Source organism: Staphylococcus sp. OJ82, assembly GCF_000294465.1.
GTDB lineage: Bacteria > Bacillota > Bacilli > Staphylococcales > Staphylococcaceae > Staphylococcus > Staphylococcus equorum.
In genome coordinates, this window is record NZ_ALPU01000005.1 from 1 (window position 1) to 57671 (window position 57671).

Below are 57671 nucleotides of genomic sequence, written 5' to 3' on the forward strand. Positions count from 1 at the left end.
TTTTGTACATTGAAAACTAGATATGTAAGTAAAATTTATGATTTTACCAAGCAAAACCGAGTGAATTAGAGTTTTAAAAAGCTTGAATTCAAAAAATAGAAATAATCGCTAGTGTTCGAAAGAACACTCACAGATTAATAACATTTTAGGTTTTCAACCGATTTTATCGTGTTGAAGGTCGAAAAGATTAAGTTATTAAGGGCGCACGGTGGATGCCTTGGCACTAGAAGCCTACGAAGGACGTTACTAACGACGATATGCTTTGGGGAGCTGTAAGTAAGCTTTGATCCAGAGATTTCCGAATGGGGAAACCCAACACGAGTTATGTCGTGTTATCGATATGTGAATACATAGCATATCTGAAGGCAGACGCGGGGAACTGAAACATCTTAGTACCCGCAGGAAGAGAAAGAAAAATCGATTCCCTGAGTAGCGGCGAGCGAAACGGGAAGAGCCCAAACCAACGAGCTTGCTTGTTGGGGTTGTAGGACACTCTATACGGAGTTACAAAAGAACAAATTAGACGAATCATCTGGAAAGATGAATCAAAGAAGGTAATAATCCTGTAGTCGAAAGTTTGTTCACTCTTGAGTGGATCCTGAGTACGACGGAACACGAGAAATTCCGTCGGAATCCGGGAGGACCATCTCCCAAGGCTAAATACTCTCTAGTGACCGATAGTGAACCAGTACCGTGAGGGAAAGGTGAAAAGTACCCCGGAAGGGGAGTGAAATAGAACTTGAAACCGTGTGCTTACAAGTAGTCAGAGCCCGTTAATGGGTGATGGCGTGCCTTTTGTAGAATGAACCGGCGAGTTACGATTTGATGCAAGGTTAAGCAGTTAATGTGGAGCCGTAGCGAAAGCGAGTCTGAATAGGGCGTTGAGTATTTGGTCGTAGACCCGAAACCAGGTGATCTACCCATGACCAGGCTGAAGTTCAGGTAACACTGAATGGAGGGCCGAACCGACTTACGTTGAAAAGTGAGCGGATGAGTTGTGGGTAGCGGAGAAATTCCAATCGAACCTGGAGATAGCTGGTTCTCTCCGAAATAGCTTTAGGGCTAGCCTTAAGTAATGATTATTGGAGGTAGAGCACTGTTTGGACGAGGGGCCCTTATCGGGTTACCGAATTCAGACAAACTCCGAATGCCAATCAATTTTATCTTAGGAGTTAGAACGCGGGTGATAAGGTCCGTGTTCGAAAGGGAAACAGCCCAGACCACCAGCTAAGGTCCCAAAATATATGTTAAGTGGAAAAGGATGTGGCGTTGCCCAGACAACTAGTATGTTGGCTTAGAAGCAGCCATCATTTAAAGAGTGCGTAATAGCTCACTAGTCGAGTGACACTGCGCCGAAAATGTACCGGGGCTAAACATATTACCGAAGCTGTGGATTGTCCGTAAGGACAGTGGTAGGAGAGCGTTCTAAGGGCGTTGAAGCATGATCGCAAGGACATGTGGAGCGCTTAGAAGTGAGAATGCCGGTGTGAGTAGCGAAAGACGGGTGAGAATCCCGTCCACCGATTGACTAAGGTTTCCAGAGGAAGGCTCGTCCGCTCTGGGTTAGTCGGGTCCTAAGCTGAGGCCGATAGGCGTAGGCGATGGATAACAGGTTGATATTCCTGTACCACCAAATTTCGTTTTAAGCGATGGGGGGACGCAGTAGGATAGGCGAAGCGTACTATTGGATTGTACGTCCAAGCAATGAGACTGAGTGTTAGGCAAATCCGGCACTCTTAAGGTCAAGTTGTGATGGGGAGAGGAAATTGTTTCCTCGAGTCGTTGATTTCACACTGCCAAGAAAAGCCTCTAGCTAGAATTTTGGTGCCCGTACCGCAAACCGACACAGGTAGTCAAGATGAGAATTCTAAGGTGAGCGAGCGAACTCTCGTTAAGGAACTCGGCAAAATGACCCCGTAACTTCGGGAGAAGGGGTGCTCTTTAGGGTTAACGCCCAGGAGAGCCGCAGTGAATAGGCCCAAGCGACTGTTTATCAAAAACACAGGTCTCTGCTAAACCGTAAGGTGATGTATAGGGGCTGACGCCTGCCCGGTGCTGGAAGGTTAAGAGGAGTGGTTAGCTTCGGCGAAGCTACGAATCGAAGCCCCAGTAAACGGCGGCCGTAACTATAACGGTCCTAAGGTAGCGAAATTCCTTGTCGGGTAAGTTCCGACCCGCACGAAAGGCGTAACGATTTGGGCACTGTCTCAACGAGAGACTCGGTGAAATCATAGTACCTGTGAAGATGCAGGTTACCCGCGACAGGACGGAAAGACCCCGTGGAGCTTTACTGTAGTCTGATATTGAAATTCGGTACAACTTGTACAGGATAGGTAGGAGCCTTTGAAACGTGAGCGCCAGCTTACGTCGAGGCGTTGGTGGGATACTACCCTTGCTGTGTTGGATTTCTAACCCGCACCATTTATCATGGTGGGAGACAGTGTCAGATGGACAGTTTGACTGGGGCGGTCGCCTCCTAAAGAGTAACGGAGGCGCTCAAAGGTTTCCTCAGAATGGTTGGAAATCATTCATAGAGTGTAAAGGCATAAGGAAGCTTGACTGCGAGACTTACAAGTCGAGCAGGGTCGAAAGACGGACTTAGTGATCCGGTGGTTCCGCATGGAAGGGCCATCGCTCAACGGATAAAAGCTACCCCGGGGATAACCAGGCTTATCTCCCCCAAGAGTTCACATCGACGGGGAGGTTTGGCACCTCGATGTCGGCTCATCGCATCCTGGGGCTGTAGTCGGTCCCAAGGGTTGGGCTGTTCGCCCATTAAAGCGGTACGCGAGCTGGGTTCAGAAACGTCGTGAGGACAGTTCGGTCCCTATCCGTCGTGGGCGCAGGAAATTTGAGAGGAGCTGTCCTTAGTACGAGAGGACCGGGATGGACATACCTCTGGTGTACCAGTTGTCGTGCCAACGGCATCGCTGGGTAGCTATGTATGGACGGGATAAGTGCTGAAAGCATCTAAGCATGAAGCCCCCCTCAAGATGAGATTTCCCAACTTCGGTTATAAGATCCCTCAAAGATGATGAGGTTAATAGGTTCGAGGTGGAAGCATAGCGATATGTGGAGCTGACGAATACTAATCGATCGAAGACTTAATCAAATTTAAAAAGTGTTTTGTTTGGCATTATCAAATTTTACTTACTATCTAGTTTTGAATGTATAATTTTTATATATTTCATTGTCTGGTGACAATGGCAAGGAGGTCACACCTGTTCCCATGCCGAACACAGTAGTTAAGCTCCTTAGCGCCGATGGTAGTCGGACTTACGTTCCGCAAGAGTAGGACGTTGCCAGGCAATTAGGAACCCGAAAGGGTCTCTTTTTTTATGCGTAAAAGGAGCTTAACTTCCAAAAAATCTGGTTTAAGCCATGAGCACATAAGCTGAAGCTCATGTGTAAGAACTACTAATCCCAATGATTTTGAGAAGTAGTTCTTTAGAAGCTGACGAACTGAGTGAAAGACGAGACGAGCTTACAAGCGGTAAGTGAGTAAGGAAAGAGCGAAAGTGAGAAAAGATGCGAACGCTTGCCTTACACCAGAAAAGCTTCTTAGCAGGGATACAAAAGACAAGTCTTTTGTATAAGTGCTCCTAAACTCTAAATATTAGAATAAGGAGCACTTTACAGGCAATTAGGGACCCGAAAGGGTCTCTTTTTTATGCGCAAAAGGAGATTAACTTCCAAAAACTCTGGTTTAAGCCATGAGCACATAAGCTGAAGCTCATGTGTAAGAACTACTGATCCCAATGAGATTGGGAAGTAGTTCATTAAAAAAAGCTTAGCTATTGAGCTAAGCTTTTAAATAAGAAGTGAATAAAGCATTTTATTTTCGTTAATGTAAATATTTGAAGCATCAAACTCATTTACATTCTTTTTCAAGTTATTCAAATCTTTATGGTTATTTAATTGAATGCCTATGATAACTGTACCGGTGTTTTGAGATGATTTTTTTAGGTACTCGAATTTAGTAATATCGTCTTTAGGTCCAAGTACATCATTTACAAATTCTCTTAAAGCGCCGGGACGTTGGGGAAAGTTTAAAATGAAGTAATGTTTCATTTCTTCGAAAAGTAATGAACGCTCTTCAATTTCTTTCATGCGGTTAATATCATTATTACCACCACTCACAACACAAACAACTGTTTTACCTTTGATTTCTGCTTGATAATTATCTAAAGCGGTAACACTTAATGCACCAGCAGGTTCTGCGATAATGGCCTGTTTAGAGTACATATCCAAAATGGTTGAACATACAGCACCTTCATGTACTTGAACATAATCATCAACAACTTTTTTAGAGATGTCATATGTTATCTGACCAACTCTTGCAACTGAAGCACCGTCAACAAACTTATCAATGTCAGGTAATGTTACGATTTGATTTTCTAAAACAACTGATGTATACATACTGCTTGCGCCAGCAGGTTCTACGCCAACAATAGATGTGTGAGGTGAATTTTCCTTGAAGTACGTACCAACACCAGAAATTAAACCTCCGCCTCCAATTGCGGCAAATAAATAATCAAATTGTATATTTTCTTCTTGAGATTGATCAATGATTTCTTTAGCAAGTGTGCCTTGCCCTGCAATAGTATAGATATTGTTAAAAGGATCAATGAAATTCATTTTGTTATCTTCTGTATAACCGAGCGCTTCTTTTAAACAATCATCAAAAGTATCACCTGTAAGAATGACTTCGACATTTTGTCCACCAAAGAATTTAACTTGGTTAATCTTTTGAAGTGGGGTAGTGACAGGCATAAAGATAACTGCATCTAAGTGTAATTTATTAGCAGTATAAGCCACACCTTGTGCATGGTTACCTGCACTTGCACATGTGATGCCCATTTCTCTGTCTTCTTTATTTAAGGCTACAATTGCGTTGTAAGCTCCTCTAAGTTTAAAAGATCTGACCCATTGTAGGTCTTCTCTTTTTAAATATACATTACAGTCATATTTAAGTGATAAATAATGATCCTTTTGTAATGGAGTCTCTTTAACAGTATCTTTTATTTGTAAGTAAGCTTCATCGATATCTTTTGAAGAAACAGTTGTTTTTACAGTCATATGTTTCACACCTTTGTTAGTTTAGTATCTTTAAAAATTTTTTGCTCTTTCGTAAGATTTAATCTCATCTTCATATTGCAATGTTACTGCAACATCATCAAGTCCTTTTACGAGTTTGTTTTTCCAAGTTTCATCGATATCAAAAGTAAATATTTTGTCTGGAGAAGAAACAGTTTGATTTGGTAAATCTACTGTGATCGATTCTGATTGTGCTAAATGTTTTCTCGCTTCTTCATCTAATACAATAGGTAACATCGCATTTTTAGTACAGTTCATATAGAATATATCACTGTAACTGCCAGCAATAATTATGTCAAAACCGTAGTCTTTAATCGCCCAAGCAGCATGTTCACGACTTGAGCCACATCCGAAATTATCTCCAGTAATTAAAATCGATGCATCTTTATATTCTGGTTTATTTGGATTGAAGTCTGGATTATCAGATCCGTCATCTAAATAACGCCATTCATCGAAAGCAAATGGTCCAAATCCTGATTTTGAAATACGTTTTAAATGGACTTTAGGTATAATTTGATCGGTATCGATATTGTCATGAAATAATGGTACGACTTTACCTGTATACGTAGTGATTGGTTTGATTTCCATATTATACAACCACCTTTCTAACATCTACAAATTTACCATTAATTGCTGCGGCTGCTGCCATAGCAGGAGAAACAAGGTGTGTTCTTGCACCTTTACCTTGGCGACCTTCAAAGTTACGATTACTTGTCGAAGCACAATGAACACCATTAGGTACTTGGTCTGGATTCATACCTAAACACATTGAGCAACCGGGCTCTCTCCAATCAAAACCTGCTTCTTTAAAAATTTTATCTAGTCCTATTTTTTCTGCTTCTTTCTTAACTGTACGAGAACCTGGAACAACGATTGCTGTAATATTAGGGTGAACTTGATTTCCTTTAACAATATGACTCGCTTCAACTAAATCTGAAAGACGAGCATTTGTACAAGAACCTAAGAAGACATAACCCAAATCGATATCCTCAGCTTTTTGACCAGGTTTTAAACCCATATAATTATATGCACGTTCGTCATTAACATCTTCTATTTCTGGGAAAGGTGTGCTAAAACTCACTCCCATTTCAGGACTAGTTCCCCAAGTCACTTGAGGTTCTAAATCTGAGACATCCATTTCAATGACTCTATCAAATTCGGCATCGTCATCTGTGTAGAGTTCGCGCCATTCATCAACAGAATTATCGAAGTTTGTTGCGTATGGACGGCCTTTAACATATTCAAATGTTGTTTCATCTGGCTCCATCATGCCATATTTAGCACCAGCTTCAATTGCCATGTTACAAATTGTCATTCTAGCTTCCATACTCAAACTACGAATCGCTTCTCCAGAAAATTCTAGAGCATAACCTGTCCCAAAATCAACGCCATACTGACTAATCAAATGTAAGATAATATCTTTGGCATATACACCTGTCGGCAATTTGCCTGTTACATCAATTTTTAGATTTTTAGGTTTAGTTTGCCATAGCGATTGTGTAGCAAATACATGCTCTACTTCACTTGTACCAATACCAAAAGCAATTGCTCCGAAAGCACCATGTGTAGCAGTATGAGAATCACCACAAACAATTGTTTTACCTGGCTGGGTTAAACCTGTTTCAGGACCTACCATATGCACAATACCTTGTTCATCAGAACCCATATCAAATATATGGACACCGAATTCTTTAGCATTATTTTGCAATGTAGTAATTTGCTTGTTTGCGATTTCATCTTTGATATTAAAGATATCTACGGTTGGTACGTTGTGATCAAGTGTTGCATATGTTAAGTCTGGTCTACGCAATTGTCTGTTTTGGAGTCTCAAACCTTCAAATGCTTGAGGAGATGTGACTTCGTGTATAAGATGCAAATCTATATATAATAACTGTGGGTCACCTTCTTTACCAGTCAAGACATGTTTATTCCAAACTTTATCAAATAGTGTTTTACCCATATGACATCTCCTCCTTTTTATAGATTTTCTTTTACGAAATTAATAATATCTGACGTATTATAATTTCCATTGAGATCACGGGTTGTTTTACCTTCTTTAATGAGTTGATAAATTACTGTTTCTAATTTTTCAGCTGCTTGTGGTTCATTTAAGCTTTCTCTAAGACACATAACAACTGATAAAAGCATACCGAAAGGGTTTGCGATATCTTGGTTTGCAATATCTGGTGCTGAACCATGAATCGGTTCGTAAAGTCGTGGGCCTTGTTCACTAAAACTTGCAGAAGGTGATAAACCTAGTGAACCCGGTATTACAGATGCTTCATCACTTAAAATATCACCAAATAAATTTTCCGTAACAATGATATCAAATTGTGAAGGGTTAGTAATTAAATGCATTGCACAAGCATCTACAAGCAAATGGTTAACTTCTACTTCAGGATAATCTTGCGAAACTTCATTTATTACTCTACGCCATAATTTACTAGAAGAAAGCACATTTTCTTTATCAACAGATGTTAATTTTTTATTTCTTTTTTGAGCTAAATCAAATCCAACTCTAGCAATGCGTTCAATTTCTGATCTGGTATAAGTAAGAGAATCAAGTGCATCATCATCACCCAATTTCTTAGGTTCACCAAAATAGATACCGCCAGTGAGCTCTCTTACTAAAACGAAATCTGTGCCTGCAACACGCTCTTCTTTAATCGGAGATAAATGGCTCGTACCATTTGTTACTGTAGTAGGGCGTATATTAGCGAATAAGCCTAACGCTTTACGTATGCCTAATAAACCTTGTTCTGGTCTATTATTAGGATCAGTCCATTTTGGTCCACCTACAGCGCCTAATAAAATTGCATCAGCATTTTGACATGCATTTAGTGTGGATTCAGGAAGTGGTTTACCATGGTGATCTATAGCAACACCACCAAAATCATGTGATTCTAAGTCATAATTAAAATTAAAATCTTGGCTTAATTGTGCTAATATTTCTAGTGATCCTTTCATAATCTCAGGACCAATACCATCACCTGGTAGGGCTACAATCTTATAACTCATGAATGAATACCTTCTTCCGTAGCTGAATTAGCAGCATATTTAGCGTGTGCTTCTACATATGATTTACAAGACGCAAGCAAGATATCATGGTCAATACCGACACCTGTGACAATTTGATTATCAATCTTAATTTGTACATGTACTTCTGCTTGTGCATCAGTGCCTTCAGTAACAGAATCAATACGGTATTCTATTAACTCAGTGTTGAGGTCAAAAATACGATCTATTGCATTGTACACGGCAACGATAGATCCAGTGCCAATACTTGAATCTTGATACGTATTACCGTCTTTATCTTTAATGACGACTACAGCACTTTGAAGTCCATTTGAAACAAATTGTAGCTGTAAAGTTTCAACTTGATATATCGCATTTTGTTCGTGTTCTGTACCTTGAATTAAGGCATGAATATCACGGTCTGTAACTGCTTTTTTCTTATCTGCAATTGTTTTAAACTGTTTAAATAATACTTTTTGTTCTTCTGGCTCAACATCGTAACCCAAATTAATTAATTTTTCAGCAAAAGCATGTTTGCCTGAAAGTTTACCTAAAGGTAATTCTGTTGTTTTAACACCAACAAGTTGAGGTGTCATAATCTCATATGTTTCAGGGTTTTTAATTATGCCATCTTGATGGATACCTGATTCATGACTAAAGGCGTTTTGGCCGACAATGGCTTTGTTTCTAGGAACTCGAATTCCTGCAAATCTAGCAATTAAATCTGAGGTTTGTTTTGTTTCTTCAAGGTTAATTCTAGATTGGTTGCCGTAATGATCTTGTCGAACGTAAAGGCCAAGTGCTACTTCTTCAAGTGCTGCATTACCTGCACGTTCCCCAATACCATTTAAGGTACCTTCTATTCGTTTGGCTCCATTTTCAATTGCAGCCATACTATTTGCAACTGCAAGCCCAAGATCATCGTGACAGTGAGCACTATAAATTACTTCATGGTCTGTTTTGATAGATTCTTGTAGTGTTTTGAAAATTTGACCATATTCAGAAGGGTAACTGAAACCTACAGTGTCAGGTATATTGATTACACTTGCTCCGGCATCAACAGCTGTTTGAACACATTCTATTAAAAATGGTAGTTCTGTTCTTGTTGCATCTTCTGGGGAGAATTGAACTAAATCAAAATATTTTTTCGCATAGCTTACATGTTCTGTTATAGATGCTAAAACTTCTTCCTTAGACATCATAAGTTTGGAATCGCGATGAATCGGGCTTGTTGCGATAAAGACATGAATTCTTGGTTTTGCTGCTTCTTTAGTTGCTTCATATACTGCATCAATATCTTTTTTCACACAACGGGCTAGACCACATACAGCAGTTGTTGTTAATGCTTTTGAGATTGCTTCAACTGATTTAAAACTACCATTACTTGATGCAGGGAACCCAGCTTCTATAATATCTACGCCCCATTTTTCAAGTTGGTTTGCTATCTTCAAACGTTCATCGAATGAAAAGTTTACACCAGGTGTTTGTTCGCCGTCTCTAAGTGTTGTATCAAAAATTTGAATATGGCTACTCATTTTCAACATCTCCTATAAATGAATTTTAGACTCATATAACCGTAAGTAATGAAGAAACACACTTTTATGAGAAAAGTAGCTGCATTTTTAAGCAATCATATATCCCTAATTAAGTGTGATTCTCCAATTACGATTAATTTAAAGGTTGAATCTAATTATTTTTCAATGCTTTTAGATTTAATGAATGGCATCATTTCACGTAGCTCTTTACCAACCGCTTCGATTTGATGTCCATGTTGTTCTTCGCGTAGTTTGTGGAACTCTTCAAAATTATTTTCATTATCTTTAATGAAACGATCACTGAATTTTCCTTGTTGGATATCTTCTAGTACTGCTTTCATATTATCTTTAACGTCTGGTGTAATGATACGTGGTCCAGATACATAGTCACCAAATTCTGCTGTATTTGAAATTGAATAACGCATGTTTTCCATACCACCTTCGTATAATAGGTCTACGATAAGTTTCATTTCATGTAATACTTCGAAATAAGCAATCTCTGGTTGATATCCAGCTTCAACTAAAGTTTCGAAACCAGTTTGTATTAATTTAGTTGTACCACCACAAAGGACAGCTTGTTCACCAAATAAATCTGTTTCAGTTTCCTCTTTGAATGATGTTTCTAATACACCAGCACGTGTAGCACCGATACCTTTAGCATAGCTTAAAGCTAAGTCTGTAGCTTCTCCACTTGCATCTTGTTCTACTGCGAATAGGGCAGGGACTGCACTACCTTCAGCAAAAGTACGACGAACTAAATGTCCTGGGCCTTTTGGAGCTACTAAGAATACATCAACGTTTTCTGGTGGGTTGATAACATCAAAATGAATATTAAAACCATGAGCAAAAACTAATGCATTATTTGCTTCTAGATTTGGTTCGATTTCTTCTTTATATATTTTTCCTTGAGCTTCATCTGGTAGAAGTACCATAATGACATCAGCTTGTTTTGCTGCTTCATTTACAGGATATACTTCGAAGCCGTCATCTTTTGCTTTATCAAAAGAACGTCCAGGTCTGATACCAATGATTACGTCATAGCCATTGTCTTTTAAGTTTTGTGCATGAGCATGACCTTGAGATCCATAACCTAAAACCGCTACTTTTTTACCTTGTAATGCATCTTTCTTTACTGTTTCATCATAATAAACTGTTGTCATAATATAATCCTCCATGTGATTTGAATTTTTGTTAAAACATTAAAACTTAAGCTAAATAATACCTGCCGAACCCGTACGTGAGACTTGTTCGATTTTATATGATGATAGATCGTCTAATAAATTATCCATCGTATATTGTGGACCTGAGGCTTGAAGGTACGTATAAGTTTCTTCATTTTTTAATATAGAGACTAGCGCATCATAAGGTTTGATTAAATTTTGTAATTCTTGGTGATTGTTTGGTGTTTGTAATTTCACAAGTACCAACTCTCTATTGTAGGTATTTGTATCTGTTATATCTTCAACCTCAATTATATTGATTTGCTTTTCAAGCTGTTGAAGTAGTGTACGTAACACGTCTGTATCAGGTATTTCTGCTACAAAAGTAATGTTAGAAATACCTTCTTCTAGCGTAGGTGTTGCGGAAAGGTTAACGATATTAAATTGTCTTCGTACGAAAATACTGGTTAATCTATTCAATGTACCTGCTTTATCTCTCACTTTTGTTCTAAATGTTCTTCTCATAATAGACCCTCCATCTCATGGTTTGCTTTACCACTTGGTACCATAGGAGAGACAATTTCAACTGGTGAAATACGAATGTCAATTAAAGCTGGTCCGTCATGTTGGAAAGCCTCATCCAATTTTTGTTCTAAGTGTGTTGGATCATCTATAAGATAGGCTTTTACATTATATGCTTCAGATAGCTTAATAAAGTCTGGCTGTCCATTAAACACAGAATGTGAAAAACGTTTATTAAAGAATTTATCTTGCCATTGTTTCACCATACCCAGCGTACCGTTATTTACGATTACGATTTTAATATCTATGCCATATTCTTCTAAAATACCCATTTCTTGGTTTGTCATTTGAAAACCACCATCGCCTACAAATGCTACGACTGGTTTGTCTGGTTTAGCTAATTTAGCACCAATTGCTGCAGGTATACCAAAGCCCATTGTGCCTAAACCACCACTTGTAACAAGTTGACCATGATCTTTGAATGGGTAGTATTGTGCAACCCACATTTGATGTTGTCCTACGTCTGTAGTTACGATTGCATCACCATTGGTAATTTCTCCGATATATTCAATTGCGCGTTGTGGTTTTGAAAATACACCATCTTCATCATCGCTGTATGCAAATGGTTGCTGTGTTTTATTTTCGTTACATGTTTCTAACCAATCTTCGTGTCGGATTGAATAACTGTCGAAATCGAGTAGAAATTCTAATGTCGCTTTACAATCGGCAACAATACCCAAATCTACTTTAATAATTTTGTTGATTTCAGATGGATCGATATCAACATGAACGATTTTAGCATTTGGTGCGAATTCATCAGGGTTACTGGCTAATCTGTCGTCAAAGCGGCTTCCGAAGTTAATAAGTAAATCACATTCAGTTAATGCCATATTACTTGCGTATGATCCGTGCATACCACCCATACCTAAAAATAGGGGGTGTTCGTATGGAATTGCACCGAGACCAAGTAATGTACTTACTACTGGTAATTGGTGTCTACTTACAAATTCAGTGAATAAATCGTTTGCTTTGGCATGGTTGATGCCTGCACCTGAAAGTACTAATGGTTTTTTTGCACTTTTTAAAAAGTCTCTCAATTTTTGTATATCATCTTTTTTCGGTTTATTAGGTATTGTGTAACCAGGTAACTCTAATTCATTAGTAACTTGGGCATTTGTTGATAGGACACCCATATCTTTAGGAAAATCGATTACCACAGGACCTTTTCTTCCAGTATTAGCGATATGAAAACCTTCATGAATAATTTTTGGAATATCCTGTACATTTTTGACTTGATAGTTGTGTTTAGTAATAGGTGTTGTCATGGAGAGTAAGTCTGCTTCTTGGAATGCATCCTTACCAATACCAGGTGTTGCGACTTGACCTGTGATTACTACTAAAGGTAAAGAGTCGCTGTAAGCATCAGCAATACCGGTAATCGCATTTGTAGCTCCTGGACCACTTGTAACAACTACTACGCCTGTATTACCAGATACACGTGCATAACCTTCAGCTGCGTGCGTTGCACCTTGTTCGTGACGGGCTAAGATGTGCTTTATTCTTCCATCATATAGTGTGTCATAAAGAGGGAGAACAGCACCTCCTGGATAACCAAATATAAAATCAACACTCTCATTTGCCAATGATTCAACTAATAATTCTGAACCAGATCTCATTTCATCAATTGTCTCTTGTTCTAGTTCAACTTCAGGTTCAATTGGTTCTACTGCTTCCAAAGATTCAAAATTTTCTGATTTTTCTATTTCAAGTGTTTCAGTATGTTTAGACATTGTGCTCACTCCTTAAATGAGATTTTCGGGAACTTGCATTACGCCACCAGTATTAGCACTTGTAACAAGTGCAGTGTAACGTGCAAGATAACCAGTTTTCACTTTTGCTTTAAATGGTTTCACATCTTCTTTTCTATCGTTTAAAGTTTCATTTGATACTTCGACATTCAACGTTCGGTTAGTTAAATCAATAGTAATTTCATCACCATCTTCAATTAGTCCAATAGGTCCACCAGAAGCGGCTTCAGGTGATATATGTCCTACAGCAATGCCTCGAGTTGCACCTGAGAAACGGCCATCTGTAATTAATGCGACATCTTTACCTAATCCTCTTCCTACAATTGAAGAGGTAGGTGCTAACATTTCAGGCATGCCTGGACCACCTTTAGGACCTTCATATCTTATGACGACAACATGGCCTTCTCGAACAACGTGATTATCAATTGCTTCTACTGCATCATCATGCGAATCAAAACAAATTGCTTTACCTTTAAATACTTTAATTGAAGGATCTACACCACCTACTTTAATGACGGCACCATTTGGAGCTAAATTACCGTATAGAATTGAAAGCCCTCCCTGTTTGTCGTAAGGGTTATCTAGATGTCTAATTACATCGCTATTTAAAATTTCTTTACCTTCATTATTTTCACGAAGGGTCTTGCCTGTCGCTGTGATTCTATCTGGATGTAAGGTGCCTTCTCTTTTAAACAATTCATTAATAATTGCTGGCACACCACCTGCTTCATGTACATCATGCATTGAATAAGAAGAACTAGGTGCAATTTTTGAAAGGTAAGGTGTTTTCTTAGCAATTTCGTTAATTCTTGTTAAGTCATAATCGATGCCAGCTTCGTTTGCAATTGCTAATGTGTGAAGCACAGTGTTTGTAGAACCACCCATTGCCATGTCTAACGCAAAAGCATCATCAATTGCTTCACTTGTTACGATATCTCTTGGTTTAATATCATTTTTAATATTATCTACTAATTTGAATGCGGCTTCTCTAATCATTTCTCTACGTTGATCACTGACTGCTAATGCTGTTCCATTATATGGAAGGGATAAGCCTAAAACTTCCATTAAACAATTCATTGAATTCGCAGTGAACATACCAGAACAAGAACCACATGTTGGACAAGCGTTTTGTTCCATATCTAAAAATTCATCTTTTGAAATCGAACCATCTTTAAAAGCACCAACTGCTTCAAACATTGAAGAAAGTGTTAATGCTTTACCTTCTGAAGATAATCCTGCTTTCATAGGACCACCAGAACAAAAGATGGCTGGAACATTGGTTCTGACTGATGCGAGGATCATACCTGGTGTAATCTTGTCACAGTTAGGAATATAGAATACACCGTCAAACCAATGCGCGTTAATTACTGTTTCAGCAGAATCAGCAATGATTTCTCGTGAGGGAAGGGAATATCTCATTCCTATATGACCCATCGCGATACCATCATCTACACCGATTGTGTCAAATTCAAAGGGAATAGCACCTGCTTCACGAATTGCTTCTTTGGCAATGTCTGCTAATTCTCTTAAGTGGACATGTCCTGGGACAATGTCAATATATGAATTACAAATTGCCACGAAAGGCTTATTCATATCTGTTGGTTTTTCTAATGCACCTGTAGCATGCAAAAGACTTCTTGCTGGAGCCTGCTGATCACCTTTTTTGATCATATCGCTTCTCATACCATTTCCCCCTTAAAATTGAAAATAAAAAAAACGTCCCAATAAATTATTGGGACGTTTTCAAGTCCCATTCAACTAGAAAGAGGACTTAAACGTTTAGTAAATTCTTCACTAAAGTTCCAGTCCTAATAGCATAATAAAATGACTAAATTATTTGAAGTTGTTGGTTTGTATTGCATATGGTTTTTGGTCATTTTATTATACTCCTCTCGAATGAATGGTTTTTATTTAATTGAATTGTCTAAAAATTCGATAAATTGAATTTACTACATCAGCGAGATCATGTCAATGACTTTTTAGAATTATCTCTAAATTCACACAATTACAAAAAAGAAAGAACTTGTTTTACTATGAAGTAAAATAGGCAAAAATTTGTTAAACTATAAGAGTTATTTATATAGAGCAGATAAATTGAAGTAATATATTGTGATTAACTCAAATAAAAATTGCGAATAGTTACTATAGAAAGAACTGAGTTTTTATAATGGAGTACAAGAGAAGTGTTAAAGGAACGCCTGAGCTAAAGCTCATGCATAAGAACTACTAATCCCAATAAATTGTGGGAATTAAAAAAGGAACGCCTGAGCTAAAGCTCATGCATAAGAACTACTAATCTTGCAAGCAAGAAAGTAGTTCTTTAAAGGAGGGGAATATGATTAAGATTAAGGATTTAGATGGAATGGCGGTTTTTGCTACAACGTTAGCGAAGTATTTATCAGCTGGCGACCTTGTATTGCTTAATGGTGATCTAGGTGCTGGGAAAACAACATTAAGTCAATTTATTGGAAAAGCGTTAGGTGTAAAAAGAAATATTAATTCACCAACCTTCAATATTATAAAATCATATCAAGGATCAAATTTGAGATTACATCATATGGATTGTTATAGATTAGAAGACTCTGAAGAGGATTTAGGCTTTGATGAATATTTTGAAGATGAAGCAGTTATTTTAATTGAATGGAGTCAATTTATTTCTGAATTTTTACCACCGTCTTCTTTAACTATTAATATAACGACATTAAATGAATCGGAAAGAAATATAGAATTAGAAGCACAAGGTGTACATTATGCAAAAATAAAGGAGGAGGTTGAACGTGAACTATCTGTTGATTGATACGTCAAATCAGCCATTGTCAGTTGCTTTAATGCAAGACGATAAGGTGTTAAGTGAATTGAATTCAAATGAAAAAGTAAATCATTCAGTACAGTTAATGCCAGCAATCGAACAAGTTATTGCTGAAAGTAAAGTATTGAAAGAAAATATCGATGTCATTGTAGTTGCACAGGGACCAGGTTCATATACTGGTTTAAGAATAGGTGTAACAGTTGCAAAAACTTTAGCATACGCTTTAAATGCTGAGTTGTATGGTGTGTCATCACTCAAGGCACTTGCCGCAACGATTAAAGAAGACACGAGATTAATTGTACCTGTGTTTGATGCAAGAAGAGAAGCGGTTTATACAGGTGTATACCAATATGAAGAGAATCAATTAGTTCAAGTTGAACAAGACCAGTATCTACCTATTGAAGAATTATTGGATTTATTGCACAAGACTGGACAATCCTATGTGTTTGTAGGGGCAGATACTGAGAATTTAGAAGAATTATTAGATAGTACCTGTGTTGCGAATGTGCCACTAGCTAAAAACATGAAACCACTTATTGAAACAGCAGAAAATATACATCAATTCACACCAAACTATATTAAAATATCAGAGGCTGAGAGAAATTGGTTAAACCAACAGAACAAGAGTTAAATATACGTTTAATGAACACAAAAGATGTGCCACAGGTATTTGATATAGAAAGAAATAGTTTTAATGACAGTAGTTGGTCGATTGATGCATTTTATCACGAGGTAGAGCAAAATGAATTTGCAAATTATTTTATTATTGAATTTAATGAGAAGATAATTGGTTATATTGGCTTATGGATAGTAATTGATCAGGCACAAATTACAACCGTCGCTATTGATAATGAATATAGGGGTTACGGTTTAGGCCAACTTTTATTAAAATATGTAATGAATTTTGTCCGAGAAAAATGTGAAATGATGAGTTTAGAAGTGCGTGTAGATAATGATATAGCACAACACGTTTATACAAATTTAGGTTTTAAATATGGTGGTAAGCGAAAAAATTATTATGGTGAAGGCGAGGATGCATTAGTTATGTGGGTGAATTTTAATGAGTGAAGCAACATTAGTATTAGCAATTGAATCGAGTTGTGATGAAACAAGTGTAAGTATTATTAAAAATGGTACAGAAATACTCAGTAATATCGTATTGAGTCAAATTGAGAGTCATAAACGTTTTGGTGGCGTAGTACCAGAAGTAGCGAGTAGACATCATGTTGAAGGAATAACAACAACGATTAATGAATCGTTAGTTAAAGCAAATGTAACAATGCATGATATAGATGCAGTTGCTGTAACTCAAGGACCAGGATTGATTGGTGCATTATTAGTGGGCATTAATGCGGCAAAAGCCTTAGCATTTGCTTACGATAAACCTTTGATACCTGTTCATCATATTGCTGGTCATATATATGCGAACCATTTAGAAACACCCTTACAGTTTCCTTTAATGGCATTAATAGTCTCAGGTGGACATACAGAATTAGTATATATGAAAGACCACTTGAGTTTTGAAGTTATAGGAGAGACAAGAGATGACGCTGTCGGTGAGGCTTATGATAAAGTAGCGAGAACAATTGGATTAAGTTATCCGGGCGGCCCACAAGTAGATCGTCTAGCAGCAGAAGGAAAAGATAATTATCAATTTCCTAGAGTATGGCTTGAAAAAGATAGCTATGACTTTAGCTTTAGTGGTTTGAAAAGTGCAGTAATTAATAAATTGCATAATTTAAAACAAAAAGATGAAGAAATTAACAAAGCAGACGTAGCAACAAGTTTTCAAAATAGCGTTGTAGAAGTTTTAGTCGGCAAAGCTATTTCAGCTTGTGAGCATTATGATGTTAAACAACTGATTGTTGCAGGTGGCGTGGCAAGTAATAAAGGTTTGCGAGCAAATTTAGCAGAAGCTTGTGAAGCCCATAACATTACACTTTGTATACCGAGCCCTAGTCTTTGCACAGATAATGCTGCCATGATTGGTTCAGCTGGCCATTATTTATATCAGGCTGGCGTAACTGCTGATATGACATTAAATGGCTTTAATAGTATGGATATTGAACAATTTTCAGTTAAATATTAGTTAATATTTAAAAAGATGAATCTATGAACAACATAAGGCTAAATATATTTTCTAAAAATAATAACACCAACGATTGAATGATGATATGCTCTCTTCTAAGTTTTTACTTTTTAAGTGTCTACTTGGATGGGCGCAGTTCATTTTGACAATCGGTTGGTGTTTTTTAATTTATAGTTGAGAAATAAGGGTATGGGTAATTTAGTGAATCATTATCTAATGACGATAGAATCTAAGGTTATTTACAATTATCATTTTTAAAGGAGGATATTTTAATGAAATCAGTTCAATATTTTAACTTTCAAAATAGTTTAGCAGCGTTGAATTTTTATGAGAAACACCTAGGGGCCACTGACATACAGCGTGTTGGCGGTGATCATGAAATGTTTGCAGATATGCCAGAGGAATATGATATTGATAAGAATTTTACTATGAATGCATCATTTAAAATTTTAGGTGAAACATTCTATTGTAGTGATACAATGAAAAATAAAAAAATTGATAATAGTGGTGCGATTGTGGCTTTCACTTTTGATTATTCAAATGAAGCGGACAAACAACAAGCAGAAGCTTTTTTTAATAAAGCAATAGAAGGTGGATGTGAAGCTACGATGCCATTAGATAAGACAGAGTGGTCTGAACTATATGGTATGTTTAATGACCCATTCGGTGTGACTTGGATGATCAATGCAGAATAAATTATAAAAAGCTAAGGCTGAGACATGTAATTATGTCCCAGCCTTAGCTTTTTGATTAATTGGTTTTTGAGATGAAAGATTTTGCACGTTTATAGATTTGTTCTGGAAATTGCATAATGCGTAACAACTCTATGGCATTCCTAGTATCGGCTTTACCAGGTTTTACTTTGAAGTCAAAAGCAATTTCGTTTTCTAAAATAGATTCATTGAAATGATAATTTTCATAGTTTTTCTCTAGTAAAGTAGCTAACTCTATATCGTGTGTAGCAGCAATAAGTCTATAACCGGGTAGCTGATTCAAGTAGCTTAATACAGATTCTGAAGCTGCAATACGTTCTGTAGTGTTGGTTCCTTTAAATATTTCGTCAATAAAGCAATATATTTTGTTAGAGGTTGTTATATCGAATAAGCGTCGTATCGATTTGACTTCAGTCATAAAATAACTATCTCCAGTTAAAATATCATCTTGGTTAACCATAGAGGTATAAACTACGCCAGGTTTATAGATAAATTTCGTTGCTGTAACAGTGTTTACTGCTTGAGCTAATACTAAATTTAGAGCAATTGCTTTCATAAACGTTGATTTACCTGAAGCATTGGATCCCGTTAAAAGTATATGATTATTTATACTCATATCATTAGATACCGCTTCGTAGATAAGAGGGTGAGTTAATTCTTCAAATTCAAGGTAGTCTTCTCTATTGATTTGTGGAAGGGAGTAATGGTCCAATGTCTCTTGCCAAAGTGTTACGGCATAATGATTATCTATGCTCGCAATATAGTTATAACAAGTCATGACTTCATCTTCATATTTTTTAAAACTGTTTTGAATTAAGTGGAAGATATGATAGTCCAGCATAAAAATTATTTTGATTAGTAAAGATACAACAAAGGCATCTTCGCTAGAATTAACACGACCTAATAAACCACTAAATCTTCGAGCTATACGAAAATGACTAAAGTTAACATTAAGGTTAGGTGTCCCCTCAAGTTTTTGTAAGTTATATGCTTTTTTAATTACTGTAGATGTATAAAATATTGAATTTAAATCTTGATTATACGTCTTTTTTAGAGAGCCGCTTAGAATCATATTGAATATGACAGAAGCGATTGTTAAAGCTATACCTTTACTAGGTGAAAAGAAAGTTAGAATCATAAAAATAAGAGGTAAATATGTACATAACATAAAAAAATTATTTCGTTTAATATATAATAATTGATCTGGAAAAATAGGATAAATGGCTTTACCAATTTGTGCTAAGTGCAGAGAAACAGAATTTCTAAATGCGACATTTGTTTTAAATTGATGAATTAAATTTTCATCTTTTACTTTATACATATTTCTTAGTGTAGCAAAAAGTCTCATCTCACCAATTGCAGTAAAATTAAAATTCATACTATGAAATACATTATCCATATCTAAATCAGACCAGGTTTTATCATCTAGCAATAAATTTTCGTCAAATCTATTTTTATATGTGTCAAACTCGTAACTATAGTTATGATTAGGACGAATAAAGTTTTCTAGTGATTTTTGGTTAGTCCATAGATTTTGTAAATCGTGCTTTAATTTTTTATTAGCAGCAATTGTCGTAGTAATAATTAGTATTGTCGTCCCTAGAATTAAAGCAATTAGAAACCATAATAATGTAGGCATATTTTTTCTACATCCTTTCACGATTTTGCTGTAAGCCCGTAATAATTATGACATGACATTCCATTTTAAACAAATACCTTTCGTTTATAGTGATTTATAGTTTATATAGAATGTCAATAGGGAACGTGCGTACTTATCAACAAATAGTGCGTAACTTGTGGATAAGTAGTGGTTATGTGTGTGGATATAGGTTAATATCTGAAAATTGAAAACGGGCAATAGTTACATATTACTTGTGGACAACTAGGATAACTCTGTGGATAGCTATTGTAACAGTAATGGTATTGTGAATAGAATGAGCATAAAAAAAGAGCTAAAGTAGAAAATTTTACTTTAGCTCAATTGCACTTATAGCGATTATATTAACAATTCTTGTAATTCTGCCCATTCATCCATGACTTGTTCTAATTTTTGTTCGGCTATTTCTTTTTCAATTGCTAAATCATTTGCCTTTTCTGGGTTAGAATACACATCAGGCTGTGTGAGTTGTTCGTTTATATTATTTATTTCTTGTTCATATAATTCAATATTTGTTTCACATTGTTCTATTTTACGTTCAACTTGTCGTTGCTCTCGTTTTTGTTGTTTTTGGTCAACGTAATTATGATTTTGTGATGCACTTACTTCTGTTTTTGTAGGGTTATCCAATTCTTTTTTCGCTTGAATCGCTGCTTTTTCTTCTAATTTTTCAATGTAATACTGATAATCACCTAAATACATTGTTCCACCAGTAGTGTCCAAATCATAAACTTTATTTGCAAGTTCGTTTATAAAATAGCGATCATGTGACACAAATAAGATTGTGCCTTTAAAATCTGACAATGCTTGTTCAAGCATCTCTTTAGAGTCTATGTCTAGATGGTTAGTTGGTTCATCTAAAATAAGTACATTGTTGCGCTCTAGCATCAGTAGAGCAAGTTGAAGACGCGCTTTTTCTCCACCAGACAAGTCATTGATGATTTTTTTGACATCATCTTGTACAAATAAGAAACGACCTAAGACAGCTCGAATATCTTTTTCATTCATTGTTGGATATTGGTCCCATAAATAATCAAGGATTGTTTTGTTTGATTTAAATTCAGCTTGTTTTTGATCGTAATAACCAACTTTTAAATTTGCACCTGTAGTAATTTCTCCACTAATCTTTTGTTGGAGACCGGCGACTGTTTTGATTAAAGTAGACTTCCCAATACCATTAGGACCAATGATTGCAATATGATCTCCCTTCGTGGCTTCGATATTAATACCTTTTGTTATGGCTTCCTCATATCCAATTTCTAGATTTTTAATATGAAATACATCGTTTCCAGTATTTCTATCAAAATCGAATTGGATATTGGCGCTTTTAGCATCAATCATAGGTTTGTTAACTCTTTCCATTTTTTCCAACATTTTCCTTCGGCTTTTTGCCATGCCCGTAGTTGAAGCACGAGCGATGTTTTTCTCTACAAATGTTTCAAGTTTTTTAATTTCAGCTTGTTGACTTTCATATTCTTGCATACGTTTTTCATAATATTTATCTCTTTGCTCTATAAATTGTCCATAGTTACCTACGTAATGTTGTACATCGCCGAGCGCAACGTCATAAATTTGATTGACAATTTTATCTAAGAAATATCTATCGTGACTGATAATGACGATAGCGCCTTTGAAATAATTAAGATAACTTTCCAACCATTGCGTTGTTTCCATATCTAAATGGTTTGTAGGTTCATCAAGTAATAGTAAATCAGGTTCGCTAAGTAACATCTGGGCTAAAGATAACCTAGTCTTTTGACCGCCACTAAAATCATTAATAGGACGATTAAAATCCGCTTCACTAAAATTCAAACCGTGTAGTACAGTTTTAATCTTACTTTCATATTGGTAACCTTCTTGTTGTTCAAATTGATTAGATAAAGACTCATAGCGATCGATGTGTGTCTTATATGACTCAGTATCATATTCATCAGCATGTTGCGCTAACCAGTCCGTCTCAAATTTCATTTCTAATTCTAATTTTTTCATACTTTCAAATGGTTTCGACATTTCATCAAAAACAGTTTGATTCGTATTTAAAGTCATTTGTTGTGTTAGATAACCAAGCTTGAGATTTTTGCTTTTTGAAACTTGACCGCTATCATATGTCTCGACGCCAGCAATGATTTTCATTAAAGTAGATTTTCCGGCACCATTACGTCCAACGATACCAATACGTTCACCAGTTTTAACTTCAAAATCTACATTATTAAAAATATCTTCTCCGTCGAATGATTTAGTTAAGTCATTGAGTTGTAATAATATCATCCGATTTGCACCTCTCTATTCATTATCATTCTACAGTATTCAACGCGTGGTTAAAACTATCATTGTTTATTTTTATTATTCAATAATGTATAATGTTGTAGTGATTATAAGATAAATCAGCAATAGATAATGAAATAGGGGGACATGGTCTTGGCTAATCAAAGCGAAAAGATTCCTCGTGCCACATTGAAACGTTTACCGTTGTATTATAGATTCGTCAATACTTTGAAATCTAAAGGCATAGATAGAGTTAATTCAAAAACTATAAGTGAGGGTTTGAACATTGATTCTGCAACGATTCGTCGTGATTTTTCATATTTTGGTGAATTAGGCAAGAAAGGCTATGGCTATAATATAGATAGCTTATTACATTTTTTTAAAAATGAGATAAGTGAAAATGACGAGATAAAAATTGCAATTGTAGGTGTTGGGAATTTAGGGAAAGCATTATTAACATACAACTTCTCAATACATGATGAGATGACAATAACGGAAGCTTTTGATATACGAGATGAAATTATAGGGACGCAAATAGGGAAGGTAACAGTCAGTCCGTTTGATAAAATTACGGAAATATTAGCACAAGAACATATTGATGTAGTGATTTTAACTACACCTGAAGAAGTAGCGCAGCACGTTGCTGATACTTTAGTAAAAACAGGTGTAAAAGGTATTTTGAACTTTACACCAAGTCGTGTTTTGACACCATCGGATGTTCAAGTACATCATATTGATTTGGGTATTGAATTACAATCTTTACTATTCTTTATGAAAAAATTATAGTAACAAATAAAGCGTATGAAAATAGGCTAGCTTTTTTATTTACACGAGATACACGTTAAGTGGTGAGTGTTTAAAAAAGCTAGTTTTTGTATTTAGTTATACGATTACTAACAACTACAGTTATTTTCACATTTAACACTTTATAAAATATAAGCAAACGGGCTTGATATTTAATGAAAAGTTTAATATGATAAATCATATTGATTTTATCGGGAAAGAGGTAATAATATGACGTGGTTAGTAATCAGTGGACTAATCGTTGGTGCGCTTTTAGGCTTTGTTATGCAAAGAACACGATTTTGTTTAGCTGGTGGATTTAGAGATATGTACGTTCAAAAAAGCAATAAAATGTTTTATGCATTGTTAATTGCAATTTCCGTACAAAGTATTGGGTTATTAATTTTAACATCAACAGGCTTAGTAGAAATTCCAGAATCTACGTATCCAATTATTGGAACAGTAATAGGTTCATTTATATTTGGTATTGGTATTATTTTATCTGGAGGTTGCGCTACAGGTACGTGGTATAGAGCTGGAGAAGGTTTAATAGGTAGCTGGATGGCACTTATTGCCTATGGTTTCACTGCAGCGGCAACAAAGTTTGGTTTGCTGTTACCATTAATGAATGGTGTGAACAAACCGACAAATGTAAATTCAAGTATGGCACAAACGACAGGTATACCAACATGGGTTTGGGTCGCGTTACTTACAATCATCACGATTCTTCTTGTTGTAAAAACGTTACGTAAACCAAAACCTAAATTTGCTATACCAAAATTAAAGCAAAAATATACAGGTATAAGACATTATTTATTCGAGAAAAAATATCACCCATTTGTTGCAGCAATAGCTGTTGGGCTAATTGCTTTAATCGCGTGGCCTGTAAGTGAATCAACAGGAAGAATGTATGGACTTGGTATTACAACACCATCTGCAAATATAGTTCAGTTTTTTGTAACTGGTGATTTGAAATTGATAGACTGGGGTGTATTCCTTGTTCTAGGTATATTCGTTGGTTCTTATATTGCTGCGAAAGGTGCTAAAGAATTCAAATGGAGAATGCCTGATAAAAAGACAATACGTAATAGTGTTATCGGTGGCGTATGTATGGGATTTGGCGCTTCTGTAGCTGGCGGTTGTTCAATAGGTAACGGTTTAGTAGAAACTGCAACGATGTCATGGAAAGGTTGGATTGCACTTGCGTCTATGATTTTAGGAGCTTGGTTTATGAGTTACTTTATATTTATAAAACCAATGAAAAAAGCGCAACGCCAACAAACTAGTGAAAATACGATTTCAACACAAACACAAACGACTTAATTATATTAGGGAGGAATTTAATTATGGTACATGAATTAGGAACGGTAGGAATGGTTTGCCCATTTCCATTAATAGAAGCACAAAAGAAAATGGATACAATGAATAACGGTGAAGAATTGAAAATAGACTTTGACTGTACTCAGGCAACAGAGGCACTACCTAATTGGGCAGCTGAAAAAGGATATCCGATAACAAACTATGAACAATTAGATGATGCTTCTTGGACGATTACAATTCAAAAAGCTGAATAAGTGAAAGACCAACCAACTTGCTATTATTAGGTTTAAATACCTAAGGTATCAGGTTGGTTTTTATTTTAAATAGTATTTAAAGCGATTGCAATATGATAGAATTAATCATATTGAGAATAGCTTATTGATGAGAGTGAGAGAATATGAAAAATATATCTGATATTGCAAAAATTGCTGGCGTATCAAAGAGTACAGTTTCAAGATATCTTAATAATGGCTCGGTAAGTTTAAAAACTAAGCAAAAGTTGGATAAAATCATTCAAGAAAATGATTACCAACCAAATCAGTTTGCCCAAAGTCTGCGAGCGCATAGAACCAATATGATAGGTGCGATTATACCTAGAATGAACTCTTACGCAGTAGATGAAACAATCAAAGGCGTGAAAACAGTTTGTGATGATTTGAACTATAGATTATTGCTTAATTATACAAATATCGATACAGAACTGGAAATTGATGCATTAGAAACATTTTATAGAAGTAAAGTCGATGGAATTATATTAATGGCTACAGAAATTACAGATAGACATATTGAAGTGATTAATAAAATTGATGTCCCTGTTATTATCGTCGGTCAAGAACATAAGGACTTGCACTGTATTATCCATAATGATTTTCATGCAGGTTATATGGTAGGCGAAGGACTCGGATCAAAAGGTTTTAAAAACATTCAATTCTTTGGAGTTACAGAAACCGATGTTGCTGTAGGTATACATAGAAAAAAAGGCTTAATCAGTGGCTTAGCGAAATATAATGTCAAACCACATATTTCGCAAACCTCATTTAATTACAATGAGGCAATGATTGATGTATCAAAAGAATTGCAAACTCAACCTAATTATGACGCAGTTGTAGGAGCAACAGATTCTATCGCATTAGCTGTACATAAAATCACCTCAGAAGATACTACACAAAATGGTGACAAATTTATCGTTGGTTTTGGTGGTGATCCAGTTACAGAAATTGTCTCGCCTTCAATTCATACAGTTAATTATCATTTTGAATATGCTGGTGAAGTAGCAATGAGCAAACTCAATCAACTCATTCAACATCAACCTATAGAGCAACGTATCTCTATTGATGTGGGTCTTTCATTTAAAAATTAACTGAAGCATGATATTATATAATAAAGCGTAATGGAACCGGTACCATAATATAGAATAAAGTTTGAATATTGGATAGTAGGAGGAAAATAGTAATGGCTGAGTGGACAAGAGATGAACGTTATCAAAAATATGAAGACGTTGATCAGCAAACATTAGATGATTTATCAGCTAAAGTTAATGAGTCTAAGTATAGACAAACGTTTCATTTACAACCTAAAACAGGATTATTAAACGATCCTAACGGATTGATATACTATGACGGGACGTATTATATATCACATCAATGGTTTCCGTTAGGACCAGTCCATGGCTTGAAATATTGGTATACATATACAAGTAAGGATTTAGTACATTTTGAAGATGTGGGAACATCATTAAAGCCAGATACTAAAGATGATAGTCATGGTGTTTATAGTGGTAGTGCATTTGAATATAATAACCATATGTATTATATGTATACGGCAAATCATCGCGATGAAGATTGGAATAGAATTTCTACGCAACATATTGCAAAAATAAATGCAGAAGGTGAAGTTGAAAAGTTTCCTAAAGCGGTCATTGCTGAACCGCCATTTGGATATACACAGCACTTCAGAGACCCTAAAGTATTTTCAAAAGATGGTGTCTATTATGCTGTCATTGGAGCTCAAAATGAACAAGGTCAAGGTAGAGTGATTCAATATCGTTCAACAGATATTGTGAATTGGGAATTTCAAGGTGAAGTTCATACGAATCTAGATTCATTTGGTTATATGTGGGAATGTCCGGATTACTTTAACTTGGATGGATATGATATGCTGTTATTTTGTCCACAAGGTATTGATGAAGAAGGTGAGCGATTTAAGAATATCTATCAATCAGGGTATATTATGGGACAATACGACATTGATAATTTAACAATGAATCATGGAGACTTTTTTGAACTTGACCACGGCTTTGATTTTTATGCGCCACAAACGTTTATAGATGAACATGGACAGCGAATATTAATTGGCTGGATGGGATTGCCGGAAATTAATTATCCATCTGATGTTGATGGATGGGCACACTGTCTAACTATTCCACGTGTACTATCGATTGAAGCAGGTAATTTAAAACAACGACCTGTAAAATCCCTTGAACAATTAAGAACAAATAAAGAAACAGCACTAGGGTATGCGAATAAATTCACGAGACAATTGTATCCATATGAAGGAAGACAATATGAATTGATTATCGATATTTTAGAAAACGATTCAACTGAAGTATATTTTGAAGTGCGTACGTCTAAAACACAAACAACACTGATTACTTATAATAAGAAAGAACAAAAGTTAACGTTAGATCGTAGTGAAAGTGGTTTGTTACCAGACCCAGTCGACAGTACAACAAGAACAACCTATCTGGATACACCTTTAACACAGTTACAATTATTTATCGATACATCGAGTGTCGAAATATTCTGCAACGATGGTGAACGTGTCATGACTTCTAGAATTTTTACAGACGATGAAGCTACAGGCATTAAAACATCAACAGAATCTGGACAAGTATATTTAAAATTCACAAAATATGATTTAAAGGATGAGGAAGTATGAAACGACTACTTGCTATAGGTGAAGCGTTAATCGATTTTATACCTAATACGACGGACTCTAAATTGAAAGATGTTGAAGGCTTTTCGCGCCAAGTGGGAGGCGCACCTTGTAATGTAGCATGTACGACCACTAAACTAGGTGGCAAAGCTGAGATGATTACTCAATTAGGAAATGATGCATTTGGTGATTTAATAGTTGAAACGTTAGAAAACTTAGATGTCGGTACACAGTATTTAAAACGTACGGATGAGGCTAATACTGCATTAGCTTTTGTAAGCTTAACTAAAGACGGTGAAAGAGACTTTTCCTTTTATCGTAAACCTTCTGCTGATATGCTTTACCAAACTGAAGCGGTAGCAGGAATTGATGTAATGGAAAACGATGTGCTACATTTTTGTTCGGTGGATTTAGTAGAAAGTCCTATGAAGTATGCACACAAAGCATTGATTGATAAAGTTAAAGTAGCAGGGGGAACAGTTGTATTTGATCCCAATGTTCGCTTGCCATTATGGGATAGTGAGGACGCGTGTAAAGAGGCAATACAATCATTTATACCACTAGCAAATATTGTTAAAATTTCTGATGAAGAATTGACTTTTGTTACAGGTCAGAGTGACGAAGTACAAGCAATTCAATGGTTATTTCAAGGTGATGTAGAAGCGGTTATTTATACTAAAGGTGCTGCTGGAGCTATGATATATTTGAAGGACGGTACAGTCATTAGGCACCAAGGGTTTAAAGTACAGCCGATTGATACGACAGGTGCCGGAGATGCTTTTATTGGAGCGTTGATTAGTAGAATCGTAACCTCAAATACAAATGATATAAATCAATTGTTAAAAAATGAAGGTCAAAGCATTTTAGAATTTAGTAATTATGTAGCAGCAATGGTTACTACCAAATACGGCGCTATAGAGAGTATTCCGAATTTAAGTGAAGTAAATAAAGCATTAAATAAACAGTAAAAAAAAGACTTAGCATAATTTGCTAAGTCTTTTTTTATTATATTTTTTTAACATTTCTTACTGAAGCAAAGCAATGTTCTTGGTTTTTGAAATAAACAATGCGAGATTTTGAATCAATAGATTCAATATTATGTCTGTTAACAACGAAACTGTTATGACACCTAAAGAATCTATCATCAAGTTGGTTAAGTTCTTTAAGGTTACCATAGAATTCAATTTGTCTATTGTCTAAATGCGCAATCAATCGATGAGATTTAGTAGAGGACTCAAAAAACATAACATCATCATATTGAACATATACTGAATTACTTCCACGTTTTAATTCAATTGTTTCAACAGTGCTTTCTTTAGAAAGTAATTTTAACCTAGATTCTGAAGTTTCTAAACAATCAATGATTCTAGATTTTAATTCATCTGGATCATCTTTAAAAATAAAGTCCATCGCTGCTACTTTATAAACAAAAGTAAGATATGTAAGCTCGCTATGACTTGTAACAAAAATGATATTACCTACAGGGTCGTGCTTGCGAATTTCACTAGCAAGCTTGATACCGTTAATGTCGGCTTCCAATTGTATATCTAAAAAGTAACACCCTATATCACTTAAATCTTTAGAACGTTCTAAAACTTCATAAGGATCGGCAGTTGCAACTTCAATTTCCATCGGTTTCTCTTCAATCATGATGTAGTTGTTGATAATCGAAATCATATTCTCACGTTGTCTTTCATCATCTTCACATATGAATATCTTCATATTTTCACACCCTTATGAATCAGTATTTAATATTTCTACTTTTTGAATAAAATAGTTATTATCAATTGTTGTATCTAATAAAACATTAGAGGTCGTATCAGTCAACTCTTTTAATGTTGAAAGCCCAAGTCCACGATTTTTACCTTTTGTAGAGAAATTCTCTTGGAACAGGGTATGTACTCGAGGCATATCAGTATCACATTTATTCATAACTATAAACATCACTGAATCATCTTCATTTTTGATAAAAGCAATTCGAATAAGCGGGTCATCCACTATTTTTTCAGAAGCTTCGATCGCATTATCAAGTAAAATGCCAATAACCCTACTCAAATTAATAATAGGCATTTCTATTTTTTCGATTGTTTCAGGAACTTCTATGCTAATTCTAATATTCTTTTCTTGAGCTTGTAATATTTTTGTTGTTAATAATCCTTTGATTTCACGAACTTTTAGGTTTTCAATACCATTAATTTTAATGGCATTCATTTGCATACTGTCTTGCATAGGCAAAATTTCTTCATGGAAATATTGATCTAAACCTTCCATATCATTTTCTCTAATAAAATCCGACATCGTTGATAATATGTTGACGTAGTCATGTCTAAATTTACGCATTTCATGATTAATTTTTTCTATTTGTAAAGTATACTTATAGTAATTCTCGATTTCACGCATATTACGTTTGTATTGAATCTGACGAATGATACTGAAAGAAATCGTAATGATAAGTACAGCAGTCGTTATGATTAATACGGCATACATAACTATTAAAAATTTCGCATCTCCAAAAGAAAGACTTTGATCAGGTAAATAAAAATAGATTAGTAGTAATATTGTAAGCAGAAATACACAAACAATAATTAAATAAATTTTATTTAATGATAAACCGGAAGTGGTTAATTGTTTAAATAAAACTCTTCCTAGTATTGAGAAAAAAAATGTTATTATAGCGAAAATAAGTAAATATATAAAATCAAATATGTACTGAGCTGAAATTAAGTCTAGTAATAATGTAGCTAACCAGATTGATAAAAAATTAGCCATATATAAGATGAAAAAGCTAACGAGTACAGATGCAATACCGATGAAACGTTTCCTATAATACATAAAGACAACACTTACTAATAATAAAAATAACATCGATTTTGTGTCAAAATAAAAGAATAAAATGGTTGAAGGGATTATAATCCCAATAATGGTAATATAATCCCTCAAAGTATAAGTTACATTTGTTAAAATTTTAATGATTACGAAAAGCAAAAATGCTTGAAATATTGATAACATAATTGTGTTTAAAATAGCCATACTCTACACACTCTCTAGGACAATTATTCGTATAACTCTGTAATTTCTTTAGGTACTTCTGGTTCGTCAAAATATCCACCACAAGGTCTTAAACCAGCTACTGCACCTAGTGTTGAGAAAAACTTCGCGATTAAACTAAAAATAGATTCAAAGATATGCATAATTAAACATCCTCCTTAGGGAAAAATATAGGTAGTTGAGCGATAGCAATCAAAATAATGCCTAAAAGTACTAATTGTTGGTAAGGCTCACTGAAAAACATTGATATTACTAATAATAATAAAGTTACAATGACTGTCTTTAATTTCTTACCTTTTACTAATCGTTGTGGTATAGGCTGCTTTTTCGTAGCAGCAGGTGCGTATATCATTAATATAATGAAACCAATTATTGCTAATGGATACATAATTAATGAAGACACTTTCATATACCCGATTAACCAAGGTAATAAAACAAATAACAATAAATTCTGCACATGACATGCAAAAGAAGATTTTGCATGAGCGCCGTGTGCATAACGCCTAATAAAAAAGTATGATAAATGGACAGTTAGTGTGTAAAAAAAGAGATGGCAAAGGATTGAAACGCCATAAGTTATTATTGTTTTAGTTACATTGCCTACAAATACTTGCATACCTAAACGCATCTTTAAATAATCAATATGTTCTAAGTTGTTACGTTGTTGTAGATATTTAGCAAAACGGTCAATTTTGCTATCTATAGACTTTAACATTGGGCTTCTCTCCTCAGTCGTATTATACAATTTTAATTAAGTTTTATGCGTCTTATTGCGTAACTGTATATTTTGTGTTCCTAACTGTTGCTAATCTTTATCTCTTTAATTTTAACATAAAAAAGTAAACATTTAGGAATGAAATATGACGAGTTAGGGATTTTTTAACGAATAACCTCAAAATCATGGTTAAATGTACTTGTATCACAAAGAAGTGATAGCATTTTACAAATCATTTAATCAATTTTTGTTTGAATTTTGATTTGAATGATGAAGTTAATTAAGCTTTTGAGCAGGAGCTTAATTGACACGCTGATATTGTAACTGTACTTTCTTCGTATAGTTGTTATAGTTACAAAAATTAGTTATCGTTTTTCAATTTTAATACAAACAAGAGGAGGCTGATGTAGTGACAAAAGATATCTCAGCAGCAATTAGTGATTTCGTAAAATAGTACTTACTGAGTACACAACGCGCTTATTAATTTAAGCATTCCCAATTTAGATTTGCAGAACCTTCCCAGTCTCGAATCTAATATCATTTTAACATTGTCTATAACAGAGACAATTTAAAATATTAACATGTAAGCTATCGTAAACATCATTCAATTTATCATTAAAATCGGTAAATTCACTAATTTTTTTCATAATTAATAACATCCCCAAAAATAGATAGAGAAATAACTGTAAAAACATTCCCTTAATAATAAGTTACAAAAAACCGTGAGCCCCTCCCAAGCTCACGGTTTTTATTATGAAATTATTTATATAGATGTGGTCTTAAATTTTTGAATACTGGAATAGTATTGCGTTGATTCGTTACTTCATCTAAATCAATGTCACAAGTTAAATGATCTGGTTTTTCTTCTAATTCTGCTATAACTTCACCATTAGGGTTAATTACGATAGAATGACCTGCATATTCAGTCTTACCATCATCTCCACAAGCATTACAACCAACTACAAATATATCGTTTTCGATGGCACGTGCTTTTAAGAGGGCAGTCCAATGATTCAATCTTACCGCGGGCCATTGTGCAACATAAAAAGCGATTTGTGCATCTTTACGCGCTGGATAGCGAAGTAATTCAGGAAAGCGTAAATCGTAACAAGTAATATGTGCAACTTTAGCGCCATCTGATAGGGTGAAGGGTTCTGGAACTGCATTACCGGGTGTTAAAAATGAAGGTTCATCTAACATCGGCACAAGATGTACCTTGTCATAACTGTTTATTAAATAACCATTTTTTGAAACGGCAAAAGCAGTATTGTAGATGTTCTCTTTCATACTATTTGAAACAGAACCTGCAATTACATCAACTTTATATTGGATTGCTAATTTTGATATAAACTCAAAACTTCTTGATAATTGATTATCAGCAAGTTCTTTTAGTTGCGGTAGGGCATAACCGTTATTCCACATTTCCGGTAAAACTACGATGTCTGTCTTTGCTGTCACATACTCGGCAAACCAATTCGTAATTGTTTCTTCATTTAATGCAACATTCGCTGGTTCCACTTTAAATTGAAAGATTTCTATATTCATCTCGATCGCCCCTTAAATTGTTGTTAGCATAAATATACTAGATACATTCAGAAAATTCAAAATTGAGAGGGTTCAATGAAATTACAAAATACCACGTGAGAAGCGTGGACACTCAAAACCGAAATATTCAAATAAAAAAACCAGTTCATTTTAAATGAATTGGTTTTATAAATTGGAAAGGGTTTATCCCCTAAGCGCTTGTATTATTGTTAATGTTTAAAAAATTAAACAAACTATTTTCTTACTAAGAAGCGTTTGCTTACATCATGAAATTCTTTTTCTCCAGCTTCATCACGCACGTTACCAAAAGGCATTTGAGCTAGAAGATTCCAAGTAGTAGGAATATCGAACGCTTCAGTTACTGCTACGTCTACAAGTGGATTATAATGTTGTAATGATGCGCCAATACCTTTAGTACCTAATGCAGTCCAAATTGCAAATTGGTGCATTGCATTTGTTTGGTTTGACCAAATTGCAAAGTTCTCAGCATAGTTAGGCATTTGATTTTGTAAACCTTCGACAACGTCTTGATCTTCAAAGTATAGGATTGTACCATATGAATGTTTGAAGTTATCAATTTTGTCTGAAGTTGCTTGGAATTCACGATCAGGACCCATTGATTTTTTTAATTCTTCTTTTGTTATATCCCAAAATTTATTATGGTTATCGTTTAATAACAATACAATACGGGTTGATTGAGCATTAAATGAAGATGGAACATGTTTAATTGCATGTTCGATGATACCTTCTACCTCTTTATCAGATATTGAAATTTCTTGCTCTAAACTATATATTGTACGTCTTGATTCTACTGCACTTTGAAATACATCTAGTGTATCTTCTTTTTTACTAAAAAGCCCCATTCGGAAAACTCCTTCATATCAATTTATTTTATATATCTAGTATAATAATTATACCTTGGTTTGTAAATAGCTTTTTACAATAAATTTCAAATAGATTAATTTCTTCTTTCAAAAGCCTAATTTTAATGAAAAATAGGACGATTTCTAATATACTAATAGGGAATATAAGAAAAATTATTTGGAGGTGAGATTATGAAAAATTATATTTCACATAAGTTTATTGTATCTAGCTTTGCAATTGCACTAAGTGCTACATTAATTTCTAAGCCAACACAAGGGACAGAGAAAGATCTAAATGAATACAATAAGAATACGAATATGAAGAATGCTGATTTAGACCATAAGCGTATCAATATATCAGATATAGATAAAAATGTGCAAAATAGCACTCAGCTAGTAAATAATTCAAGTGAGAATGAAGTACCTTCAAATTCTGACCAAACTGATAATACAACCAGTAGTGATGCTATAACGATTTCATCATCTGAACAATCAAATGATAGTAACTCTAACGATAGTGAGCCAGACACTACTACTAACCCAGATAAGTCAGATGAAGACAATCAATCATCGGATTCAAACAATACAGGAGACAGTGACAACGGAACTGAAGATAAACCATCATCGGAACAACCAAATGGTAGTGATTTGGACAATAGTGATTCAGACACTACTACTGAGCCTGAAAAGCCAGAAGAAGATAATCAATCATCAGGTTCTGACCAACCAGAAGATAATGGCGACAATTCAGAAGAGAAACCTAAACCAGAACAACCAAGTGAAGACGAAGAGGATAATACAACAGAACCATCAAACCCAAATAACCCACAAGGCGGCGGAAATGATTCAGAAGAGAAGCCTAAACCAGAACAACCAAGTGAAGACGAAGACGATAATACAACAGAACCATCAAACCCAAATAACCCACAAGGCGGCGGAAATGACTCAGAAGAGAAGCCTAAACCAGAACAACCAGGAGAAAGTGGCGAAGATAATACAACAGAACCGTCAAACCCCGATAATCCACAGGATGGTGGAGATGACTCAGAAGAGAAACCTAAACCAGAACAGCCAAGTGAAGGCGGAGACGATAATACAACAGAACCGTCAAACCCCGATAATCCACAGGATGGTGGAGATGACTCAGAAGAGAAACCTAAACCAGAACAGCCAAGTGAAGGCGGAGACGATAATATAACAGAACCGACAAATCCTGATAAACCACAAGGTGGTGGAGATGACTCAGAAGAGAAGCCTAAACCAGAACAACCAAGTGAAGGCGGAGGAGATAACAATACAACAGAACCCCCGAAACCTAATAAACCACTGAGCCCCAACATACCATCTGGATCAAACCATCATAACCAGGGTAGTAAAAATAATATATCAGACAGTTCAGTGAATCATTCAAACTCGGGAAGTTCTCAAAATGAACACACATCTTCAAACAAATATAATGGTGAGAATCAAAATGCAAATAAGCAATATGCGCAATCAAATAAAAAGATAGCAGGCAGTAACAATAATGCTGTGACTTATGGAGATTTGAGTACAGAGAAAACAAGTCAAAATTCAAATCAAGGTGACAGCAGATTAGTTAATAGATTTAATCAAATGTCTCCAGGTTCTTTTAAATACAATCCTTTTATTTTGAACCAAGTTAAACAGCTTAATAATAATGTTGATAGTGTATCTGACAAAGATATTACTTCTATTATAAGACGTCAAAGTTTTTCAGATAATGCGTTTTTAAATGAGTTACAAAAGGGAACAAATTATTTTAAATTTCAATATTTTAACCCATTAAAATCAAGAGATTACTATAAAAATTTAGATAAGCAAGTTTTGGCATTGATTACTGGAGAAATAGGTTCTATGCCTGACTTAAAAACGCCAGAAAACAAAAGTGCCGCATCTGGTAAATATGAATATCATTCAAGTAGTGATGAAGAATCGACGCGTACAAACGATAAGAAATCGAAAGACACAATTGATATTAAATTCGAACGGACATTATTTGCTTTAATCACTGCAATAACGATAATATTTATAGGTGTAGTGGTAGGATATTTCGTTTATCTCAGAAACAAAAAAGAAAATGAATAGCTTTTGATATATAACGTTTCATAGACAAATAAAAAATGGAAGGACTCATGTAATAAACATTGAGTTCTTCCATTTATTTTATATAACTTAAAATTTAATTAAAACATGAAAATAAATATAAATGATGCAGATTCTTGTAGTTCTTTTATTTTTTCAGGACCAAAGTAAATTTGTACAATAGCGACAAAGCCATTTTGCATTATGTGTACTAGGATAGGTACCCATATACGTTTTGTATATACATACAATGCTGAGAAAATAAAGCCCATACCAAAATAGATGATAAAGAATGATGGGTCTGCATGTGCAGCACTAAAGATAATTGAACTCACAATTCCGGCAATGAGAAATTTAAAAGTTTTATTACCTTTTAATATGTTGTATAACTCACCAAATATTACTTTTCTAAACACGAACTCTTCTAGAATAGGTCCTACAACTGAAATTAATATGATAAACATCGGGATTTCTTGTGCTATTTTCATCAATCTTTCCGTATTAGGGCTAGATTGAGGTGCGCCGAATACATACATATTTATCATTCCTGCAACAACTTGATAAATCATAACAATCATATAACCTACGATTGCCCAAAGTATTACATACCTTTTCTTTTCTTTAGGTTGTAACTCTAGTTGGGTAGGATTGGCAATGAAAAAGTTTATTAGTATGATGAGTAAAGCAGCTATAATAAACAAGATCACTTGTGTATAAATATTAGAAAAGAGGATTTCCTTGCCACTTAAATTGTTAAATAAGCCAGCCATTTGTAAGAAAATCGGACCAAACTGAGCAAGGCCATAAATAACTAATGTCAAAATGGACACCCATAAACGAGACATAATGAACCTCCAAAAATTAGAATATATTCTATTTTATCGCAAAATAGCTTTTCACACAAAATTTAGTGTAATGGTTTTAACTTGAAATATTGACCAACTTTGATTATTATAGAAAGTGTATTAGCACTCACAATGATTAAGTGCTAAAAATTTTAGTATTTTAAGGAGGAACAATCAATGTTAAAGCCATTAGGTAACCGAGTAATTATTCAAAAAACAGAACAAGAGCAAACAACTAAAAGTGGTATCGTTTTAACTGATAGCGCTAAAGAGAAATCAAATGAAGGTACGATAATTGCAGTAGGTGCAGGACGTATTTTAAAAGATGGTTCTCGAGTTGCTCCTGAAGTGAATGAAGGCGACAATGTTGTTTTCCAACAATTTGCTGGAACTGAAGTTAAGCGTGGAGACGACACATACTTAATCGTTAGCGAAGACGATATATTAGCAGTAATAGAAGAATAATCAAAATTAAAACTAAAAAATATACAAATAATACGAACATCATGGAGGTAAAGTAATATGGCGAAAGATTTAAAATTTTCCGAAGACGCACGTCAATCTATGTTAAGAGGTGTAGATAAATTAGCTAACGCCGTGAAAGTTACAATTGGACCAAAAGGGCGTAATGTTGTATTAGATAAAGAATATACATCACCACTAATCACAAATGACGGTGTTACAATTGCAAAAGAAATTGAATTAGAAGATCCATATGAAAATATGGGAGCGAAATTAGTACAAGAAGTTGCCAACAAAACGAATGAAATCGCAGGTGACGGAACAACTACAGCTACAGTATTAGCTCAAGCAATGATACAAGAAGGCTTGAAAAACGTAACAAGTGGTGCAAATCCTGTAGGTTTACGTCAAGGTATCGATAAAGCTGTAGACGTAGCTATTGACGCATTACAAGAAATCTCTCAAAATGTTGATAATAAAAATGAAATTGCGCAAGTTGGATCAATTTCAGCAGCAGATGAAGAAATTGGTAAATATATTTCAGAAGCTATGGAAAAAGTAGGCAACGATGGTGTAATTACAATAGAAGAATCAAGTGGTTTTAATACTGAACTTGAAGTCGTTGAAGGTATGCAATTTGATCGTGGTTACCAATCTCCTTATATGGTAACTGATTCAGATAAAATGGTTGCAGAACTTGAAAAACCATATATTTTAATTACAGATAAAAAGATTTCATCTTTCCAAGATATTCTGCCATTATTAGAACAAGTTGTTCAATCTAACAGACCTATCCTAATCGTAGCAGATGATGTAGAAGGTGACGCACTAACAAATATCGTATTAAACCGTATGCGTGGCACATTTACTGCAGTGGCAGTTAAAGCACCTGGATTCGGAGATCGTCGTAAAGCAATGTTGGAAGATTTAGCTATCTTAACAGGCGCACAAGTGATTACTGATGACTTAGGCTTAGATTTAAAAGATGCAACAATTGACATGTTAGGTACTTCAAGTAAAGCAGAAATCACTAAAGATAATACAACAGTGGTTGATGGTAATGGAGATCAAAATAATATCGATGCACGTGTAAGCCAAATTAAATCTCAAATTGAAGAAACGGATTCTGAATTTGATAAAGAGAAATTACAAGAGCGCTTAGCTAAATTAGCTGGAGGCGTAGCTGTAATTAAAGTTGGTGCAGCAAGTGAAACAGAATTAAAAGAGCGTAAATTACGCATTGAAGATGCTTTAAACTCTACTAGAGCTGCTGTTGAAGAAGGTATTGTAGCCGGTGGTGGTACAGCATTCATGAATATTTATGACAAAGTTTCTAAAATTGAAGCTGAAGGCGATATTGCAACAGGCATTAATATTGTATTAAAAGCATTAGAATCTCCAGTTCGTCAAATTGCAGAAAACGCTGGTTTAGAAGGTTCGATTATTGTTGAAAGACTTAAAAATGCTGATGTAGGTGTTGGTTTCAATGCAGCTACAAATGAATGGGTGAATATGTTGGATGCAGGTATTGTAGATCCAACTAAAGTTACACGTTCAGCGTTACAACATGCAGCAAGTGTAGCAGCAATGTTCTTAACAACTGAAGCGGTTGTTGCGCATATTCCTGAAGAAAGCAGTAATGATGCACAAGCAGGTATGGGCGGCATGCCAGGGATGATGTAAAATAACTTATAACCATTGATATGACGGTATTTCACTTTATCTATGGTCATAATTTGGTCATAGAAAATTTAAAATAATTCTTTACTGACGTCTTCCATTAAGTTACTTAACTTAGTGGAAGGCTTCTTTTTTATGATGAATGGTCTATAGTTTGATATACATATCTATAGAGACTATATTGTAACAAAGGAGGAATTTATTATGTTAAAAGATATCAATGAAATTGTTGTCCCAGATAGTAAAATAATCCAAGAAGCACAAGAAGTAGTCCATGAATACGGTAATGAGTTAATATGGAACCATTCGAATAGAGTATATTTATTTGGTGAAGTTAAAGGCATGCAAGATAATTTGAAATATGATAAAGAGCTTTTATATATGTGTTCGCTCTTCCATGATTTAGGGTTAACAAACCAATATAGTAGTGATGATCTGAGGTTTGAAGTAGACGGCGCAAATGCAGTCCGCCAATTTTTAGATACACACAATTATAACGACCAAGATTTACAACTTGCTTGGGATTCAATTGCATTACATACGACGATAGGTGTGGCTGAGCATAAAGAAAATAATGTTGCATTATTATATCACGGTGTTGGTATGGATGTTATGAGTGACAATTGGGACCAATATTCAGATGAAATTAGAAAAGCTATCGTAAATAAATTTCCTCGAGGTAATTTTAAAAAAGATGTATTAACAGCTTTTTATGAAGGCTTTAAGCATAAACCTGAAACAACTTTTGGTAATATTAAATCTGATGTGGTGAAATATTTTGAGCCAGAATACCCTCAAAATAATTTTTGTTCTTGTGTCCTACGCTCAAAATGGGATGATTAAAAATACGCTGTACTTTAGTAATATTTAATCACTAAATCTTAAAGTAAAAACAATTGAATTTGAAAGCGATATAGAGCACTATTTAACAGTAGTATTTAAATATTTTTAGTATAAAACGTATAAAGTGAGTAAAAACAACTTATTGAGGGTAGAGAAAGTAAGCATAAATATTATTCACTACTTATAATTATTATTTATGTGAAGCTTTTTTAAGAAAGGGAGATTAAATATGACAAAAAAATCAGTGTACGATGTGATTGATACAGGTATTAATTATTTAATATCAGATTATGACAAATGGAACATTGAAAGTATATTAGATAATGAAAGTGAACTCTTCCCTAATACGCTACATTGGCAATATGGACACGTGTTAACTATTTTTGAATCTGCGCTATCTTTAAGTGAACAAAATGAAGTAGACATCCAAAAATATACGCGCTTATTTGGCTATGGTTCTAATCCAGCTGATTGGGGTGACGAAGATATCCCAAGTGTGGATGAAATTATCGAAAATTTAAAAACGTTACCTGAACGTGCCAAAAAATTAACTGACCAACAATTAGAAGTTGAATTAACTGAAACGATTGCTGGTTGTAGTACGTTAGATGAGTTGTTAATTTTAAATGCAATTCATGTACCACTACATGCTGGTAAAATTGAAGAAATGGCACGTGTACTGAAACAGCAACGTTAATATAAATAAAAAGGATGAAATCACCGTTTATATGCGATTTCATCCTTTTTATTATTTGTTTTGATTTTTTAGGTCTTCAATAGCTTTAGCGATAGAATCAAATACATGTGGAATGTCATCCTTTTCTACACAACTAAAAGCAATGCGAATGTCGGTTGAATTAAGGGCAATAATACCAATAGAGTATTTATTAATTAAGTGTTGGCGTAACTGTTCAGGGTCAACGTCTTTAACTTGTAACGCCATAAAATAGCCTGAGTTAAAATCATAGGCTTGCCAGTATGATGTGTATTTCTCATCATATACAACAGATTTCGTTACTTCATATCTAGCTTGTAACGTGTTGATATTGTGTTGAATTTCTTTATCAAAAGTTTCGTGATTTTCGAGCACGTATTTAACTGCACTTTGCGAAGGTAATGGGCCGCTTGAAATGTTACTTCGAATTAATCCTTTGATTTTAGCTTCTAATACTTGTTTTGTTGTATCGTTTCCGACACCAAAACTGATGAAACCTACACGTAAGCCCCATGCAAAGAATTCTTTTGTTGCACCATCTAAACGAATTGGTAATAAGTTATCTAAATGTAAATTCGTTAATGCTGTGAATAATGACTGTGTATAAACATCTTCGTAAAAGAGTCCGTAGTATGCATCGTCAACTAAAGCGATAACGTTTGTACCACGTTCTGCTAATGATTTTACTGCAGCGACGATAGTATGAACTTCATCTTTTGTTGGTGTATAACCAGTTGGATTATTTGGATAATTTAATATTAAAATGACTTTTTCTTTATTATAATTTTCTAGAGTATTAACTAAATTTTCTGTTGTAAAATGTCCAGCTTCGTCAAAAATATCATACGTTTCGATTTCAGCACTATGTCTTGTACTATAAACGAGTTTATAGTTGCCCCAATTATGCGTTGGGAGTAAGAGTGTATCACCACTATCGACGAACATGTCACCAACTAATGATAAGCCATGTGTTAAAGCATTAGTAAGGATTGGTCTTGTCATGTCTTTCGCATCTAAATCTGGGTTTTCTTTTAATGTTTTTTGTTGCCATAAATCACGAAGAGATTCTAAACCTTGTGGCGGAGCATAAGGGAAGATTTCATCTGGTTCTAAATGATCGAAGATGTCATTTAAAGTATTTGCGTACATCTTACTATCTTTATATGTTGCCATTCCTATCGTGGCATTATATTGTGTGGATTTTGCTTCCGCCGATTGAGATAATATACCTTTCGGATAATACATTAATTTTCCTAGGTCGGAAAGCATGTCTGCAACTTCTGGATTTGATTTAGATAATTGCTCGTTTAAATCTAAAGCTAAAGGATTCATAGTTGGTCAACCTCTCTTTACTTTTTCAATGATAACCTTATATTATCTTGAAATAGCTTAAAATTAAAGTCTTGTGACTGTTTTAGACAGAAAATTTCAAAATTTAGCCATTTATACGAACACATGTTCTGTTTTGTGTTAGAATACGGATAGGCCATCAAAAATCCTACGTGGCACTTTTTTCTGTGGGAGGTGTAGTATGATAGCGTGGTGGCAAGAAATAATTACAACTTTATTAACAGGTAGCTTACTTGTTGTATTCCGTGTTTGGTTAGAGAGTAAATGGAAGGACAAATAGGTGGCCTTACACAAAAAACCCCAAGTCTGATGACGCAGACTTGGGGTTGTGTAGTATAATCCGTGGATACATTTACAATTTTATCATCATAGGTAATAGACTGCAAACAATATATTTAAATGTCAATCATAAAAGTAGTTACATAAGTATCAATAATTTTTCTGAAATGAATTGCTTTTAGAAATTAATGCCAAAGTTTGATACAATGATATTGTTTGAGGTGAAGAGAGTGAAACATTTAACTAAAATATTTGTCATAATGGCAATGATATTACTCGTTGTAGGCTATTATTTACAGGCTATTGGTCATGAAGATTCTGGTATTAAATTATTAATTGCTGCAATCATGTTTATGATTTGCGCTTTTATTGATCGTAATAATAAGCGTAAGAAAAAAGATAAACAAAATAAATAACATTGTTTAAACATGCTATAAGTGAGATGAAGCGATATGCAAAATCTTACTTATAGCTTTTTTATGTTAACTCGTCCTTTTCAATGAGTAATTATATGGATGTTTGAATACATTTATACTTTACAAGTGTGTATACATTGTATATAGTGTGTATATACAGTTGTAAGGGAGGACGTCCATGAAAATACTTTTGAAAAATAGTGGTGAACAGCCAATCTATGAACAGATTAAGCAACAAATCAAAGAAAATATTTTAAAAGGATATGTTGCTCCTGGTGAACACTTACCTTCGATGAGGGAATTAGCACATGATTTGAGCGTTAGTGTTATAACTACAAAGCGTGCATATGAAGATTTAGAAAAAGATGGTTTTGTCTTTACTATTAGAGGTAAGGGTACATATGTGAAAGAGCAAGATAGTTCAATTTTAAAAGAAAAACAATTCATGGTGATTGAAACAATGGCTAAATCAATAAGCAAAGAAGCAAAAACCATAGGCATGCCACTTTCAGAATTACAAGAAATCTTAGAAATGATTTTTGAGGAGGACGATGAATGAACGCAATCGAATTAAATGCTGTAAATTATCAGTATAAAGAATTCAAGTTAAATGATATTAGTTTTCGTGTTCCTCAAGGATTTATAACTGGATTTATTGGCGCAAATGGTGTTGGTAAAACGACCATTATTAGAATGATTATGGATTTAATTGAGCCTGATGGCGGAGATGTTTTAATCTTTAATCAAAAAATGAAAGCGCAACCTGAAGCTATTAAAAATAAAATTGGTTTTGTTTATTCCGAATTGTACCTCAATGATAAATGGAATATCCAAAAAATTGAACAGTATGTTTCACCATTTTATAGTACATGGGACCATCAGTTATTTACATATTATCTTGAAAAATTTGATTTACCTTATAAGCGCAAAATCAAAACATTCTCAACTGGTATGAAGATGAAGTTGTCTATTGCTATTGCTTTTAGCCACCATGCTGAATTATTTATCTTAGATGAGCCAACATCAGGGTTAGACCCAATCGTTCGAAACGAAGTTTTGGATGTAATCCAAAAAGAACTCATTGATGAAAATAAAACAGTATTTATTTCCACTCATATCATTTCGGATTTAGAAAAAATCGCTGATTACTTAGTGTATTTAAAAGATGGTGAAATTGTACTAAATCAATTTTTGGATGACATTTTGAATAGATTCAAAGTAGTTAAAGGTGACATGCAGCAATTGGATGAAGAATTAATTCAATTAACACACTATATAGAAGAAAACAAAACAGGATATATCGCCCTTACAGAACATGCTAATATATTTAATGAAATTTTTGGAAACAAGATTGCAATAACTAAGCCAACGATTGAAGATTTAATGGTTTACCTTGAAAAAGGAACCCAGAAGACTGAACAAAAAAATTATGAGAGTTAACAACTGGGGGCATTAGATGAAAAATTTACTTATTAGAAATTTAAAATTACGTAAATGGACAATCGTAATATATGCAATGTTATTATTGTTTTCCCCACTGCAATTAATCATAATACCTAATAGTATTTTTACTAATGCGTTATATTCTGCAGTTGCGATGATATTACTTTTTGTTTCTATACTAGATTCTGGTCATGTTTTTCGTTTTAATAGTAAGCTTGGGCACAGAATGGCTTATGACTTTTTTGGCAGTTTACCAGTTTCTAAAAAGTCGTTATTGAATGCTAATTATTTAACAGTTGTTATTTTTACATTAGTTGGGGCAGCAATATTATCTTTATATACTATGCCGAATTCTCATGTATCAACGAGTAATATTGATTTTAACATTTCAATGCCATTTTCATACATTGCGGTAAATTTCTTTGCAGTACCTATAGCTTTCAAAAAATATACAGAACAAAAATCTGATTACATTTCTTATATAATTTATTTACTTACAATGGTTATTTTAATACCTGTCATAATCGTGCTACTTGTAGTTGGAATATGTACATTATTTAATTATAGTCTGGGTATATTAAATTATTTTGAAACTATTTTTAATTATGGATTTTTAACTTTAAGTATTTTTTGTTTTGTAGCTAGCTACATCATTCAATATAAAAAATTAATTTAATAATAAAAGGAGGCGCATTTATGGAATTAAAAGATATAACAAAAACGTATGGCAATAACAATGTTTTAGACCATATCAATTTTGATTTTGGACAAAGCCAAATTGTAGGTCTAATTGGTAAAAATGGTGTCGGCAAAACAACATTAATGAAAGTCATGAATGGAAATATTATCAAATATAAAGGGGAGGTAAAGGTAGGTAATAAAGACAATATCGGTTACCTTATTGAACATCCTAAATTGTATGATAATAAATCAGGTTTATATAATTTAAAATTATTTGCCAATGTATTAGGTAAGGGTTTTGATAAAAAATATGCAAATCAAATTATTGATGCTTTTGGTATGAGACCTTATGTGAAGAAAAAAGTTAAAAAGTATTCAATGGGAATGAAACAAAAGTTAGCCATAGCTGTTTCATTAATGAACAAACCCAAGTACCTCATTTTAGATGAGCCAACAAATGGTATGGACCCTGACGGATCAATTGATGTATTGAAAACAATTCAATCACTTGTGCAAGAACTGGATATGAAAATTTTGATTTCTAGTCATAAGCTTGAGGATATTGAATTAATTTGCGATAGAGCAGTGTTTTTACGAGATGGTAATTTTGTTCAAGATGTTGATATGAAAGAAGGGGCACCAACGGATTCTACAGTATTAATCTTAGAACAAAGCAATTTCAATAGTGCTTTAGAATATTTAAATGAAAATTTCGATGTGATTCAATCTAAAAGAGAAAATGGAGAAATCATTATTAAAGCACAATCAAGTTATCAAAAAGTGCTTAAAGGTTTATCAGATATTGATATTTTCCCTGAGTTTATTGAAACACGTAAGAGTTCCTTACGTGATACTTACTTCAATATTAATCAGAAAGGTGGCCAATAATGAATAGTTTACAACTCGTAAAATACGACATTTATAGCATTATTAGAAGTCCATTAACATATTTAGCATTACTCTTAACAATACTTCCATTAATTGGTTTTACAGTTTTATTTGTTCAGCAATCTGATAAAATAGACGGCAATATGTTACTTTCTATAGGTAGTTGGTTCTTTTCTATCATGGGCTTACTATTTGTAATCAAGACAATCACCCGTGATATTTCACAAGGTACGATTCAATTATATATGAATAAAACATCAAGTCGTGTGGGCTACGTTATCGCAAAAGTGATTTCAATTATACTGATTGCCATAATTATTACAGCAATACTTGTTGGATTTGTATTAATCGTGCAACAAATTGTTGACGGTGAAAATATAAAAGTTGATAAAATCTTTGAGTTACTTTGGTTCTTCATTCTATTCCATTTATTCTTTGGATTATTATTATATTTATTTTCATTAGTTGTACCAAAAACAGCATTAATCTTTACTTTAGGTATATTCTTAATATTACTTGTTCCTTTTGCTGAACCATTTATACCTATGATTCCTAAATTTGGTGACAATATTCAAGATGCATTGAAATATATTCCATTTAGTTACTTAACTTCTAAAACGACAACTGGTGATTATACATTCTCTAATTGGCAATGGTTTATTACTTCAGCATCTATTGTAGTATTATTTATCGTTAATATATTCTATGTATCTAAAAAAGATATTTAAAATAAAGATAACCGAAGTTTGAGTCATAAAAAAAGAGACGTATGAATTAACGGTTATAATACCTTAATTCATACGTCTTTTATTAATTTATAATTAGTTTATCTAGAATTGAATCATAAACATATTTCCACATTTGTGAGTCTGTTTTAAAGCGATTAGAAATAATTGCATATGATTCAGTCGATTTATCTTCAAATGTAGGATCATCTTTTGCAGGCAGTTTGGAACGTGTTTCCTCTACAAAATGTTGTACTTGTCTTGCGCGAGGTCCCCAAACTGTTTGTTGTTCAAAATCATCATTTAAAAATACAAATATAGGTATCGATCTCGCAGTACCATTTGTTAAGTATTGATCGATTAAGTCAGTGTTTTCATCACGATGAAAAACACGAGCTTCTAAATTTAATGCTTCACTAATATGTTTAAGAATAGGGATGTTCATCATAGCATCTCCACACCAGTCTTCAGTGATAACTAGAACTTTGCTATAGTTTGATGCTTTAATTTTTTCAAGACGACCATCATCCTCTGGTGTTGAGAATGAATTATATATTGATAGTAAATTCTCTTTGTTTTCAGTCATTGCTTCAATATATTGATCAAGCGGTTGACTGTTTTTGAAATACGTTTCTAAACTTGTCATAATAGTTCCCCCTTTAATTGATTAGATATTATTATATCAATATTTTAATATGAAAGAAAATTATTAATACATATAAAAGTAATATGTTTTAAGATTTCTTCAGGGATGAAAGTGACAAATACCTATGCTATATTTAATTAGTAAAGTAGAGTGTGGTGACAACATTGAAAATGCATAGACTACATAAGCGTCTTATATTTTGTGTGTTTATAACAATGGCTTTTGGAACATTGTTACTGGTTAACTATATCAAGCAAGAACACTCGACTGATTTATCAAAACTATCTATTAATCGTGTCAAAATAGGGTCTGAAATTAATATTGACGAATACGTTGAACAAGACGAAGTCATTTTAAAAAAGTATCGTCTTTATTTAAAAAGAGAACATCCTAATTTAATTTTCAAAGTGAATAAAAAGGACCCACGACTTAAAGGTATAACTTTAACTAACGATATTACAGTTCAAACTAATTTTAATGGAACAATCAATAATAATGTTGGAAAAGTTACACAGATACTAGTAACACGTTATAAACAAAAAAAGTTGCGCAAAGGCTTTAATGCTATAATATATAAAGATAAGAAAAATCAAATAAAGTTATATATTATTTATAAACATGATAAAATAAAGAAAGTTGAAATATATAAGAAATAAAAAATTAAAAATGACATTCCTATAGGGTATGTCATTTTTGATTTTACATATACATTTTGCTTCGAATCTTAAGTTTGAATGGCGGTAGATATTTTGGATAAAATCACTTTTTTAAATGAATTAGAGCAAGAATTAGATAAATTACCAAGAAGTGAACGCGATAAAGTGATGTATGAATATGAGGAATATTTTTTTGATCAAGAAAGTGAAGGTAAAAATGAATATCAAATTATTGGCGCCCTTGAATCACCTAAAAAGATAGGCAAAGAGCTAATGGCTAGAAACGCGATTGTATCTGCGGAATTTCGCCCTAATATAAATACAATTGTGAGAGCAATTATGGCATCTCTGGGTATGGGGATATTATCATTAATCATTATTTTAATCCCTATGATATTTGTTGGCATTTTCATGTTTATACTATTACTAGTTGCATTATTTTTCTCGCTTAGCCCGCTATTATTGATTATCAACGGCATAATTAATGATAATTTTAGTTTTGCTATAAGTAACTATTTATTTGCGATTTCCTATACAGGGTTAGGTCTTTTATTATTTGTCATTATTGCAAAATTTGCTCAATTCGTTTATAGAGTGATTTTAAAATACTTACGTTGGAATATTAAAACAATTAAAGGAAGTGCAGTCGAATGAAGAAGTTATTTTTAAGCGGCTTAACATTATTTCTCGTGTGCTTTCTTTTAGCTTGTGTCGCTTGGTTTGGATTTGAAAAACAAAACAACCAACTCAATTCTGTTGATAAAGAAGTTAATGATAAAAATATAGAAAATTTAAACATAGATAGTCAAAATAGTGAGGTTCAAGTTAAGCAAGGTGACGAATTTTCAGTGACCTATAAAGGGAAAAAGAATATTGATATTACGCATAAAAACAAGACATTACATGTTCATGAGACTGATAATACAGATGATCATTATGGATTGAATTTTAATCCGTTCCGACAGTTTGATGATGAGATGGTAGTAACAGTGCCAGATAAAAAACTAAATCATTTAAATGTATCTAGTAAGACGAATATTATAAATATTGATAGTATTAATGTAAAAGATGCATATATTTCAATGAAATCTACTGGTGCAGCACGTGTGTTTTTAAGTAATGTAGCATTAGACAAACTGTATTATAGAGGTTTGAATTCACCCATTGATATAAAGCGAAGTCAAATTACTAATGCGAATATTAAAACGAAACAGGCGAGTATAACGAGTAAAAAATCATTGATTGAAAAGTCAGTGTTGTTAGCTGACCATGGTAAAATTGATTTGAGTCGAATGGATATTGCATCACATTTTAGAGCTTCTACGCAATATGGTGATATTTTCATGTCATATAATGAGGACCCTCAAGATACGTTGCTAAGATTGAATCCATCTGATGGAACTTCTGAAGTTATCAATAACAATTTTGAAGATAATAAAGTAGGCTCAGGAAAGCATATTTTAGAGTTCTATACAGATCATGGGGATATTTATATAAATTAAATTTATACTGTCATGAATAGAAAGAGCCAGAAAGTACATTTAATTGAAATGCTTAAAGTAAAAAAATAGCTATATCCCTTTAAATTAAAAGGATATAGCTATTTTTAATTTGGAAATAATTACAAATTACTACAAACTAACCACTTAAAAATAATGAGTCGATGTTAGATATAATGAACGATCTAAATCAAGTTACCCAACAGCAAAATGGTGAAAGTAAATGACTAATAAAATAATATAAAAATATGTTAGAATAAAAAAATGAGAAAATTGGATAGATGGTGGCTAATCTTAGTATAAAGTGAGGTGGTGCTTATGAAAGTACCGACAAAATCTTTAGAAAGGAGACGCCTTGTGTGGTTCCAATTGTAGAAGCACTACACTTAATGTTAGGTTTCGGTACTTTCATCGTTACCTTATTAGGTTTAGTGGTTGCAATTGTTAAATTAAGCCATAAAAAATAACCATCTCTAACTTTGGCGAGGATGAGATGATTATTTAATCATTATTAAATTCCAGCCACCGTCTTTTTAACGGGCTCATTAGGGCGATACACTTATGGTGTGTTGCCCTTTTTCTATATATAAATTACCACAACATAAAAATATTATCAAATTTTTAAGTCGACATATTCATGTCAGCTTTTTATTATGAGGATATACTCCAAGCTTTGAGATCATTATTTAATATGGATTAAATGAACTAAAAAATACTGAAAGAACAATAGAAGAATAAGTATTTCTTATTTATTAAAATACTCAGATAAATTTTTGAATTGCGTGATTAACTTCATAGTAAAAAATCGAAAAATATTTATGGTTATAAACTCATTTAAAAATAATTAAAGACGGGTAATCTTTATTAATTTTTGAATCAATTTTTATATGTGGTAATATTACGGTGTAAAAAGGAGGTTTATATGTGATATTTGTGATGGATGTAGATGGAACTATTTGCTTTAATGGCAGGTCTATAGAGAGATGCTTACTTAACGAAATAGAGAGAATTGGAAAAAAACACGAACTTATTTTTGCATCAGCTAGACCAATAAGAGATTTAGTTCCTGTTGTCAAAGAATTCGAAAATAACATTTTGATAGGGGGGAATGGTTCGATAGTTTCTAACAATAAAGAACTATCTGTGATAAAAAGTATTCCAGAAAATGATTTTAAAAAGATAAAAAGTCTTATTCATGAAAATGAGTTAGAATATATTATCGATGGCTCTTTTGATTATTCGGTGAAAGTGAGTCCTAATAATAAAATATTTAGACAATTAGACCCTGATAGACTGGCAAAAAATCGAAAAATAGAAGAAATAGTTGACCCAATAAAAATTATATTAATAAATTTAAGAGGAAATATGTTTGAATATATAAAAAAACATTTAGAAAAACATGAAGATTTTCTCTCAATAATTTATCATAAAAGCGAAAATAACATTGATATTACTGCTAAAAATATAAATAAATATTCTACATTAAGAAAGATTATTAATACAGATTCTTATATAGCTTATGGCAATGATATAAATGATTATGAGTTACTTAAACATGCTGAGAAGGCTTATTTTGTTGGGGGAAATAAAAAGAGTAATCCTTTTGCTAGTGTGGAAGTCATAAATAGTGATTTTCGAGCAGTTACTGATTCATTAAAATCTTATTAAATTAAGGATGTGATTATTAATGACGGTAGAATTGAAAGATGCAATGAAACAAAGTAGAAGTATGGTTAAAGAAATAGTTAGAGAAAAAACAAATAACTTTGAAACCGGACTCTTTTGGGAAGAGTCATTAAGGTCATGGATAGTTATTGATAATGATATATCGAAAAAATACTAACTAGCTCAAATTTTACTGCAAATAGAAAAAAGATTTTTTCAAAAGGCTCAATGTTTCAAATATACAAAAAATAGTTCTCGAGCATTTTTATTTAAACTGGCTAATGTATATGGACGGTACGGAACATATTGCTTTACGCAAAAAAATGCAAAAACCTGTTAACAAAATAAAAAAAGAGGTAACTGGAATTAGTAAAGAAGTATCTAATGAAATTCTGCAGGACTTAAATGGAGAGTTGAATGCTGTAGAAGAAATTACTAAACCTTTTAGTAACACTTGTCTTTCCAAAATTTTTGGTCTTTCGATTGATGATTACATAAACATCTTAAATATTTCAACAGAGGCTGTAAATTTTTATGGATAGCAGATCCTACTGAGAGTGAAATTTCAAAAAACTATTGATTCAATACTAAAAACTACCAATTATATTGATAATATAATTTCTGAAAAAAGATATGATGATGCAGGACTTTTTAAATTGATGTTAGATAGTATATCAGAAGAAAATGAGTTTATAGTTGCATTAGTTAATATGCTTATTGATGGTCATGAGCCTTTTCAATCGAGTCTGACTAATTTAATTTTTTATCACATTCACAATAGAGAGAGAGGATTTCGTGAATTAAATAGTAAAGATTTAATTCACGAAAGCATTCGGTATGAGCCACCATTTTCATATTGTGCTCGAGAATGTATAAAACAGTCTATGATAGCTGATAAATCAATTAGTGTAGGTGATAGGGTGATGATGATTTTGTATATTAGTAATAATAATGATAAGTCAATAAGTAATCAAAATAATTTATCCTGTACCTATTCTAAAAAAGATAGTTTATCGTTTGGTTATGGAGTTCATCGTTGTTTAGGAGCAAATATTACAACTTTATCATTAGAAGGCTTTTTAGAATCCTTTAAAAAGAATGATGAGCATAATAATTGGCAGATTAAAGATTATAACCACCAAACAACTTATGGATTTATTGAGTTTAAAAGCTTGTATATTGCCCCAAATAATAGATATAAAGTTTAAATATAACTGCATGTAAAAATAGCTATAGCCCTTTATATTAAAAGGATACAGCTATTTTTAATTTGGAAATAATCACAAATTACCACAAACTAACCACTGATTAATCATAACAACAAAGGGTCAAATGATTCAATATAACTATCTAAATTTGATAACGCATCAAATTCCATTTTTTCAGTTATATGAGTATAGATGTTTAATGTGGTTGTTATATTTATGTGTCCAAGTACTTGTTGTACTAATTTTATTGGCGCTCCCACTATACCTTGTACCATTTTAAATCTAACCCATTCTTATAGAGGCGTTATTTTATATTGCGTGTTCTCAAAAGCAAATGATTCATTTGACCATGCTTATCATTTAACTTAGTTAATAAATTCGATACAGTGCATAAATTATATATCAGAATACTACGTATATACCACCTTAATATTGAATTTGTACGTAATATTATGAGGTTTTAAGTTATCCACACATACTAAGAATGCTGAAATGAAAGGATTTGACAAAATATAAATGCAATCACTTTAATTAAGTGCTTTCTGGCTCTTTTTATAGTGTGATGATTTAAAATGATAAATATTAATATGTGGCAAAGGTTAAATCAGTGTCAAGATGGCCGTTAATTGAAGTAATATCTAATGATTCGCCATCGAGCCATTTGCCAAAGTCTATTATGGTAGGTACTTTATTTTCCCCTAAAGTGATATGTGCTGTTAATGATTGTGGTTCATACATACTTGTATGAATTGTACCGGACCAACTTTTGAATAATTTACTATAAATTTCATATTCCGGATTATTAAATAAATTAAATGCGCTCATTTTATCTAGTGATGTAGGTGCTTGTTTTAGAAGGCGATTTAAACGTTCTTTAGATTCTTTTGTAAAATTTCTATTCTCATGTGTTAATAATTTGAAATGATTCGTACAAGTACGATCGTAACGAACATCAACGGAGCGAGGAGAAACTTCGATAATCGCATGATTCAAATGTTTATCCATGACAATGTAACTAAAAGAGCTTCTATGTGGAAGTTCTTTTAGTAATTGTATGGCTTCAGTTACATCTTTACAATATTGTAATATAAGCCTGCCGACCATATAGCAGACGAAGCCATCACCTGGGTGCTTTCTGTGCATGAAATTGTAGCCCATGGATAGACCAGATTCATTCATACCGTCCATTCTCCCGGTTACACGTGATGTAGGACCTATTTGTGCTAATCCGCCATCAGTAGGTTGGAACAATAAGTAACGACCATCATAAGTTGCAGGGTGGTAGTCATAATTTCGAACCATATAATCTTGACCTAAAAAGACCGTACAGCCACTGTTTTTCAACGGTGTGAATCGATAGTGAGCAAAGTTAAGAATCATTTGGCGAGTAGGCAGATTAAGTACTTCTTGCATACCTCTAATTTCTTCCCAAATTTGCGGTGCGTACGTTTGGAAAATGTCATATGTTTCTTTGATATGGATATCAAAGCGGGGCATACGTTTTTTCCATTCTTTCTCTCTATTTTTGAGTAAGGGTGTTTGCTGCATCCACTGTGCTGTTTGTACACCTAAATCAAAGTGTGAACCTCGATGTGTTAAGATGTCTGATTTTACTAATTGCATAGTTTAAAACTCCTATTTATGTGTGTAATCTTACAAAAATGTAACTTCATTGTAACGCTCTGTTAATTGCATTACGTATGACCAGTAGTTATGCTTAAATTAACATCAAGGGACGATTCAGATAGACAAATTCAATGAGGTGATTATTATGTCAAATTATTATGATGCTTTCAAAGATGCAGTCTCCACTTGGTGGGGTCAATAAGATGAGAATAACTAACATTGAATTGGCTAATATTTAACGATATTAGCCCTTTTTTACATATATTGGTAATAAATATAACATCTATCTTTATTCTGATGAGAAGAAAATGTTAAAATAAATAAGACATATTGACTAAAAATTATTGATTTTGCATTACTCCAATAATATCATAAATTCACTTTTTAATATTTAGATTAAAGTAATGGAAAGTGGGTATATATTTATTGATGCTTTCAAGTATGCTATCATTATTGATAGATATGTTAATAATTTATTGAGGTGAATCAGAATGTGTAATTTTATTAAAGGTTTATTTAAATTTGTATTAGGTACAATTCTTACTGTGTCAATAGCAGCAGGTGTTGGTGCAGTAGTTTTCGCTTATATCTTTAAAAAAGATTTCGAAGATATTGAAAGTAAAACAAAAGAAATAGTTTCAGATATTGAAACGAATAATTAAGTTATTGATAGAGCACTTTAGAGTGTTCTCATACTGTCGACAAAGTCTTAGGGCTTTTGTTGGCAGTATTTTTTTTAGCCACCGTTCAACGAAGTTGTTACGGTGGCTTATGCAGTCGATGGTACTGCGGACATAAATCCCGTTCAACGAAGTTGTTACGGTGGCTTATGCAGTCGATGGTACTGCGGACATAAATCCCGTTCAACGAAGTTGTTACGGTGGCTTATGCAGTCGATGGTACTGCGGACATAAATCCCGTTCAACGAAGTTGTTACGGTGGCTAATGCAGTCGGAAAGACTGCGAACATAGATCCGTTCAACGAAGTTGTTACGGTGGCTTATGCAGTCGGAAAGACTGCGAACATAAATCCCGTTCAACGAAGTTGTTACGGTGGCTTATGTAGTCGGAAAGACTGCGAACATAAATCCCGTTCAACGAAGTTGTTACGGTGGCTTATGCAGTCGGAAAGACTGCGAACATAAATCCCGTTCAACGAAGTTGTTACGGTGGCTAATGCAGTCGGAAAGACTGCGAACATAAATCCCGTTCAACGAAGTTGTTACGGTGGCTAATGCAGTCGGAAAGACTGCGAACATAGATCCCGTTCTTCAAGTATAGAAAAGCAGTTAACTATTGTCTTGAGTTATTCTAGTTATATCAAATAATGAAAGTTTAATTGTTTCCTGTGTATGGATTAGGTAACCTTCTAAAAACATATGAGTCATATCTATATTTTTAATTTTTATATGAGTCGTTTCCAACCATCCTGCTTTATAGTATTCGATGTGAATATAGGAATCTGTATGTAACGCTTGATGAAGATGTAAATTTAAGTCATTTAATTGATCGTCTGATAATATAGGACGGTCAATTTTATTTTGATCTACTAAATATTGTTGAATTGTTTCGAATTGTTCTGGCAAAGTTGCAAATGGTGCCCATTTAACCATGCCACGACCTTGCGGGATATTGGCATTAAGAAATTCTCTTGGTATATTTCTATAGTCATTTTCATTTTGATATTTTTTCGGAATCATAAAATCACCTCAACACAATGATAGAACATATGTTCGTGTTATTGCAAGAAGTTTTTCCTTATTTTAAGTTAATAAAGCATGAATCTTAATTTGATAGAAATTGATAATAATCGTTATATTGTCATTTAGTATAGATATTTATTAAAATGAAACTACAATAATATGGAGGGGTTTACATGACGACAACAGGTTATATTGGTACGTATACGAAAAAAGAGGGCAAAGGTGTTTATCGTTTTGAATTAGATGAACAAACTGGAAGCGTAACAGAAGTTGAAACAGGATATGAATTAGAAGCATCCACTTATGTAAATCAACATAATTCATTTTTATATGCTGTAACACGTGAAGGAGATAATTGCGGTGTTGCTAGTCTTAAAATAGAAGAAGATGGTAAACTCAAATTAATTAATAAATGTCTTGCTTCTACAAAAGGTAGCGGCTGTTATGTAGATGTGTCACCAGACGGAAAGTTTATTTTTGAGTCTGTTTACGGTGCTGGATTAGCGCGCTTATATGAAGCGAATCCTGAAACAGGTGAAATCATACGTTTGATTCAAGAGTTAGAGCACAATTATCCAACTGGGCCACACGAAAGACAAGATCAGCCACATGTGCATTTTATTAGTACAACACCAGATGAAAAATATGTTGTTGCAATCGATTTAGGTACAGATAAAATAGTAACATACGAATTTAATGATCATGGTTTTAGTGAACATGCAGTGAGTGATTTTGAACCAGGGGATGGACCAAGACATATTACTTTTCATGAAAATGGGAAGTTTGCTTATGTTGTCCATGAGTTATCAAATGTCGTAAGTACAGTAAAATATGAAGACGGAAAATTCACAGAACTCCAACGACATTCAACAATTCCAGAAAATTTTGAAGGTGATACAAAATTAGCGGCAGTAAGACAGTCACACGATCAAAAATTCTTATACATCACGAATAGAGGGCACGATAGTATTGCCATTTTTAAAGTAAGTGATGATGGTTCAACGATTTCATTCGTTGATATTGTATCAAGTGGTGGCGAATTCCCACGTGATTTCAACATTACTGACTCAGACGATTTCTTAGTTTGTGCACACCAAGAAGGTGACTATACACTGACAGTTTTCAAACGTGATAAAATTACAGGACAATTAGAAAAAGTTGATCATCATGAATCAGCACCAGAAGGCGTTTGTGTACAATTTTTAAAATAAAGACAATTGAAAAAAATTAAAAAAATAACCTAGTATGGATAATACACTGCCATACTAGGTTAATTTCTATTTGTTGAAAAATGTTTTGATGTATTTAAATTTCCCTTTATATGGTGGGAATATGAGGCTTGATTCAAGTCTTGTAGATTTAAATACATAAGATTTATCATGACTAAACGTATCAAAACTATATTTACCATGATATTGTCCAATCCCCGAGGCACCGACACCACCAAAAGGTAAGTTTGGGTTTGCGAGGTGCATCAGCGTATCATTAATCGCGCCACCACCAAATGAAATTTCATGAAGTACACGTTCTGTTGCATTTTCATCTTCGCTAAATAAATATAAGCTGAGTGGCTTAGGTTTAGTGCGTATTAAATCAATTGCTTCATCAAAGTCATCATAAGGAATGATTGGTAAAATAGGGCCGAAAATCTCATCTTCCATTATTTTAGCATCGAAAGTAATACCATCTAAAATGGTTGGAGCGATGTATTTATCATCTGCATCAGATTGACCGCCAAATGCAATTTCTGTTTTATGAACATTTAATAAATGGTCTAAACGGTCGAAATGTTTTTGATTAATGATACGACCGAAATCTGGACTATCTTGTATAGATTTACCGTAAAATTCAGTGATGGTATTTTTGAGTGCCGCGATGAGTTGGCTTTTGACTTTTCGGTTAACTAAAATATAGTCTGGTGACACACAAGTTTGACCAGCGTTCGTAAATTTTCCGAAACAAATGCGTTCGCTTGCTACTTTGATATTTGCTGATTCATCTACAATCGCAGGAGATTTACCCCCTAATTCTAAAGTGACAGGCGTTAAGTTTTCGCTAGCTGCACGATAGACAATACGTCCTACTTTTTCGCTGCCAGTGAAAAAGACATAATCAAAAGGTAGGTGTATGAGCGATTGTGTAGTTTCTGCGTCGCCTTGACATACACTAATATATTCAGGGTTGAATACATCTTCAATAATTTGCTGTACTATATCTGCAACGTGTGGTGTGAATTCTGATGGTTTAAGTATAGCTGTATTTCCCGCTGCTATTGCACCAATTAATGGTTCAATGAGTAATTGGAAAGGGTAATTAAAAGGCCCGATAATTAAGACCGTACCATAAGGCTCTTTCATGAT

Annotated in this window: 56 protein-coding genes and 2 rRNA genes (1 of these 58 running past the window's edge); 35 read left to right on the plus strand and 23 right to left on the minus strand. The window is 33.7% G+C overall.

Annotated elements, in window-relative coordinates; translation table 11 throughout:
• Positions 1-185 precede the first annotated feature (185 nt).
• Together SOJ_RS05595 and rrf are read left to right on the plus strand one after the other, a co-directional pair.
• Positions 186-3112: ribosomal RNA gene (locus SOJ_RS05595) — 23S ribosomal RNA — on the plus strand.
• 81 nt (positions 3113-3193) lie between these two features.
• Positions 3194-3308 (plus strand): 5S ribosomal RNA (gene rrf / locus SOJ_RS05600).
• 502 nt (positions 3309-3810) lie between these two features.
• Here the strand turns inward: rrf and ilvA are convergent.
• The 9 genes from ilvA to ilvD all read right to left on the minus strand — a co-directional run bounded on the left by ilvA (position 3811) and on the right by ilvD (position 14820).
• Positions 3811-5079 (minus strand): threonine ammonia-lyase IlvA, encoded by a 1269-nt coding sequence (gene ilvA / locus SOJ_RS05605; protein ID WP_002507117.1) that lies wholly within the window; start codon positions 5077-5079, stop codon positions 3811-3813.
• Positions 5080-5109: 30 nt separating this feature from the next.
• Positions 5110-5685: a 3-isopropylmalate dehydratase small subunit gene (gene leuD, locus SOJ_RS05610; RefSeq protein ID WP_002507118.1), complete on the minus strand. Its 576-nt coding sequence runs from the start codon at positions 5683-5685 to the stop codon at positions 5110-5112.
• A 1-nt stretch (position 5686) separates the two neighbouring features.
• On the minus strand, positions 5687-7057 hold the full coding sequence (leuC, locus tag SOJ_RS05615; RefSeq protein WP_002507119.1) for a 3-isopropylmalate dehydratase large subunit: 1371 nt from the start codon (positions 7055-7057) through the stop codon (positions 5687-5689).
• 17 nt (positions 7058-7074) lie between these two features.
• Positions 7075-8115: a 3-isopropylmalate dehydrogenase gene (gene leuB / locus SOJ_RS05620; protein ID WP_002507120.1), complete on the minus strand. Its 1041-nt coding sequence runs from the start codon at positions 8113-8115 to the stop codon at positions 7075-7077.
• Positions 8112-9647, minus strand: a complete 1536-nt coding sequence (locus SOJ_RS05625) for a 2-isopropylmalate synthase (protein WP_002507121.1) — start codon at positions 9645-9647, stop codon at positions 8112-8114. Before SOJ_RS05625 ends, leuB begins: the two co-directional genes overlap by 4 nt.
• A 155-nt stretch (positions 9648-9802) precedes the next feature.
• On the minus strand, positions 9803-10822 hold the full coding sequence (gene ilvC, locus SOJ_RS05630; protein ID WP_071561883.1) for a ketol-acid reductoisomerase: 1020 nt from the start codon (positions 10820-10822) through the stop codon (positions 9803-9805).
• Positions 10823-10858: 36 nt separating this feature from the next.
• A complete protein-coding gene (gene ilvN / locus SOJ_RS05635) occupies positions 10859-11332 on the minus strand; it encodes an acetolactate synthase small subunit (RefSeq protein ID WP_002507123.1) in 474 nt (157 codons plus the stop codon).
• Positions 11329-13119, minus strand: a complete 1791-nt coding sequence (gene ilvB / locus SOJ_RS05640; protein WP_002507124.1) for a biosynthetic-type acetolactate synthase large subunit — start codon at positions 13117-13119, stop codon at positions 11329-11331. The genes ilvN and ilvB overlap by 4 nt, the downstream gene beginning before the upstream one ends.
• A gap of 12 nt (positions 13120-13131) precedes the next feature.
• Complete coding sequence (ilvD, locus tag SOJ_RS05645) at positions 13132-14820, minus strand: dihydroxy-acid dehydratase (RefSeq protein WP_002507125.1); 1689 nt, start codon at positions 14818-14820, stop codon at positions 13132-13134.
• 652 nt (positions 14821-15472) lie between these two features.
• Between ilvD and tsaE the strand changes: the two genes are divergently transcribed.
• From tsaE to SOJ_RS05670, 5 genes are all read left to right on the plus strand, one after another.
• The gene (gene tsaE, locus SOJ_RS05650) at positions 15473-15934 is read left to right on the plus strand and encodes a tRNA (adenosine(37)-N6)-threonylcarbamoyltransferase complex ATPase subunit type 1 TsaE (RefSeq protein ID WP_002507126.1); all 462 of its coding nucleotides are present in this window, start codon (positions 15473-15475) and stop codon (positions 15932-15934) included.
• Positions 15915-16577, plus strand: a complete 663-nt coding sequence (tsaB, locus tag SOJ_RS05655; protein ID WP_002507127.1) for a tRNA (adenosine(37)-N6)-threonylcarbamoyltransferase complex dimerization subunit type 1 TsaB — start codon at positions 15915-15917, stop codon at positions 16575-16577. The genes tsaE and tsaB overlap by 20 nt, the downstream gene beginning before the upstream one ends.
• Positions 16550-17014, plus strand: a complete 465-nt coding sequence (gene rimI, locus SOJ_RS05660) for a ribosomal protein S18-alanine N-acetyltransferase (RefSeq protein WP_002507128.1) — start codon at positions 16550-16552, stop codon at positions 17012-17014. Before tsaB ends, rimI begins: the two co-directional genes overlap by 28 nt.
• The gene (gene tsaD, locus SOJ_RS05665; RefSeq protein ID WP_002507129.1) at positions 17007-18035 is read left to right on the plus strand and encodes a tRNA (adenosine(37)-N6)-threonylcarbamoyltransferase complex transferase subunit TsaD; all 1029 of its coding nucleotides are present in this window, start codon (positions 17007-17009) and stop codon (positions 18033-18035) included. Before rimI ends, tsaD begins: the two co-directional genes overlap by 8 nt.
• 272 nt (positions 18036-18307) lie before the next feature.
• The gene (locus SOJ_RS05670) at positions 18308-18730 is read left to right on the plus strand and encodes a VOC family protein (RefSeq protein ID WP_002507130.1); all 423 of its coding nucleotides are present in this window, start codon (positions 18308-18310) and stop codon (positions 18728-18730) included.
• 55 nt (positions 18731-18785) lie between these two features.
• Here the strand turns inward: SOJ_RS05670 and SOJ_RS05675 are convergent, their stop codons facing one another.
• Both SOJ_RS05675 and SOJ_RS05680 read right to left on the minus strand, forming a co-directional pair.
• Complete coding sequence (locus tag SOJ_RS05675; RefSeq protein WP_002507131.1) at positions 18786-20387, minus strand: MutS-related protein; 1602 nt, start codon at positions 20385-20387, stop codon at positions 18786-18788.
• Positions 20388-20744: 357 nt separating this feature from the next.
• Positions 20745-22673, minus strand: a complete 1929-nt coding sequence (locus SOJ_RS05680) for an ABC-F family ATP-binding cassette domain-containing protein (RefSeq protein ID WP_002507132.1) — start codon at positions 22671-22673, stop codon at positions 20745-20747.
• A 144-nt stretch (positions 22674-22817) separates the two neighbouring features.
• Here SOJ_RS05680 and SOJ_RS05685 point away from each other — a divergent pair, with 144 nt between their 5' ends.
• The 6 genes from SOJ_RS05685 (at position 22818) to SOJ_RS05710 (ending at position 28675) form a co-directional block, all read left to right on the plus strand.
• Positions 22818-23456 (plus strand): redox-sensing transcriptional repressor Rex, encoded by a 639-nt coding sequence (locus SOJ_RS05685; RefSeq protein WP_162129931.1) that lies wholly within the window; start codon positions 22818-22820, stop codon positions 23454-23456.
• 228 nt (positions 23457-23684) lie between these two features.
• Positions 23685-24776 carry a YeeE/YedE family protein gene (locus tag SOJ_RS05690; RefSeq protein WP_002507134.1) on the plus strand — a complete coding sequence of 364 codons (1092 nt, stop codon included), beginning with the start codon at positions 23685-23687 and terminating at the stop codon, positions 24774-24776.
• Positions 24777-24799: 23 nt separating this feature from the next.
• Positions 24800-25027 carry a sulfurtransferase TusA family protein gene (locus SOJ_RS05695; RefSeq protein ID WP_002507135.1) on the plus strand — a complete coding sequence of 76 codons (228 nt, stop codon included), beginning with the start codon at positions 24800-24802 and terminating at the stop codon, positions 25025-25027.
• Positions 25028-25170: 143 nt separating this feature from the next.
• Positions 25171-26133, plus strand: a complete 963-nt coding sequence (locus tag SOJ_RS05700) for a LacI family DNA-binding transcriptional regulator (protein ID WP_002507136.1) — start codon at positions 25171-25173, stop codon at positions 26131-26133.
• 92 nt (positions 26134-26225) lie between these two features.
• Entirely contained in the window at positions 26226-27710 is a 1485-nt protein-coding gene (locus tag SOJ_RS05705) for a sucrose-6-phosphate hydrolase (RefSeq protein WP_002507137.1), read from the plus strand.
• Entirely contained in the window at positions 27707-28675 is a 969-nt protein-coding gene (locus SOJ_RS05710; RefSeq protein WP_002507138.1) for a carbohydrate kinase family protein, read from the plus strand. Before SOJ_RS05705 ends, SOJ_RS05710 begins: the two co-directional genes overlap by 4 nt.
• A 37-nt stretch (positions 28676-28712) precedes the next feature.
• Here the strand turns inward: SOJ_RS05710 and agrA are convergent, their stop codons facing one another.
• From agrA to SOJ_RS05740, 6 genes are all read right to left on the minus strand, one after another.
• Entirely contained in the window at positions 28713-29429 is a 717-nt protein-coding gene (agrA, locus tag SOJ_RS05715) for a quorum-sensing response regulator AgrA (RefSeq protein ID WP_002507139.1), read from the minus strand.
• 12 nt (positions 29430-29441) lie between these two features.
• Positions 29442-30737: a quorum-sensing sensor histidine kinase AgrC gene (gene agrC / locus SOJ_RS05720; RefSeq protein WP_037539474.1), complete on the minus strand. Its 1296-nt coding sequence runs from the start codon at positions 30735-30737 to the stop codon at positions 29442-29444.
• Between the two features lie 23 nt (positions 30738-30760).
• The gene (agrD, locus tag SOJ_RS05725; protein WP_002507141.1) at positions 30761-30898 is read right to left on the minus strand and encodes a cyclic lactone autoinducer peptide AgrD; all 138 of its coding nucleotides are present in this window, start codon (positions 30896-30898) and stop codon (positions 30761-30763) included.
• A gap of 2 nt (positions 30899-30900) precedes the next feature.
• On the minus strand, positions 30901-31470 hold the full coding sequence (locus SOJ_RS05730) for an accessory gene regulator AgrB (RefSeq protein WP_002507142.1): 570 nt from the start codon (positions 31468-31470) through the stop codon (positions 30901-30903).
• A 759-nt stretch (positions 31471-32229) separates the two neighbouring features.
• Positions 32230-33015 (minus strand): carbon-nitrogen family hydrolase, encoded by a 786-nt coding sequence (locus SOJ_RS05735; protein ID WP_002507143.1) that lies wholly within the window; start codon positions 33013-33015, stop codon positions 32230-32232.
• Between the two features lie 233 nt (positions 33016-33248).
• Positions 33249-33878 carry a nitroreductase family protein gene (locus SOJ_RS05740; protein ID WP_002507144.1) on the minus strand — a complete coding sequence of 210 codons (630 nt, stop codon included), beginning with the start codon at positions 33876-33878 and terminating at the stop codon, positions 33249-33251.
• Between the two features lie 192 nt (positions 33879-34070).
• Here SOJ_RS05740 and SOJ_RS05745 point away from each other — a divergent pair, with 192 nt between their 5' ends.
• A complete protein-coding gene (locus SOJ_RS05745) occupies positions 34071-35984 on the plus strand; it encodes an SdrH family protein (protein ID WP_002507145.1) in 1914 nt (637 codons plus the stop codon).
• Positions 35985-36082: 98 nt separating this feature from the next.
• On the opposite strand, the gene mroQ is transcribed toward SOJ_RS05745, so the two are convergent.
• A complete protein-coding gene (gene mroQ / locus SOJ_RS05750; protein ID WP_002507146.1) occupies positions 36083-36826 on the minus strand; it encodes an intramembrane glutamic endopeptidase MroQ in 744 nt (247 codons plus the stop codon).
• 177 nt (positions 36827-37003) lie between these two features.
• On the opposite strand from mroQ, the gene groES reads away from it, so the two are divergent.
• The 4 genes from groES to SOJ_RS05770 all read left to right on the plus strand — a co-directional run bounded on the left by groES (position 37004) and on the right by SOJ_RS05770 (position 40508).
• Complete coding sequence (gene groES / locus SOJ_RS05755; protein WP_002507147.1) at positions 37004-37291, plus strand: co-chaperone GroES; 288 nt, start codon at positions 37004-37006, stop codon at positions 37289-37291.
• A gap of 57 nt (positions 37292-37348) precedes the next feature.
• Positions 37349-38971 carry a chaperonin GroEL gene (gene groL, locus SOJ_RS05760; protein WP_002507148.1) on the plus strand — a complete coding sequence of 541 codons (1623 nt, stop codon included), beginning with the start codon at positions 37349-37351 and terminating at the stop codon, positions 38969-38971.
• Between the two features lie 201 nt (positions 38972-39172).
• Positions 39173-39811, plus strand: a complete 639-nt coding sequence (locus SOJ_RS05765; RefSeq protein WP_002507149.1) for an HD domain-containing protein — start codon at positions 39173-39175, stop codon at positions 39809-39811.
• Between the two features lie 229 nt (positions 39812-40040).
• Positions 40041-40508, plus strand: coding sequence for a bacillithiol transferase BstA (locus SOJ_RS05770; protein WP_002507150.1), 468 nt, complete (start codon positions 40041-40043; stop codon positions 40506-40508).
• Positions 40509-40559: 51 nt separating this feature from the next.
• Here SOJ_RS05770 and SOJ_RS05775 read toward each other — a convergent pair whose 3' ends face one another.
• On the minus strand, positions 40560-41858 hold the full coding sequence (locus SOJ_RS05775; RefSeq protein ID WP_002507151.1) for an aminotransferase class I/II-fold pyridoxal phosphate-dependent enzyme: 1299 nt from the start codon (positions 41856-41858) through the stop codon (positions 40560-40562).
• Positions 41859-42060: 202 nt separating this feature from the next.
• Between SOJ_RS05775 and SOJ_RS14710 the strand changes: the two genes are divergently transcribed.
• From SOJ_RS14710 to pmtD, 7 genes are all read left to right on the plus strand, one after another.
• Positions 42061-42156, plus strand: a complete 96-nt coding sequence (locus SOJ_RS14710) for a Trp-rich small protein (protein WP_230456587.1) — start codon at positions 42061-42063, stop codon at positions 42154-42156.
• A gap of 229 nt (positions 42157-42385) precedes the next feature.
• A complete protein-coding gene (locus SOJ_RS05780) occupies positions 42386-42571 on the plus strand; it encodes an SE1626 family protein (protein ID WP_002507152.1) in 186 nt (61 codons plus the stop codon).
• Between the two features lie 178 nt (positions 42572-42749).
• Complete coding sequence (gene pmtR / locus SOJ_RS05785) at positions 42750-43130, plus strand: PSM export ABC transporter transcriptional regulator PmtR (RefSeq protein ID WP_002507153.1); 381 nt, start codon at positions 42750-42752, stop codon at positions 43128-43130.
• Positions 43127-44011, plus strand: a complete 885-nt coding sequence (gene pmtA / locus SOJ_RS05790; RefSeq protein ID WP_002507154.1) for a phenol-soluble modulin export ABC transporter ATP-binding protein PmtA — start codon at positions 43127-43129, stop codon at positions 44009-44011. The genes pmtR and pmtA overlap by 4 nt, the downstream gene beginning before the upstream one ends.
• A gap of 16 nt (positions 44012-44027) precedes the next feature.
• Positions 44028-44690 carry a phenol-soluble modulin export ABC transporter permease subunit PmtB gene (pmtB, locus tag SOJ_RS05795; protein ID WP_002507155.1) on the plus strand — a complete coding sequence of 221 codons (663 nt, stop codon included), beginning with the start codon at positions 44028-44030 and terminating at the stop codon, positions 44688-44690.
• 20 nt (positions 44691-44710) lie between these two features.
• Positions 44711-45583, plus strand: a complete 873-nt coding sequence (gene pmtC, locus SOJ_RS05800; protein ID WP_002507156.1) for a phenol-soluble modulin export ABC transporter ATP-binding protein PmtC — start codon at positions 44711-44713, stop codon at positions 45581-45583.
• Positions 45583-46311 (plus strand): phenol-soluble modulin export ABC transporter permease subunit PmtD, encoded by a 729-nt coding sequence (pmtD, locus tag SOJ_RS05805; protein ID WP_002507157.1) that lies wholly within the window; start codon positions 45583-45585, stop codon positions 46309-46311. Before pmtC ends, pmtD begins: the two co-directional genes overlap by 1 nt.
• An 82-nt stretch (positions 46312-46393) precedes the next feature.
• On the opposite strand, the gene SOJ_RS05810 is transcribed toward pmtD, so the two are convergent.
• Positions 46394-46954 (minus strand): thioredoxin family protein, encoded by a 561-nt coding sequence (locus SOJ_RS05810; protein ID WP_002507158.1) that lies wholly within the window; start codon positions 46952-46954, stop codon positions 46394-46396.
• A 215-nt stretch (positions 46955-47169) separates the two neighbouring features.
• Here SOJ_RS05810 and SOJ_RS05815 point away from each other — a divergent pair, with 215 nt between their 5' ends.
• The 8 genes from SOJ_RS05815 (at position 47170) to SOJ_RS05840 (ending at position 51982) form a co-directional block, all read left to right on the plus strand.
• Complete coding sequence (locus tag SOJ_RS05815; protein WP_156789166.1) at positions 47170-47610, plus strand: hypothetical protein; 441 nt, start codon at positions 47170-47172, stop codon at positions 47608-47610.
• A gap of 93 nt (positions 47611-47703) precedes the next feature.
• Positions 47704-48264, plus strand: coding sequence for an HAAS signaling domain-containing protein (locus SOJ_RS05820; protein ID WP_002511403.1), 561 nt, complete (start codon positions 47704-47706; stop codon positions 48262-48264).
• Entirely contained in the window at positions 48261-49112 is an 852-nt protein-coding gene (locus SOJ_RS05825) for a DUF4097 family beta strand repeat-containing protein (protein WP_002507161.1), read from the plus strand. The genes SOJ_RS05820 and SOJ_RS05825 overlap by 4 nt, the downstream gene beginning before the upstream one ends.
• A gap of 356 nt (positions 49113-49468) precedes the next feature.
• Positions 49469-49576 (plus strand): putative holin-like toxin, encoded by a 108-nt coding sequence (locus SOJ_RS14180; RefSeq protein ID WP_002511402.1) that lies wholly within the window; start codon positions 49469-49471, stop codon positions 49574-49576.
• A 457-nt stretch (positions 49577-50033) separates the two neighbouring features.
• A complete protein-coding gene (locus tag SOJ_RS05830) occupies positions 50034-50777 on the plus strand; it encodes an HAD-IIB family hydrolase (RefSeq protein ID WP_002507162.1) in 744 nt (247 codons plus the stop codon).
• A 19-nt stretch (positions 50778-50796) separates the two neighbouring features.
• Positions 50797-50952 carry a hypothetical protein gene (locus tag SOJ_RS14560; RefSeq protein WP_002507163.1) on the plus strand — a complete coding sequence of 52 codons (156 nt, stop codon included), beginning with the start codon at positions 50797-50799 and terminating at the stop codon, positions 50950-50952.
• Between the two features lie 109 nt (positions 50953-51061).
• Entirely contained in the window at positions 51062-51316 is a 255-nt protein-coding gene (locus tag SOJ_RS05835) for a hypothetical protein (RefSeq protein ID WP_002507164.1), read from the plus strand.
• A 15-nt stretch (positions 51317-51331) separates the two neighbouring features.
• Positions 51332-51982 carry a cytochrome P450 gene (locus SOJ_RS05840; RefSeq protein ID WP_002507165.1) on the plus strand — a complete coding sequence of 217 codons (651 nt, stop codon included), beginning with the start codon at positions 51332-51334 and terminating at the stop codon, positions 51980-51982.
• Between the two features lie 582 nt (positions 51983-52564).
• Here the strand turns inward: SOJ_RS05840 and SOJ_RS05845 are convergent.
• Positions 52565-53605 carry a C45 family autoproteolytic acyltransferase/hydolase gene (locus tag SOJ_RS05845; RefSeq protein ID WP_002507167.1) on the minus strand — a complete coding sequence of 347 codons (1041 nt, stop codon included), beginning with the start codon at positions 53603-53605 and terminating at the stop codon, positions 52565-52567.
• A 494-nt stretch (positions 53606-54099) separates the two neighbouring features.
• Here SOJ_RS05845 and SOJ_RS14360 point away from each other — a divergent pair, with 494 nt between their 5' ends.
• Positions 54100-54270: a hypothetical protein gene (locus tag SOJ_RS14360; protein WP_002507168.1), complete on the plus strand. Its 171-nt coding sequence runs from the start codon at positions 54100-54102 to the stop codon at positions 54268-54270.
• 627 nt (positions 54271-54897) lie between these two features.
• Here the strand turns inward: SOJ_RS14360 and SOJ_RS05850 are convergent.
• The gene (locus SOJ_RS05850; RefSeq protein ID WP_002507169.1) at positions 54898-55308 is read right to left on the minus strand and encodes a YolD-like family protein; all 411 of its coding nucleotides are present in this window, start codon (positions 55306-55308) and stop codon (positions 54898-54900) included.
• 176 nt (positions 55309-55484) lie between these two features.
• Here SOJ_RS05850 and pglS point away from each other — a divergent pair, with 176 nt between their 5' ends.
• Entirely contained in the window at positions 55485-56522 is a 1038-nt protein-coding gene (gene pglS / locus SOJ_RS05855) for a 6-phosphogluconolactonase (RefSeq protein WP_002507170.1), read from the plus strand.
• Positions 56523-56588: 66 nt separating this feature from the next.
• Here the strand turns inward: pglS and SOJ_RS05860 are convergent, their stop codons facing one another.
• Positions 56589-57671, minus strand: partial view of an aldehyde dehydrogenase gene (locus SOJ_RS05860; protein ID WP_002507171.1) — the 3' portion only. The gene runs 297 nt beyond the window's last position; 1083 of the gene's 1380 nt are visible here — the last part of the coding sequence; its start codon lies beyond the right edge, outside the window; its stop codon occupies positions 56589-56591.

Excerpts from the sequence above, each read along its gene's own strand:
- tsaD (WP_002507129.1), top strand. The coding sequence starts at position 17,007 with ATGAGTGAAGCAACATTAGTATTAGCAATTGAATCGAGTTGTGATGAA.
- SOJ_RS05690 (WP_002507134.1), top strand. The coding sequence starts at position 23,685 with ATGACGTGGTTAGTAATCAGTGGACTAATCGTTGGTGCGCTTTTAGGC.
- ilvD (WP_002507125.1), bottom strand. The coding sequence starts at position 14,820 with ATGAGAAGCGATATGATCAAAAAAGGTGATCAGCAGGCTCCAGCAAGA.
- agrA (WP_002507139.1), bottom strand. The coding sequence starts at position 29,429 with ATGAAGATATTCATATGTGAAGATGATGAAAGACAACGTGAGAATATG.
- SOJ_RS05680 (WP_002507132.1), bottom strand. The coding sequence starts at position 22,673 with ATGATATTATTACAACTCAATGACTTAACTAAATCATTCGACGGAGAA.
- SOJ_RS05835 (WP_002507164.1), top strand. The coding sequence starts at position 51,062 with ATGGACGGTACGGAACATATTGCTTTACGCAAAAAAATGCAAAAACCT.
- SOJ_RS05775 (WP_002507151.1), bottom strand. The coding sequence starts at position 41,858 with ATGAATCCTTTAGCTTTAGATTTAAACGAGCAATTATCTAAATCAAAT.
- SOJ_RS05685 (WP_162129931.1), top strand. The coding sequence starts at position 22,818 with ATGGTCTTGGCTAATCAAAGCGAAAAGATTCCTCGTGCCACATTGAAA.
- SOJ_RS05735 (WP_002507143.1), bottom strand. The coding sequence starts at position 33,015 with ATGAATATAGAAATCTTTCAATTTAAAGTGGAACCAGCGAATGTTGCA.
- SOJ_RS05770 (WP_002507150.1), top strand. The coding sequence starts at position 40,041 with ATGACAAAAAAATCAGTGTACGATGTGATTGATACAGGTATTAATTAT.
- SOJ_RS05730 (WP_002507142.1), bottom strand. The coding sequence starts at position 31,470 with ATGTTAAAGTCTATAGATAGCAAAATTGACCGTTTTGCTAAATATCTA.
- SOJ_RS05810 (WP_002507158.1), bottom strand. The coding sequence starts at position 46,954 with ATGACAAGTTTAGAAACGTATTTCAAAAACAGTCAACCGCTTGATCAA.
- mroQ (WP_002507146.1), bottom strand. The coding sequence starts at position 36,826 with ATGTCTCGTTTATGGGTGTCCATTTTGACATTAGTTATTTATGGCCTT.
- SOJ_RS05705 (WP_002507137.1), top strand. The coding sequence starts at position 26,226 with ATGGCTGAGTGGACAAGAGATGAACGTTATCAAAAATATGAAGACGTT.
- SOJ_RS05825 (WP_002507161.1), top strand. The coding sequence starts at position 48,261 with ATGAAGAAGTTATTTTTAAGCGGCTTAACATTATTTCTCGTGTGCTTT.
- SOJ_RS05765 (WP_002507149.1), top strand. The coding sequence starts at position 39,173 with ATGTTAAAAGATATCAATGAAATTGTTGTCCCAGATAGTAAAATAATC.
- pmtR (WP_002507153.1), top strand. The coding sequence starts at position 42,750 with ATGAAAATACTTTTGAAAAATAGTGGTGAACAGCCAATCTATGAACAG.
- SOJ_RS05745 (WP_002507145.1), top strand. The coding sequence starts at position 34,071 with ATGAAAAATTATATTTCACATAAGTTTATTGTATCTAGCTTTGCAATT.
- leuC (WP_002507119.1), bottom strand. The coding sequence starts at position 7,057 with ATGGGTAAAACACTATTTGATAAAGTTTGGAATAAACATGTCTTGACT.
- SOJ_RS05740 (WP_002507144.1), bottom strand. The coding sequence starts at position 33,878 with ATGGGGCTTTTTAGTAAAAAAGAAGATACACTAGATGTATTTCAAAGT.
- SOJ_RS14360 (WP_002507168.1), top strand. The coding sequence starts at position 54,100 with ATGTGTAATTTTATTAAAGGTTTATTTAAATTTGTATTAGGTACAATT.
- SOJ_RS05695 (WP_002507135.1), top strand. The coding sequence starts at position 24,800 with ATGGTACATGAATTAGGAACGGTAGGAATGGTTTGCCCATTTCCATTA.
- ilvC (WP_071561883.1), bottom strand. The coding sequence starts at position 10,822 with ATGGAGGATTATATTATGACAACAGTTTATTATGATGAAACAGTAAAG.
- SOJ_RS05845 (WP_002507167.1), bottom strand. The coding sequence starts at position 53,605 with ATGCAATTAGTAAAATCAGACATCTTAACACATCGAGGTTCACACTTT.
- SOJ_RS05850 (WP_002507169.1), bottom strand. The coding sequence starts at position 55,308 with ATGATTCCGAAAAAATATCAAAATGAAAATGACTATAGAAATATACCA.
- SOJ_RS05625 (WP_002507121.1), bottom strand. The coding sequence starts at position 9,647 with ATGAGTAGCCATATTCAAATTTTTGATACAACACTTAGAGACGGCGAA.
- leuD (WP_002507118.1), bottom strand. The coding sequence starts at position 5,685 with ATGGAAATCAAACCAATCACTACGTATACAGGTAAAGTCGTACCATTA.
- SOJ_RS05670 (WP_002507130.1), top strand. The coding sequence starts at position 18,308 with ATGAAATCAGTTCAATATTTTAACTTTCAAAATAGTTTAGCAGCGTTG.
- pmtC (WP_002507156.1), top strand. The coding sequence starts at position 44,711 with ATGGAATTAAAAGATATAACAAAAACGTATGGCAATAACAATGTTTTA.
- ilvB (WP_002507124.1), bottom strand. The coding sequence starts at position 13,119 with ATGTCTAAACATACTGAAACACTTGAAATAGAAAAATCAGAAAATTTT.
- SOJ_RS05700 (WP_002507136.1), top strand. The coding sequence starts at position 25,171 with ATGAAAAATATATCTGATATTGCAAAAATTGCTGGCGTATCAAAGAGT.
- groL (WP_002507148.1), top strand. The coding sequence starts at position 37,349 with ATGGCGAAAGATTTAAAATTTTCCGAAGACGCACGTCAATCTATGTTA.
- groES (WP_002507147.1), top strand. The coding sequence starts at position 37,004 with ATGTTAAAGCCATTAGGTAACCGAGTAATTATTCAAAAAACAGAACAA.
- tsaE (WP_002507126.1), top strand. The coding sequence starts at position 15,473 with ATGATTAAGATTAAGGATTTAGATGGAATGGCGGTTTTTGCTACAACG.
- agrD (WP_002507141.1), bottom strand. The coding sequence starts at position 30,898 with ATGCATATCTTTGAATCTATTTTTAGTTTAATCGCGAAGTTTTTCTCA.
- pmtA (WP_002507154.1), top strand. The coding sequence starts at position 43,127 with ATGAACGCAATCGAATTAAATGCTGTAAATTATCAGTATAAAGAATTC.
- agrC (WP_037539474.1), bottom strand. The coding sequence starts at position 30,737 with ATGGCTATTTTAAACACAATTATGTTATCAATATTTCAAGCATTTTTG.
- pmtB (WP_002507155.1), top strand. The coding sequence starts at position 44,028 with ATGAAAAATTTACTTATTAGAAATTTAAAATTACGTAAATGGACAATC.
- SOJ_RS05815 (WP_156789166.1), top strand. The coding sequence starts at position 47,170 with ATGGCTTTTGGAACATTGTTACTGGTTAACTATATCAAGCAAGAACAC.
- leuB (WP_002507120.1), bottom strand. The coding sequence starts at position 8,115 with ATGAGTTATAAGATTGTAGCCCTACCAGGTGATGGTATTGGTCCTGAG.
- pmtD (WP_002507157.1), top strand. The coding sequence starts at position 45,583 with ATGAATAGTTTACAACTCGTAAAATACGACATTTATAGCATTATTAGA.
- SOJ_RS14560 (WP_002507163.1), top strand. The coding sequence starts at position 50,797 with ATGACGGTAGAATTGAAAGATGCAATGAAACAAAGTAGAAGTATGGTT.
- pglS (WP_002507170.1), top strand. The coding sequence starts at position 55,485 with ATGACGACAACAGGTTATATTGGTACGTATACGAAAAAAGAGGGCAAA.
- SOJ_RS05675 (WP_002507131.1), bottom strand. The coding sequence starts at position 20,387 with ATGCCTACATTATTATGGTTTCTAATTGCTTTAATTCTAGGGACGACA.
- ilvN (WP_002507123.1), bottom strand. The coding sequence starts at position 11,332 with ATGAGAAGAACATTTAGAACAAAAGTGAGAGATAAAGCAGGTACATTG.
- SOJ_RS05710 (WP_002507138.1), top strand. The coding sequence starts at position 27,707 with ATGAAACGACTACTTGCTATAGGTGAAGCGTTAATCGATTTTATACCT.
- ilvA (WP_002507117.1), bottom strand. The coding sequence starts at position 5,079 with ATGACTGTAAAAACAACTGTTTCTTCAAAAGATATCGATGAAGCTTAC.